We start from the raw sequence: 57,486 nt of genomic DNA on the forward strand, positions 1-57,486 counted from the left end.
ACGCCGATGCTGCAAAAACTGCCATTCAGTACTCACGGCAACTGTGCCTTGAACTCCTTTTCGTATTGCCCGGCGAGTTGTACTTTCTGTTTCTCGTTGAGCAATTTGCCGGCCATCTGGAAGAACTTCTGTTCTTCTTCTTTCAAATGATGATGAACCTTATCCGACAGCTTCTTCGCGGTTGCCAACCACGCCGGACTGGACATCTCGGTCTCGTCGAGTTCTTCCATCATCTCGTCCATTTCATGGTGTTCAGCGATGGCATGGCGGCTCAGATCGACACCCTCGTCAAGCTCCATCAACGGCATGTAGAAATGGCGTTCTTCGGCGGTTTCGTGGGCCTGGAGTTCGGCTTTGAGTTGTTTGTACGCCTCGACCCGCTCCGGGGTGTCGCCGCTGGTTTCGATCAGGGTTTTGGCGTAGCTACGCTGGCGCTCATGGCTTTCGCGAAGGGCTTCGAAAATATTCATGGGGGATCCTCATCAACCGCGTGCTGGAATGACGCTGTAAAAGCTAGACCCCGGCGCGTGAGCGGCAGTTCCACCGGGTTGAGAGGGGCTTGGAAGATCACCGCCGGGCAGGATAGGCTGCGGGCTCACATCACAAGGAAGTCGGGCATGAACTTGCGCATCGAGTTGTCACAACATTCCACAGAAGAAGAACGCCAAGCGATTCTCGCGCCCCTGCATGCCTATAACGTGGCCAAGGCCGGGATCGCGGTATCCGAACCGCTCACCCTGCTGGTGCGTGACGATCACGATCAGATTCTGGGTGGACTCTATGGCCGGCTGGTCTGCCAGTGGTTGTTCATCGATTTGCTGTCAGTGCCTGAAGCAGGCCGGGGCCAGGGTATTGGCTCGAAACTGATGCGCATGGCCGAAGAGCTGGCGCGGGAGAAAGGTTGCATCGGCGCATGGCTCGACACGTTCGACTTTCAGGCACCGGAGTTCTACAAGAAACTCGGGTACAGCCAGTTTGGTGAGATTGTCGATTATCCGCCGGGGCACAAGCGGCATTTTTTCCAGAAGCGCCTGAACGGTTGAATGTGACGCCGCCTTCGCGAGCAAGCTCGCTCCCACACTGGATGAGTGATCGACAAAGAATCGATGTGGGAGCGAGCTTGCGAAGGCGGCTTGAACCTCACCGCGACCATTGGCCCTACAGACAGGTTGCCAACGCCGCCAACCGGCGCTTGGCGACAAAATCATCCTTCTGCGCGTAGTAATTCAGCGTCGTCCCCGATGCTTCGGTGAGCACATCGACAAAAGACTCTGCCGAACGGGTATACACCGTCGTACCGCCCGATTTACGCGGCTCCAGATACGCCGCCGCATCCACGCCAAACACCGCTTCGTCCTGCCAGCCGAACTGCACACAACGCGCCACGTCTTTTTCGGCTTTGTCCGACGTCAATACCTTGTACGGGGTTTTCGTGCGAGCATCGTCCATCACCGAGCCTGCGCAACCGGCCAGCAGTGTCGCGGCCAGCGCTACCATCAGAATTCGCATTGCATTCGCTCATTCAGAAAAAAGCGGACTGTATCATCGCAGCAGCAGGAATCGTTCTGCTTTACTGCATTTATAGCGCGACAGGCGCAGGCCGCTGCGGCAACCTAAGGTCATCAGCCTCACAAGGAAAACACATGGCGCCTACCGACCAGCGACATGAACACGCCCTGAAAGTATTTCTCGACGCGCGTCCCGAACTGCGCGAAAACCTCGACCACCTCAACCCGTTACTGGCTCAGGCCAAAGGCGAAACTCAGGCGCAGTATCGTGAAGAGCGACTGCATGAAGCATTTGAGGCCGAGGCGGAAGAACAAGGTCTGTTTGCCTGGGAGCTGACACTGCTACTGACGGCCGCAACGCCTGAGGAATACCAAGCGCAGCGCCTTGAGGTGCATCGTGAAGTCGCAGAAATGGCTCATATGGGTTGGCCGGAATATTGCGATCTGTATGGCATAGAACCATAACCGCCGCCCAAGGACACTTCTACCGATGCTGCCATCCGCCTCGACTCACCGCGCAAGCCCCGGGCATCTGCACACTCAGAAGTGGCGCGGGCGGATTGGTCTGGCGCTGGTGGCCGGCCTCTCGGTACTGGCCGGCATGACCGATGCCATCGGCTTTATGGCCAGCGGCGACTTCGTCTCGTTCATGAGCGGCAACACCACCCGACTTGCCGTGGCGATCAGCGATGGTGATATCGGGCTGACCCTGCGTTTGTTGGTCCTCGTCGCCACTTTTATAGCCGGGAACGCCTTGGGCGTTATCGTTGCCCGTTTCGGTGGCCGCCGGGCGTTGCCGTTGCTGCTGTGTATCGCCACCCTGCTGTGTGCGGCGGCCGCCTGGCCCTTCGACACCCAACTGCCGGCGCTGATGGCGGCGATCATTGCGATGGGCATGCTCAACGCGTCGGTCGAAGAGGTGAACGGCTTGCCGGTCGGACTGACTTACGTGACTGGCGCATTGTCGCGGTTCGGCCGTGGTTTGGGGCGCTGGATGCTCGGCGAACGACGCAGCGGCTGGCGGGTGCAACTGGTGCCGTGGAGCGGGATGTTTATCGGTGCGATTCTGGGGGCGGTGCTGGAACACCACTTGGGACTCCAGGCGATGTTTGTCAGCGGTTTGCTGGCTGCAATCATCGGGCTGTTCTCCCTGAAAATCCCGCGCCGCTGGCAGCTGGGCTACATGCCCCGCTAACGGATTCCTCAACCAACGCTCATGTAGGAGCTGTCGAGTGAAACGAGGCTGCGATCTGTTGATCTTGCTTTTAAAGATCAAGATCAACAGATCGCAGCGTGCCGCAGCTCCTACAGAGATCGTGTTTCGCTGCAAGCGCTGCGATCCTTTGCGGTCTGCAATGCTTTATCATGGCCGCAGTTTTGCTGATCGAGTCCGTCATGAAGTTCGCCATTGCGCTGTTTTCCGCCGCCCATGCGCCCTCCTCGCGCCGCGCCCTGCTGTTTGCACAAGCCGCGCTGGCCGGTGGGCATGAAATTGTCCGGCTGTTTTTCTATCAGGACGGCGTTTACAACGCTTCGGACGCGGTGGTCACCCCGCAGGACGAACTGGACCTGCCCAAACAATGGCGCACCTTCATCACCGAGCAAAAGCTCGACGGCGTGGTGTGCATCGCCGCCGCCCTGCGCCGTGGCGTGCTGAACGCTGAAGAAGCCAAGCGCTATCAGCGTGACGCCGTCTCCGTCAGCGCGCCGTGGGAATTGTCCGGCCTCGGTCAGTTGCATGACGCGGTACAAGACGCTGACCGCTTGATCTGCTTCGGAGGTGCGTGAGATGGCTAAATCCCTGTTGATCATCAGCCGTCAATCGCCATGGTCTGGCCCCGCGGCCCGCGAAGCGCTGGACATCGTGCTGGCCGGTGGCGCCTTCGATCTGCCCATTGGCTTGCTGTTTCTCGATGATGGCGTCTTACAACTCGCCGCCGGGCAGAGCGCCAAGGCCCTGCAACAGAAAGACTTGAGCGCTAACCTGCAAGCGCTACCGATGTTTGGTGTAGAAGAACTGTTTTACTGCGCCGACAGCGCCAGCACTCGTGGCCTCGGCACTCTGTCGCTGGACGAAGCGCAGCCGCTGGCCGCCGAGCAAATCACCGCCCTTATTGACCGTTACGACCAGGTGATCACCCTCTGATGTCGACTTTGCACGTGTTGTCTCATTCCCCCTTCGGCGATGATCGTCTGACCAGTTGCCTGCGCCTGATCGGCAGCGCTGATGCCCTGCTGCTGTCCGGCGACGCGGTCTATGCTCTGCAACCGGGCACCGCGCCGTTCACCGCACTGCAAAACCGCCAGATCAAATTGTTGGTTCTGGCCGAAGATGCACAGGCTCGCGCCATCGAAGTCCCGAACTGGGCTGAAGCCATTGATTACCCGGCCTTCGTCGAGTTGTCGATCCATCACGACAAGGTCAACAGCTGGCTATGAATTCCATGACCGTCGGCGCCCGCGCCATCGAACTGGACAAGGACGGCTTTCTCGTCGACCTCAGCGACTGGTCTGCCGACGTTGCCAGTGCCCTCGCCGCCGCCGAAGAGATCGAGTTGACCGCCGAACACTGGGAAGTCCTCGAACTGCTGCGTAGCTTCTACGAAGAATTCCAGCTGTCCCCGGCCACCCGACCGCTGATCAAGTACACCGCGTTGAAACTCGGCCCGGACAAAGGTAACAGCCTGCACCTGAACCGACTGTTCAAAGGCACCCCTGCCAAACTCGCCGCGAAACTGGCGGGCCTGCCCAAACCGACGAATTGCTTATGACCGACTTTCCAGCGCTTACCCTCGAAACGCCTGCCGAACACCCGTTCGCCCAATTCGTGCGCATTCTTGGCAAAGGCAAACGTGGCGCTCGCGACCTGACCCGCGAAGAGGCCCGCGAAGCCATGGGCATGGTGCTTGACGACAAGGTTGAAGACACCCAGCTCGGCGCTTTTCTAATGTTGCTGCGACACAAGGAAGAAAGCGCCGAGGAAATGGCCGGCTTCACCGAAGCCCTGCGCGAGCGCCTGCAGGCGCCGGCGCTGAACGTCGATCTGGACTGGCCGACTTACGCTGGCAAGAAGCGTCATCTGCCGTGGTATCTGCTGGCGGCCAAGTGTCTGGCACAGAACGGCGTGCGCATTTTCATGCACGGCGGCGGCGCACACACCGCCGGGCGTCTGTACAGCGAGCAATTGCTTGGTGAATTGAACATTCCGTTGTGCCGCACCTGGCAACAGGTCGGCGCAGCGCTGGACAACGGTGGCCTGGCCTTCATGCCGCTGGTGGACTGGGCGCCGCAACTGCAAAAGATGATCGATTTGCGCAACACCCTGGGCCTGCGCTCGCCGATTCATTCGCTGGCGCGGATTCTCAATCCACTGGGCGCGCGTTGCGGCCTGCAAAGCATTTTCCACCCTGGTTATCAGGCGGTACACCGCTATGCCAGCGGATTGCTTGGCGACACGGCGATTGTGGTCAAAGGCGATGGCGGCGAAATCGAGATCAACCCGGATGCCGACAGTCACTTGTACGGCACCACCGCCGGCGAGAGCTGGGACGAGGAATGGCCGCAATTGTCGGCGCAGCGCCACGTCAAACCGGCGACCCTGGACGTCGAACATCTGAAAGCCGTATGGCGTGGCGAGGTGGTCGACAGTTACCCGCAAATGGCCTTGATTGCGACCATGGCACTGGCCTTGCGCGGTCTCGGTCAAAGCCGTGAGCAAGCCTTCGCAACCGCCGAGCACTACTGGGCCGCGCGGAACAAATCGATTTAACCGATCATTCACGCCCGATCTTTGCGCTTTTTGTTCGAACTCATCGGAATAGACTCGACTCCAACGATTATTGGTTTACGGAGTCTTGATCATGGGTTTACTCGTCGATGGCCACTGGCAGGACAAGTGGTACGAAAGCAGCAAGGACGGCGCCTTCCAGCGCGAACAGGCCAAGCGCCGCAACTGGGTCACCGCTAACGGTGAACCCGGTCCCAGCGGCGAAGGCGGTTTTGCCGCAGAAGCCGGGCGCTATCACCTCTATGTTTCGCTCGCCTGTCCGTGGGCGCATCGCACGCTGATCCTGCGCAAACTCAAAGGCCTGGAAAGTCTCATCGATGTCTCGGTGGTCAGTTGGTTGATGCTGGAAAATGGCTGGACCTTCGACACGGCGCTCGGCTCGACCGGCGACAAGCTCGATGGCTTTGAATTCATGCATCAGCGCTATACCGCCGACACTGCCGATTACACCGGCCGCGTCACCGTGCCGGTGCTGTGGGACAAGAAGCTCAAGCGCATCGTCAGTAATGAATCGGCAGAGATCATCCGCATGTTCAACAGCGCGTTCGATGGTTTGACCGGCAGTGATCTGGACTTCTACCCGGCGCCATTACGCGGCGAGATCGATGCGCTGAACGAGCGGATTTATCCGGCGGTGAACAACGGCGTGTATCGCGCAGGTTTTGCGACGTCGCAACAGGCTTATGAAGAAGCGTTCGATGAGGTGTTTGCCGAGCTGGATCATCTGGAGCGGGTGCTGGGTGCCAATCGCTACTTGTCGGGTGAGTACTTGACGGAAGCGGACATCCGTTTGTTCACCACGATGATTCGTTTTGACGCGGTCTACCACGGCCACTTCAAGTGCAACCTGCGGCGGATTGCCGATTACCCGAATCTGTCAAACTGGCTGCGTGAGGTTTATCAGTGGCCGGGGATCGCCGAGACGGTGGATTTCCAGCACATCAAGAACCACTACTACGGCAGTCACAAGACCATTAACCCGACGGGAGTTGTGCCGAAGGGGCCGGAGCAAGATTTCAACGTCGTCCATGATCGGGCGCGGTTGAGCGGCAAAGGGGTTTGGCGAAAAGGTTGAGAGTTATAGGGTTTTGGAAGGCCTCTTCGCGAGCAAGCTCGCTCCCACACTGGATATGTGTCGTTCACAAATCCCCTGTGGGAGCGAGCTTGCTCGCGAATGGGTCAACTCGGTCTTTCAGACCTGCGCCTGAGCCCCTTCGAACCACGCCAGTTTCTCGCGCAGTTGCACCACTTCACCGACGATGACCAGTGTCGGCGCATGCACTTCATGCTCCGCCACCAGTCGCGGCAGGTCAGCCAGCGTGCCGGTGAAGACGCGCTGATTGACCGTGGTGCCCTGCTGAATCAACGCCGCCGGGGTATCGGCTGAACGACCATGTTTGATCAGTTGTTCGCAGATGACCGGCAACCCGACCAGGCCCATGTAGAACACCAGCGTCTGCGCCGGCGCGACAAGGTCGGCCCAAGGCAGATCGGTGGAGCCGTCCTTCAGATGGCCGGTAACAAAGCGCACCGACTGCGCATGATCACGATGCGTCAGCGGAATCCCGGCATATGCCGCGCAACCACTGGCCGCAGTGATACCCGGCACCACCTGAAACGGAATGCCGTGAGCGGCCAGCTCTTCGATCTCTTCGCCGCCACGGCCGAAGATAAACGGATCACCGCCCTTCAACCGCACCACACGCTTGCCGGCCTTGGCCAGGTCGACCAGTTGCTGGTTGATCTGATCCTGTGGCACAGCGTGATCAGACCGACGCTTGCCGACGTAGACGCGCTCGGCATCACGACGGCACAGCTCAAGAATCGCTGGCGCCACCAAGCGGTCGTACAGCACCACATCGGCTTGCTGCATCAGACGCAACGCCTTGAAGGTCAGCAGGTCCGGATCGCCCGGGCCCGCGCCGACCAGATACACCTCACCGGTCGTGACCATGGCTTCACCATCGATCTTGGCTTGCAGCAGACGCTCGGCTTCGGCGCCCTGCCCGGCCAGTTGCCGGTCGGCAATCGGCCCCTGAAACACGTCTTCCCAGAAACCACGACGCTGCTGCACATCCGGAAACAAGCTTTTCACCTGATTGCGGAAACGCGCGGCGAGCCCGGCCAATTGGCCGTAGGTCGATGGAATCCAGGTTTCGATCTTGGCGCGGATCAAACGCGCTAGCACCGGCGCATCGCCGCCGCTGGACACGGCAATGATCAGCGGCGAACGGTCGACGATCGCCGGGAAGATCACGCTGCACAAGGCAGGCGCGTCGACCACGTTGACCGGCACGCAGCGCTTGTGCGCATCGGTGGAGACTTGGGCGTTCAGCGTCTCATCGTCGGTGGCGGCAATAATCAGCCCGCAACCGTCGAGATCCGCCTCGACGTAACCGCGCAACAGGCATTCACCACCAGAGGCGACGACCAGTTCACGCAGTTGCGTTTCGATTTCAGGTGCGACCACCCGCAGCAGCGCACCGGCATCGGCCAGCAGGCGGGATTTGCGCAAGGCAATTTCCCCCCACCGACGACCAACACACGACTGCCGCGCAGGTTGTGAAACAGCGGCAGATATTTCATTTAGCCGATGACCTCAAGGCCACCCATGTACGGCTTGAGTACGTCCGGCACACGGATCGAGCCGTCGGCCTGCTGGTAGTTTTCCAGCACGGCAACCAGCGTACGACCAACCGCCAGACCGGAACCGTTCAGGGTGTGCACCAGCTCAGGCTTGCCGGTTTCCGGATTGCGGAAACGCGCTTGCATACGACGGGCCTGGAAGTCGCCGCAGTTCGAGCACGACGAGATTTCGCGGTACTTGTCCTGGCTCGGGATCCACACTTCCAGATCGTAGGTCTTGACCGCGCTGAAGCCCATGTCGCCGGTGCACAGCGCCAGGGTGCGGTAAGGCAGGCCGAGCAGTTGCAGGACTTTTTCGGCGTTGGCGGTCAGGCCTTCCAGCGCTTCCATCGAAGTCGATGGCTCAACGATCTGGACCATTTCGACTTTGTCGAACTGGTGCTGACGGATCATGCCGCGGGTGTCACGGCCCGATGCACCGGCTTCACTGCGGAAGCACGGAGTGTGCGCGACGAACTTGATCGGCAGCAGTTTCGAATCGACGATTTCGCCCGCAACGATGTTGGTCAGCGACACTTCAGCGGTCGGGATCAGGTACAGATCGGCTTCGCCTTCGCGAGCGATCTTGAACAGGTCTTCTTCGAACTTCGGCAGTTGACCGGTGCCTTGCAGCGCCGGCGCCTGAACCAGATAAGGCGTGTAAGCCTCTTCGTAGCCGTGCTCGTTGACGTGCAGGTTGATCATGAACTGCGCCAGGGCGCGGTGCAGACGCGCGATCGGGCCACGCAGCAGGGCGAAACGTGCGCCGGACAGCTTGGCGGCGGTTTCGAAGTCCAGCCAGCCGAACTTCTCGCCCAGGGCAACGTGGTCTTTCACTTCGAAGTCGAACGCGGTCGGCGTGCCCCAGCGGCGCACTTCAACGTTGTAGTCTTCGTCTTTGCCGACCGGCACGGATTCGTGCGGCAGGTTGGGGATACCGAGCAGGATCGAGTCCAGTTCGGTCTGGATCGCGTCCAGCTCGACTTTACCGGCACTCAGTTCGCCCGCCATGCGCTCGACGTCCGCCATCAACGGCGCGATGTCTTCGCCGCGCTGCTTGGCCTGACCGATGGATTTGGAACGCGCGTTACGCTCAGCCTGCAGTGCTTCGGTGCGGGTCTGGACGGTCTTGCGCTGTTCTTCCAGCGCTTCGATGCGCGCGGTATCCAGGGCAAAGCCACGGGAAGCCAGGCGGTCCGCTACGTCCTGAAGGTTGCTACGTAACAGTTTGGAATCGAGCATGTCGGTTTCTCGTTATCAAAGTTTGGTCAAAGACAGGCCGGCCCACGTCGCGAGCAGCCCGCCGAATACGCTGAGTGCCGCATAGCCCAGAGCCAGCGGCACTTGCCCGCTTTCCAGCAGGCGCACCGTATCCAGTGAAAAGGATGAAAATGTCGTCAGCCCCCCAAGGAAGCCGACCATCAACCCGGCGCGTACCTCGATCGGCACTTCCGGGCGTATCAAAAACAGGCCGTACAACACGCCAATCAGCAGACAGCCCACGATATTAACGGCCAGCGTCGCGGTATAGAAGTGCCGCGGCCAATTGGCGTTGACCCAATTACCGGTGGCGAAGCGCAACAAGGTGCCGGCAACCCCGCCGACGGAGACCGCAATGATCAATGGAAGCACTATTTTCTCCGCTGCCGAGGGCTTAAACGATCGAGTTGGGCGAGGTGGTTGAGCTTCTCGCCGATCTTCAATTCCAGACCGCGCGGCACCGGTTGGTAGAACGGGATGGGATCAAGCTCTTCCGGGAAATAGTCTTCGCCGGCGGCATAAGCGTCCGGCTCGTCGTGGGCGTAGCGGTATTCGTCACCGTAGCCCAATTGTTTCATCAGTTTGGTCGGTGCGTTGCGCAGGTGCAGTGGCACTTCCAGCGAGCCGTTTTCAGCGGCGGCGCGCAAAGCGGTTTTGAAGCCCATGTACACCGCGTTGCTTTTTGGCGCACAGGCCAGATAGGTGATGGCTTGGGCCACGGCCAACTCGCCTTCCGGACTGCCGAGACGCTCCTGCACTTCCCACGCCGCCAGGCACAGGCTGAGGGCGCGCGGGTCGGCATTGCCGATGTCTTCGCTGGCCATGCGCACTACGCGCCGGGCCAGGTACAGCGGATCGCAACCGCCGTCGATCATTCGCGCAAACCAGTACAGTGCACCGTCGGGGTTGGAGCCGCGCACGGACTTGTGCAGCGCCGATATCTGGTCGTAGAACGCTTCGCCGCCCTTGTCGAAACGCCGGCGGGTGTCGCCGAGCAGGCTCTGCAGCAGCTCGGTGCCGATTTCGCTGTTGTCTTCAGCCAGGTCCGAGGCGTTTTCCAGCAGGTTGAGCAGACGCCGGCCATCGCCATCGGCGGCGGACAGCAGCATCTGGAAGCCTTCATCGTTCAGCGTCAGGTTGCGCTTGCCCAGACCGCGCTCTTCGGTAAGCGCGCGGTGCACCAGTTTGCGCAGCGCCGCTTCGTCGAGGCTTTTCAGCACGTAGACGCGAGCACGCGACAACAAGGCGTTGTTGAGTTCGAACGAAGGGTTTTCGGTGGTGGCGCCGATGAAGATCAGCGTGCCGTCTTCAACGTAAGGCAGAAACGCATCCTGCTGGGATTTGTTGAAGCGGTGCACTTCATCGACGAACAAAATGGTGCGCTTGCCGTACTGGCCGGCCTGCTGCTTGGCGATTTCAACGGCCTGACGGATCTCTTTGACCCCGGCGAGCACCGCCGAGACCGTTTCGAAGTGCGCATCGGAGACTTCCGCGAGCAACCGCGCCAAAGTGGTTTTACCCACTCCGGGCGGCCCCCAGAAGATCATCGAATGCAGGGCACCCTGCTCCAGCGCCTCACGCAGAGGCTTGCCGCGAGCGAGCACGTGCTCCTGACCGACATACTCATCCAGATTGGTCGCACGCAAACGCGCGGCCAGTGGCTGGGCAATCGGTGCACTGCGAAACAGATCCATCACGTAGCGTTGAAACCTCTATTTGATCAGGTCGATCTTTGCCCTTGTGGGAGCGAGCCTGCTCGCGAAAGCGGTGTATCAGCCACTATTAATGCTGGATGAAATATCGCTTTCGCGAGCAGGCTCGCTCCCACAGGGTTTACGTGTTTATTCCTGGATCACGTCGGCACCCTCGGGGATGTCGAACTTGAACTTCGATGCCGATACCGGCTCGTTGGCCTTGACCCCGGTAAACAGGATGTTGGTGCGCTGGCCGACGCTGTCGATCAGTTGCATATCGTTGAGCAGACCGTTGCGGAACGACAGGCGCAGGTTATCGAACAGAGTGTCTTTGGTTTTCGGCTTGAGGGTGAAGTCGATCACGCCGCCCGCCTCTTTCGCGCTGATATCAAAGCTCTGGCTGATCTTCGACACATCACCGGACAGCAGCAGCGCCGGGGTTTGGGTCAGACGCTCGTCGAGCTTCTTGATGGTCGCCTGTTCCAGATCCGGGTCCCACAGGGTGACTTTCTTGCCATCGGAAACCATGGTCTGTTCGTTTGGCGCATTGGTGTGCCAGTAGAACAGGCCCGGACGCTGCAGGGTCATGTTGCCGGTGGTTTCCTGCAACTGCGTGCCGCTGCCGTCGAGGGTCAGCTGCGAGAAGTTCGCGCTCAGGGTCTTGGATGTTTCCAGCAATTGGGTCAGACGCGCCACGTCCTTGTCATCGGCGTGGGCCGTGAGAGTGGTCAGCGCCAGTACTGGCAGCAGCATGCGGATAAGACGCATGGGAGTCCTCTTGAATACTCGTTGGGAGAGCGGCGGCACATCATTGTCCCGCCTCTTGCGTTTGCAATCAGTCGCGTACCGGGCCCGGGGCCAGGACTTCACGGGAACCGTTGGTGTTCATCGAGGTGACGACCCCGGCCATTTCCATGGCTTCGATCATCCGAGCGGCGCGGTTGTAGCCGATCTTCAGCTTGCGCTGTACAGCGGAAATCGAGGCACGACGGCTTTCGAGAACGAACTGTACGGCTTCGTCATACAGCGCGTCGGCTTCCGGATCATCGCCGTCGCCGCCACCGCTGCTGCCTTCAAAACCGCTGCCAGCTTCTTCGACACCGTTGAGGATGTCATCGTTGTATTCCGGTGCGCCGCGCAGTTTCCACGCTTCGACCACACGGTGTACCTCATCGTCGGATACGAATGCACCGTGAACCCGAATCGGCAGGCTGGTGCCCGGCGGCATGTAGAGCATGTCACCGTGACCGAGCAGTTGTTCGGCGCCACCCTGATCGATGATGGTGCGGGAGTCGATCTTGCTCGACACCTGGAACGCCATACGCGTCGGAATGTTGGCCTTGATCAGACCGGTGATCACGTCCACCGACGGCCGCTGGGTCGCGAGGATCAAGTGAATACCGGCAGCACGGGCCTTCTGGGCGATACGGGCGATCAGTTCTTCAACCTTCTTGCCGACGATCATCATCATGTCGGCGAATTCGTCGACCACCACGACAATGGTCGGCAGTTTCTGCAGCAGCGGCGCTTCGTCGTGAATGCTTTCGCGCTTGTACAGCGGATCGCTCAACGGCTCGCCGGCATCCTGCGCTTCCTTGACCTTGGCGTTGAAGCCGGACAGGTTGCGCACGCCCATTTTCGCCATCAGCTTGTAACGGCGCTCCATCTCGGCAACGCTCCAGCGCAAGGCGTTGGCGGCGTCCTTCATGTCGGTCACGACCGGGCACAGCAGATGCGGAATGCCTTCGTAGATCGACAGTTCCAACATTTTCGGGTCGATCATGATCAGCTTGGCGTCTTCCGGGCCGGACTTGAACAGGATCGACAGGATCATCGCGTTCACACCCACCGACTTACCGGAACCGGTCGTACCGGCCACCAGCAGGTGCGGCATCTTCGCCAGGTCAGTAATGACCGGCTTACCGCCGATGTCGTGACCCAGCGCCAGGGTGACCGGCGATTTGAAATTGTCGTATTCAGGCGTCGACAGCACTTCGGAGAAGCGCACGATCTGCCGGTCTTCGTTGGGAATCTCGATACCGACGGTGGTCTTGCCCGGAATCACCTCGACCACCCGCACACTGGTCACGGCCAGGGAACGTGCAAGGTCTTTGGCGAGGTTGGCGATGCGGCTGACTTTGACACCGGCGGCAGGCTGAATTTCGTAACGGGTAATCACCGGACCCGGGTGAATCGAATCCACCGTGACCTCGACACCGAACTCCTTGAGCTTGATTTCCAGCAAGTGGCCGACGGCCGCCAGGGATTCCGGTGAGTAATTGAGTTGTTTCTTTTCCGCCGGATCAAGAATCGAGATCGGCGGCAAGGTGCCTTCCACGGCGCTGTCGACGAACAACGGCACCTGCTTCTCTTTCTGCACGCGCTTGCTTGGCTCGGGCGCCTTGGCCGGGGCCGGGGCGATAACCGGCGGCACTTGTTTCTCGCGGTCGGACATGTGCTTGCTCAGGGCTTGCTCACGTTCGATCAGGCGTTCTTTGACTTTGGCTTGTTCGCGCTTGTCGGTGACCGTCGGCGCGACCACGTCATGCACGCGATCGTCGACTTCACGCAATTGCGCAACCAGTTGCTTGCGCTCGGTACGGGCCGACCACCAGCGATTGAGCGCGCCTTGAAACAGTTCGAACAGATCAAGGGTGATCTTGCCGGTGATATCCATCACCTTGAACCACGACAGATCGGTAAATACTGTCAGGCCAAACAGGAACAGCGCGATGAACAACAGGGTGCTGCCCTGAATATTCAGCGCATTCTTCGCCAGATTGCCGAGGCTTTCGCCCAGCGCGCCACCAGCCCCCGCGGGCAGGCCCGAGGCCGCGTGAAAGTGCAGATGCGCCAGCGCAGCGCCAGACAGCACCAGAAACACCAGACCGATCAGACGCCAGGAAAACAGCCAGCCACTCCACTGCCATGGCTCATGGCGCTGGCGAAAAATCTGGTACGCCTTGATCGCCAGCAGCAACGGGAAGATATAGGCGAAGTAACCCAGCACCATGAACAGGATGTCGGCGCTGTAGGAACCCGCCGGGCCGCCGAAATTCTGTACGTCATCGATCTTGCTGTTGTGGCTCCAGCCTGGATCGTCCTTGCCGTAGGTCAGCAAAGCCATCATCAGGAACAGGCACAAGGCGCCGATGGCGATCAATGCACCTTCCTTGAGCCGGTAGTGCAACTGTTGGCGCCAGAGCGGGACGACTGTTTTTGGTGCTTCGGTGGATTTCTTCAAAACGCTTCTTTTCCTGCGCCCGAGGCGCGTCCATCTATTGAATGACGATAAAAAACTGCCCAATCCAGGCAGGTAAAAAAGTGAACGAGCGCAACTGAGACTACTTTTAACACTGTGCTGCCGCTTTTATAAATACAGCGCACGGCGAACATTCTGTAACAGCCCGGCATTGTACGGGTTTGTGCGTGCGATGCCATGCTTCAAGCCCCAGGATCGAGCATAGTCAAGCACACACAAGCCGAGACTCAATTTGAGCATGCATTACCTTTTGTGACAAAGGCTTATGAGGTCTATTTGATGAACGTAGCGAAGCATTCACGCCTGATCATCCTCGGCTCCGGCCCGGCCGGTTACAGCGCTGCCGTGTATGCCGCCCGCGCCAACCTCAAACCCGTGGTCATCACCGGCCTGCAGGCCGGTGGCCAGCTCACCACCACCGTCGAGGTCGACAACTGGCCCGGTGACGTCGAAGGACTCACCGGGCCGGTGCTGATGGAGCGCATGCAGAAACACGCCGAACGCTTTGCCACAGAGATCGTTTACGACCACATCCACACCGCCAAGTTGCAGCAGCGCCCGTTCGAGCTTATCGGCGACAGCGGCACTTACACCTGCGACGCACTGATCATTGCCACCGGCGCCTCGGCGCAGTATCTGGGCTTGCCCTCGGAAGAAGCCTTCGCCGGCAAAGGCGTTTCCGCCTGTGCGACCTGTGACGGCTTCTTCTATCGCAATCAGGTGGTCGCCGTGGTCGGCGGCGGCAATACGGCGGTTGAGGAGGCACTTTACCTGTCGAACATCGCCAGGGAGGTGCACCTGATCCATCGTCGCGACAAACTGCGTTCGGAGAAAATCCTTCAGGACAAACTGTTCGAGAAAGCTGCGAACGGCAACGTGCGCCTGCACTGGAACCAGAATCTCGACGAAGTGCTCGGCGATGCCAGCGGCGTCACCGGCGCGCGACTGCGGGACAGTCATACCGGCGAAACCCGCGAACTGGCGTTGGCCGGCGTATTCATTGCCATTGGTCACAAGCCCAACACCGACCTGTTCCAAGGCCAGTTGCCGATGCGCGACGGCTACTTGCGGGTCAAGGGCGGCAGCGACGGCGACGCCACCGCCACCGAGATTCCCGGGGTGTTTGCCGCCGGCGACGTGGCTGACCACGTTTACCGCCAGGCGGTAACGTCAGCCGGTGCCGGGTGTATGGCCGCACTGGATGCCGAGAAGTATCTGGACGACATTCCTGTCATTTAACGGCACACTTTATCGCGGGCCAGACGCCCCACCGCCCTCCCCTTCTGTAAGCCTGGATGCCATGCTGACTTGGTTACAACGTAATTCCCTGACTTTTCCGCCACTGGAAAAGGCCATGCGCGACCCCAACGGATTGCTGGCTGCGGGTGGCGATTTGTCGGCCGACCGGCTGATTCAAGCTTATCGCCATGGCTGCTTTCCATGGTTTTCCGAGGGTCAGCCGATTCTCTGGTGGTCGCCGGATCCGCGCACCGTCTTATTTCCCGACGAACTGCATGTCTCGCGCAGTCTCGGCAAACTGCTGCGTCAGGAACGCTATCAAGTCACCTTCGATCAGGATTTCGATGCCGTGATCCGCGCCTGTGCCGCACCACGGGATTACGCCGATGGCACCTGGATCACCGAGGCGATGCAGGACGCCTATGTCGAACTGCATCGTCGCGGCTTCGCGCATTCGGTGGAGGTCTGGGATCAGGGCGAACTGGTCGGTGGCCTGTACGGCCTGGCGATGGGCCAATTGTTTTTTGGTGAATCGATGTTCAGCCGCGCCGACAATGCCTCGAAATTCGGCTTTGCGACCCTGGTGCGGCATCTGAAAGACTCGGGATTCGTGCTGATCGATTGCCAGATGCCGACCGATCATCTGCACAGCCTCGGCGCGCGAGCCATTCCCCGCCAGAAATTCGCCGACTATCTGACCCGCCATCTGGACCAACCCAATCGTGCCACCTGGGTTTGCTGAGCGACTTTTGCGCGCGTGGCTTACACTTAATTCACCAGCTTATCCCGAGGGTTGATCATGACCGAGTTGGCGCGATTGAAGTTCTATGCCACTCAGCCTCACTCTTGCAGTTATCTGCCCGAGGAGCAGGCCACGACCCTGTTTCTCGATCCGAGTCAGCCCATGGATGTGCATGTCTACGCAGACCTGTCGGAAATGGGCTTTCGTCGCAGTGGCGATCATCTGTACCGGCCGCATTGCCAGAACTGCAATGCGTGCGTGCCTGCGCGCATTCCCGTGGCGCAGTTCATGCCCAATCGTCAGCAGAAGCGGATTCTCAAGCGCAATACGGATTTGCAGGTGCGCCCGGCCAAACCGCAATTCAGCGAAGAATATTTCGACCTGTATCAGCGTTACATCGAACAGCGTCATGCAGACGGCGACATGTACCCGCCGAGCCGTGATCAGTTCGCGACGTTTCTGGTCCGCGACTTGCCGTTCTCGCGCTTTTACGAGTTCCGACTCGACGGACGGTTGCTCGCCGTGGCGGTCACCGATTTGCTGCCCAACGGTTTGTCAGCCGTGTACACCTTCTACGAACCCGCCGAAGAACGCCGCAGCCTTGGCCGATTTGCCATCCTCTGGCAAATCGCCGAGAGCCAGCGCCTCGGGCTTGAGGCGGTCTACCTCGGTTACTGGATCAAGAACTGCAAAAAGATGAACTACAAGACGCAATATCGCCCCATAGAATTGCTGATTAATCAGCGCTGGGTGATCCTCAACTAAACCCAAGCCGTAAACCCCTTGGCGTAAACCCCATTTTTCGGGCACAATGCACGCCGCTTTTGCCTGGCGCAGTTGCACCGGGCCATTCATTGGATACCGAGGGCTTTACTGCATGTCGAAAGAAGACAGCTTCGAAATGGAAGGCACTGTCGTCGACACCCTGCCCAACACCATGTTTCGTGTGGAGTTGGAAAATGGGCACGTCGTAACCGCGCATATTTCCGGCAAGATGCGCAAGAACTACATTCGTATTCTTACCGGTGACAAAGTGCGCGTCGAGCTGACGCCCTATGACTTGAGCAAAGGGCGCATCACTTACCGCGCTCGTTAATCAAGTCAATACAGAACGCCCGGTTTATACCGGGCGTTTTTGTTTGTCTGCGTTTTGGGGTTTTGGGGGCATATCCGTTTTCTCGGGTGCTGCCGCTGGTGGTTTCGCTCTTACAGCGAGTCACCTTTTCCAAACGCCGAAAAGGTAACCCAAAAGGCTTTGCCCCGGCGTACGGCACTTCGCTGAGGCTCAGTGTTCCCTCGCTACGGTGTCCATCCGGGGGCATCGCCTACGGTTTGCTTCGCTGCACCTCCTCTCGATGTATGCGGCTACGCCGCACGGCGCTGCGCGCCTAACCCCCGGATGAACACCTACGCTCGGCCTGCCGATGGGGCAAAAAATCAAAAGCCAAAGCAAGATCAAAAGCCAGATCAAAAGCCCCTCACCCTAGCCCTCCCGAAACGTCGGACCGCCCGTAGGGAGAGGGGACTGATTGAGGTGTTTGGGAGAGCTACGCCGACTTGAAATACCGAGTCGAACTCAGATTCTGGAACAGATCAAAAGCCCCTCACCCTAACCCTCTCCCAGAGGGAGAGGGGACTGACCGAGTTGTTTGGGAGAGTTACGCCGACGTGAAAGTCCGAGTTGAACGCAAATTTTGAGAGGCCCACCATCGGCTCCCTCTCCCTCGGGAGAGGGCTGGGGTGAGGGGTGAATCCAACACCAATCCAAAGCCGAACACGCTGTTGCTCCTCACCACTCAACAGGATGAGCGTTAGCTCGGCTGCAGCTTTTGTTCTGTAAGGCGACGTCGGAAGGCTGAGTGGAGGGATTGATCCGGGCGTGGGAGCGCAGCGACCGTTTGGCGAAGCCAAACACAGCGAGAGGAGGTGCAGCGAAGCAAACCGTAGGCGCTGCGCCCGGATCGATCCCGGAGCGAAGGAACCCCGAGCCCCAGCGAGCGGGCCGCACGTAGGAGCAAGCGTTTTTTGCTTACTTTTTTAGGCGCTTGTAAAAAAGTGAGTCGCCGTAAGGGCGAAACCGTAATAAGCCATCACCGCAGCAACGGATATTCACCCAAAAACCCCAAACGACAAATAACAAAAAGGCGCCCGAAGGCGCCCTCTTGATCCAAGGCCGTCAGGCCATTTCTGCAGTGGTCTCGAAGTCAAACGTCAACTCACCATCCTTGATGTCGATGTGCACCACACCGCCATGCTCGGCCAGCTCGCCAAACAGAATCTCCTCCGCCAACGGACGCTTGATCTTGTCCTGGATCAGACGAGCCATCGGACGCGCACCCATCGCCGAGTCATAACCACCCGCCGCCAGCCAACTACGCGCAGCATCAGTGACCTCAAGCAACACACGCTTGTCTTCCAACTGCGCCTGAAGCTCGGTAAGGAACTTGTCCACCACACTTTTGATGACCTCATGACTGAGGCGACCAAACTGGATAATGGTGTCCAGACGGTTACGGAACTCCGGCGTAAAGCTCTTCTTGATCACTTCCATCGCATCAGACGAGTGGTCCTGATGGGTGAAACCGATCGAAGCACGCGCCGCTGTTTCGGCACCAGCGTTGGTGGTCATGATCACAATCACGTTGCGGAAGTCCGCCTTGCGCCCGTTGTTGTCGGTCAGCGTACCGTGATCCATCACCTGCAACAGCAGGTTGAAGACTTCCGGATGCGCCTTCTCGATTTCATCAAGGAGCAATACGCAATGCGGTTGCTTGGTGATCGCCTCGGTCAACAGACCGCCCTGATCGAAACCAACATACCCAGGAGGCGCACCGATCAGACGCGATACGGTGTGACGCTCCATGTACTCGGACATGTCGAAGCGAACCAGCTCGATCCCCAAGGCCTTGGCCAATTGCCGCGCAGCCTCGGTTTTACCAACACCGGTCGGGCCTGCGAACAGGAACGAACCGACTGGCTTGTCGGGTGATTTAAGCCCGGCACGCGACAGCTTGATCGCGGTCGACAGCGAATCGATCGCCGCGTCCTGACCAAACACCGTCAGCTTCAGGTCACGCTCCAGGTTACGCAGCAGCTCCTTGTCGGAACTGGTGACGTGCTTCGGTGGAATCCGTGCGATTTTCGCCACGATGTCTTCGACCTGTGGCACTTCGATGCGCTTCACGCGTTTTTCGACCGGTTGCAGACGCTGATAGGCGCCCGCCTCGTCGATCACGTCGATGGCCTTGTCCGGCATGTGCCGGTCATTGATGTAGCGCGATGCCAGTTCAGCAGCGGCGCGCAACGACTCATCGCTGTATTCGATGTTGTGGTGCTGCTCGAAACGCCCTTTCAGGCCGCGCAGGATACCGATGGTGTCTTCCACCGACGGCTCGACGACATCGACCTTCTGGAAGCGACGCGCCAGGGCACGGTCCTTCTCGAAGATGCCACGAAATTCCTGGAACGTGGTCGAGCCGATGCAGCGAATGTCGCCAGACGACAGCAGCGGCTTGAGCAGGTTCGAAGCATCCATCACGCCACCGGAAGCAGCGCCGGCACCGATGATGGTGTGGATTTCGTCGATGAACAGGATTGCCTGCGGACGTTTTTTCAGTTCGTTGAGCAGCGCCTTGAAGCGCTTCTCGAAATCACCACGATACTTGGTGCCCGCGAGCAGAGCGCCAAGGTCGAGCGAGTAAACAACGCTGTTGGCCAGCAGGTCCGGCACCTGATTATCAACAATGCGCTTGGCCAGGCCTTCGGCAATCGCAGTTTTACCCACGCCCGCCTCGCCTACCAGCAGCGGATTGTTTTTGCGCCGACGCGCGAGAATCTGCGCGACACGCTCGACTTCCGACTCACGGCCGACCAGCGGATCGATACGACCCTGGCGCGCGAGTTCGTTGAGGTTGCTGGCATAAGCATCCAGAGGATTGCCTGAAGAAGAAGACTCACCGCCCTCGTCGTCCTGCATATCTTGTTCACCTTCAGAGTGATCGCCATGCCCCGGCACTTTGGAAATGCCATGAGCGATGTAATTGACGACATCGATGCGCGCAACGCTCTGCTGCTTCAGCAGGAACACTGCCTGACTCTCTTGCTCACTGAAGATTGCGACCAGCACATTGGCGCCAGTCACTTCGCGTTTGCCCGAGCTCTGTACGTGGAAAACAGCACGTTGCAGTACACGCTGGAAGCCCAGGGTTGGCTGGGTTTCACGATCTTCGTCATGAACGGGGATCAATGGCGTGGTGGAGTCGATGAACTCCTGCAGGTCATGCTTGAGTTTGTCGAGGTTTGCGCCGCAGGCACGCAAAACGGTGGCGGCAGCCTCATTGTCCAATAGGGCCAGCAAAAGGTGTTCGACGGTCATGAATTCATGACGTTTCGAACGAGCCTCCTTGAAGGCTAGATTGAGGGTGACTTCGAGCTCGCGGTTTAACATAGCTTCACCTCATACCCAAGTGGTCGGCGATTAACCGTCCTTCTCGATTTCACAGAGTAGCGGATGCTGGCTTTCCCTGGCGTACTGGTTGACCTGCATGGCCTTTGTCTCGGCGATGTCGCGGGTAAACACTCCACATACTGCCCGCCCTTCTGTGTGGACGGCCAGCATGACCTTGGTCGCCAGCTCGCGATTCAGGTTAAAAAACACCTCGAGCACTTCGACGACGAAATCCATCGGTGTGTAGTCATCATTAAACAAAACCACCTTGTACATCGGCGGCGCCTGTAACGCAGGCTTTGCTTCCTGAACAGCAACGCCTGCCGAATCGTCGTCGTGCTCCTCTGGAAGATCCTTTTGGAGAAGCGGGCGATCCTGATTGAATGTTAGTCGAATCTGGCTGATTGCATGCATGGAAAGAAAGGTTCGTCAGTTGTGCAAATACAGTGGTGGGGGCGGCTGTCCACGTTTTCAACTCCGACTGCCCGGTCACCTTGACTATCGGGAAAACGGTGTTACAACCAATAGAACCCACAGTGGGTAAAAAAGATCCGCGGAGTCAATTCTTTTAACGAATAAGATTGCGGATGAATTGGATGATACTCCAGCGATGGAGTCTGTTGCAGAGGGATTTGAGCATGGCTGTCGGCAAGGTGAAATGGTTCAACAATGCCAAGGGATTCGGCTTTATCAATACCGACGCCCGCGAAGGCCGCGATGAAGACGGAAAAGAGATTGATTTCTTTGCGCACTACTCCGCCATTCAGATGGACGGGTATAGAACCCTCAAGGCTGGACAACTGGTGAGTTTTGAGATTGTTCAAGGCCCCAAGGGGCTGCATGCCGTAAAAATCACCTCGGTCGAAGCCACAAAAAATTTGCCCCATACCGTCGCGCAAATGCAAACGGCATCCAGCTGACGCCTCACAATCTTCGGCCATAAAAAACCGCCTGACTCAATTCATCGAGTCAGGCGGTTTTTGTGTGCCCGCGTTTTTACATATGCGAAATCAACGCATCGCCAAAGCCCGAAGACGAAACCAGTTTGGCCCCGTCCATCAGACGCTCGAAGTCATAGGTCACAGTCTTGGCCGAAATAGCGCCGTTGGTGCCCTTGATGATCAGATCCGCCGCTTCGGTCCAGCCCATGTGGCGCAGCATCATCTCTGCAGAGAGAATCAGCGAACCCGGATTGACCTGATCCTTGCCGGCGTACTTCGGCGCAGTACCGTGGGTGGCCTCGAACATCGCCACGGTGTCGGACAGGTTGGCGCCCGGCGCGATGCCGATACCGCCCACTTCCGCCGCCAGGGCGTCGGAGAGGTAGTCGCCGTTCAGGTTCAGGGTCGCGATCACATCGTATTCGGCCGGGCGCAGCAGGATCTGCTGGAGCATGGCGTCGGCGATGGCATCTTTGACCACAACGTTCTTGCCGGTTTTCGGGTTTTTGAACTGCATCCACGGACCGCCGTCGAGCAGGGTCGCGCCGAATTCTTCAGCGGCCACTTCGTAGGCCCACTCTTTGAAGGCACCTTCGGTGAACTTCATGATGTTGCCTTTGTGCACGATGGTCAGCGAATCGCGGTCGTTATCGACTACATATTGCAGGGCCTTGCGCGCCAGACGCTTGGTGCCTTCCAGCGAAACCGGCTTGACGCCGATGCCGCAGTTTTCGTCGAAACGGATCTTGGTGACGCCCATTTCTTCTTTAAGGAATTTGATGACCTTGGTGGCTTCCGGCGAACCGGCCTTCCACTCAATGCCCGCATAGATGTCTTCGGAGTTCTCGCGGAAAATGGTCATGTCGACGTCACCAGGCTTTTTCACCGGGCTTGGTACGCCTTCGAACCAGCGCACCGGGCGCAGGCAGACGTACAGGTCGAGTTGCTGACGCAGGGCCACGTTCAGCGAGCGGATGCCGCCACCGACCGGGGTGGTCAGCGGGCCTTTGATGGAAACCACGTAATCCTTGACTGCATCGAGAGTTTCCTGAGGCAGCCAGGTGTCCTGATCATAAACCTGAGTGGCTTTTTCCCCGGCGTAGACTTCCATCCAGGAAATCTTGCGTTTACCGCCGTATGCCTTTTGAACTGCAGCATCGACAACCTTGATCATCACCGGGCTGATGTCGACACCAATGCCGTCACCTTCGATGAAGGGGATGATCGGGTTATCAGGAACATTGAGAGAATGGTCTGCATTGACGGTGATTTTGTCGCCGACGGCTGGAACCTGAATCTTCTTGTAACCCATGCTGAACTCCATTGTTTGGATTGAACATCTGGCTTGGTCCGAGCGTAACCCAGTTAAATCAACACGCAAACCCTCTGTTCGTGGCGCGCCTACATCTCGTTTCGTACAAGCCTGAAAGCAAAGGGAAAAGCGCCAAACTCAAGCATTCGCGACGACTCTACGTCCGACCCCGCCCTGCGACCTTTAGACCAATGGACGAGAATCGTTGCATATGAACCATCGGCAGATTGCCAGCTACCTATGTATAATGCCGCCCGCTGACCACAGGGTCACGACGGCTGGCCTCTCTAGCACGAGACTTTCCGCCTGATTGGTCGGGTTGTTACCGCAGTCCGACTGCTTGACGCTCTACTGATGCACCCAACATCACCGCGAAGAATCTCGACATTCGGTTCATGGATGACTTTGAACGAACGCGCTTACCCGGCGCCCCTCGAGTTTCTGCGCACGCTTTAGCAAAGAAGAGAGAGTTAATCCGAATATGCCCACCCGCTCGAAGATCATCTATACCTTCACCGACGAAGCTCCAGCCCTCGCCACCTATTCCCTGCTGCCGATCATCGAGGCTTACACCGCCTCGGCCGATATCGCCGTGGAAACCCGCGATATCTCTCTTGCAGCACGTATTCTGGCCAGCTTCCCCGAGCAACTGGGCGACAAAGCCGTAGCCGACCACCTCGCCGAACTGGGCGACCTGGCCGTTACGCCTGAAGCCAACATCATCAAGCTGCCGAACATCAGCGCTTCGGTGCCACAGCTGCAAGCCGCGATCAAAGAGCTGCAAGCTCAGGGTTACAACCTGCCGGACTACCCGGAAACCGTGACCAGCGACGCCGACAAAGACGCCAAGGCGCGTTACGACAAGGTCAAGGGCAGCGCCGTAAACCCGGTTCTGCGTGAAGGCAACTCCGACCGTCGTGCACCGCTGTCGGTGAAGAACTACGCGCGCAAGCACCCACACAAAATGGGCGCCTGGGCCAAAGACTCCAAATCCCACGTCGCTCACATGAGCACCGGCGATTTCTACGGCAGCGAAAAAGCTGCCCTGATCGACGCCGCTGACGCCGTGAAGATCGAGCTGATCGCCAAGGACGGTACCGCTACCGTTCTGAAAGAAAAAACCACCGTTCAGGCTGGCGAGATCCTCGACTGCGCCGTGATGAGCAAAAACGCCCTGCGCGCGTTCATCGCTGCTGAAATCGAAAGCGCCAAGGCCCAAGGCGTGCTGCTGTCGGTTCACCTGAAAGCGACCATGATGAAGGTCTCCGACCCGATCATGTTCGGCCAGATCGTTGCCGAATTCTATAAAGACGCCCTGACCAAGCACGCTGACGTGCTGGCCGAGATCGGCTTCAACCTGAACAACGGCATCGGCGATCTGTACGCGCGCATCAAAGCCCTGCCGGCTGAGCAGCAAGCGCAGATCGAAGCCGACATGGCAGCCGTCTACGCTGCTCGTCCATCGCTGGCGATGGTCAACTCCGACAAAGGCATCACCAACCTGCACGTGCCGAGCGACGTGATCGTCGACGCCTCGATGCCGGCAATGATCCGTGACTCCGGCAAAATGTGGGGCACCGACGGTCAGCTGCACGACACCAAGGCTGTGATCCCGGATCGTTGCTACGCGACCATCTACCAGGCCGTGATCGAAGATTGCAAAGCCAATGGCGCTTTCGATCCGACCACCATGGGCAACGTGCCAAACGTTGGCCTGATGGCGAAGAAAGCCGAAGAGTACGGCTCGCACGACAAGACCTTCCAGATCAAGGCTGACGGCGTGGTTCGCGTCACCGACAGCAAGGGCAACCTGCTGATGGAACAGGCTGTTGAAGCCGGCGACATCTTCCGCATGTGCCAGACCAAAGACGCGCCGATCCAGGACTGGGTCAAACTGGCCGTCAACCGTGCTCGCGCGAGCAGCACGCCAGCGATCTTCTGGCTGGACCCGATGCGCGCTCACGATGGCGTAGTGATCGAGAAGGTTCAGGCTTACCTGAAAGATCACGACACCACCGGTCTGGACATCCAGATCATGGCGCCGGTCGACGCCATGAAGTACACCCTGCAGCGCACCCGCGAAGGCAAGGACACCATTTCGGTGACCGGCAACGTACTGCGCGACTACCTGACCGACCTGTTCCCGATCATGGAACTGGGCACCAGCGCCAAGATGCTGTCGATCGTACCGCTGATGAACGGCGGCGGCCTGTTCGAAACCGGCGCAGGTGGTTCGGCTCCGAAGCACGTGCAGCAACTGGTTGAAGAGAACTTCCTGCGCTGGGATTCGCTGGGCGAGTTCCTTGCTCTGGCAGCGTCCCTTGAGCATTTGGGTGTGAACTACAACAACCCGAAAGCCCTGGTGCTGTCGAAAACCCTGGATCAGGCCACCGGCCAGTTCCTCGACAACAACAAGTCGCCATCGCGCAAAGTCGGCAACATCGACAACCGCGGCAGCCACTTCTATCTGGCGATGTACTGGGCTCAGGCCCTGGCTGCCCAGACTGAAGACGCTGCACTGCAAGCGCAGTTCGCGACTCTGGCCAAGACTCTGACCGAGAACGAAGCAACCATCGTTGCCGAGCTCAACGCCGTTCAGGGCAAGCCAGTCGACATCGGCGGTTACTACCACGCCAATGCCGAGCTGATCAGCAAGGCCATGCGCCCAAGCGCAACCCTCAACGCGGCGATTGCTGCGCTGGTTTAAGGTTGTAAAGGGAACATCACAAACCCCGGCCTCGTGCCGGGGTTTGTGTTTCCAGAGTTCACACTTCCCCTGTGGGAGCGAGCTTGCTCGCGAAGGCGGCGGGTCAGTCAATGAAAATGTTGAATGATAAACCGCATTCGCGAGCAAGCTCGCTCACACAGGGGATTGGGTTTCAACCAATAGATTGAGGAAGGTTTTATGGAATGGCTCCCCCACATCACCGTCGCCACCATCGTCGAGGACAACGGCCGCTTCCTGATGGTCGAGGAACACAAGGCTGGGCGTAACGTGCTCAACCAGCCCGCCGGCCATCTCGACCCGGACGAAACCCTGATCGACGCCGCCGTGCGCGAAACCCTCGAAGAAACCGGCTGGGACGTCGAACCTACCGGCGTGATCGGCATTTACCTGTACACCGCACCGAGCAACGGCGTGACTTACCAGCGCGTGTGCTTCAGCGCCAAAGCCGTGCAACACCACCCCGACTACCAGCTCGATGACGGCATCGTCGGCGCCAAGTGGCTGACCCGTGACGAATTAATCGCCCAGCGCGACAACTGGCGCAGCGAGCTGATCATCCGTTGCATCGACGATTATCTGGCCGGCCATCACTTCAGCCTCGAACTGATCCGCCCTTCTCTTTAGCCTTGAGGCCGCGAGCCTGCTAGAATCGCGTCCTTTTTCAAGACACTCATTGAATCCCTATGCGTGATCCAGCCCCTTCTGACACATCCAAGAAGCGCGTCATTGTCGGCATGTCCGGCGGCGTGGACTCTTCCGTTTCCGCTCTCCTGCTGATCGAGCAGGGTTACGAGGTGGAAGGCCTGTTCATGAAGAACTGGGAAGAAGACGACGGAACGGAATACTGCACCGCCATGGACGACCTGGCGGATGCTCAGGCTGTCTGCGACAAGATCGGCATCAAGCTGCACACCGCCAACTTCGCTGCTGAATACTGGGACAACGTGTTCGAGCACTTCCTGGCCGAATACAAGGCCGGCCGTACGCCGAACCCGGACATCCTGTGTAACCGCGAGATCAAGTTCAAGGCGTTCCTCGACTACGCCATGATGCTCGGCGCCGACCTGATTGCCACCGGCCACTACGTGCGCCGCCGCGACATTGATGGTCGTACCGAACTGCTCAAAGGCCTCGATCCGAACAAGGATCAGAGCTATTTCCTGCACGCCGTTGGCGGCGAACAGATCGCCAAGACCCTGTTCCCGGTCGGCGAACTGGAAAAGCCGGAAGTCCGTGCGATTGCCGAGAAATACGAGCTGGCCACCGCCAAGAAGAAGGACTCCACCGGGATCTGCTTCATCGGCGAGCGGCGCTTCAGCGACTTCCTCAAGCAATACCTGCCGGCGCAACCGGGCGAAATCAAAACCACCGAAGGCGAAGTCATCGGTCGCCACCACGGTTTGATGTACCACACCATCGGTCAGCGCCAAGGTCTGGGCATCGGCGGTTTGAAAGATGCCGGTGACGAGCCGTGGTACGTGCTGCGCAAGGACCTGGACAGCAACGAGCTGATCGTCGGCCAGGGCAACAACCATCCGTGGCTGTTTTCCAGCGCCCTGCTCGCTTCGGAAATCTATTGGGTCAACCCGATCGACCTGAGCCAGCCGCTGCGCCTGACCGCGAAAGTGCGTTATCGCCAGAGCGATCAAGCCTGCACCCTGGAAAAAACCGCCAGCGGCTACCGCGCCGTGTTCGACGAGCCGCAACGTGCGGTGACGCCGGGCCAATCGGTGGTGTTCTACGACGGTGAAATCTGCCTCGGTGGCGGCGTGATCGAAGTGGCCGAGCCGTGGAGCGGCCAGGCATGAGCCCGACTCAGGAGCAACTGACGGCGCTCGGCGGCGTGTTTCTCGCCGCCGTGCTGGTCGACCGGATCGCCAAGACCGGCCAGACCAACGAAGCCGGCCTGAGCTGCATGCTCGGCAGCCTGCTCGTGCGCGACCCGAAGGACACGCTGGACGTGTACGGCGGCGACGACATCAATTTGCGCGAAGGTTACCGTGCACTGATTGGCGCCCTTGAACGCGACCCGAGCACGCTGCAACGCGAGCCGCTGCGTTATGCCCTGTCGATGCTCGGCCTGGAACGTCAACTGGCCAAGCGCAACGACATGCTCGACATCATCGGCAAGCGCTTGCCGCAGATCCAGTCGCAGGTCGAGCATTTCGGCCCGGCCCACGAAAACGTGGTCGCGGCTTGCGGCGCGCTGTATCAGGACACCCTGAGCACCTTGCGCCAACGCATTCAGGTGCATGGCGACATGCGCAATCTGCAGCAGCCAAGCAACGCCTCGAAGATTCGCGCCCTGCTCCTCGCCGGCATTCGTTCAGCGCGCCTGTGGCGGCAGCTCGGCGGCCATCGCTGGCAGTTGGTGATCAGCCGGCGCAAGCTGCTCAAAGAGCTGTATCCGTTGATGCGCAGCGAGTAAATCGCCGCGCAATAAAAGCTTTGTAGTCTGTAACGCGTAATACGCCGGTCAGTTGGCAACGGACCGGCGGATTTTTTCATGTATGATACGCGCCCCATTTCGTTGCCCGACTGTCCGAGAACACCCCATGCAGCTTTCTTCGCTCACTGCGGTTTCCCCTGTTGACGGCCGCTACGCCGGCAAAACCCAGGCCCTGCGCCCGATTTTCAGCGAGTACGGCCTGATCCGTGCCCGTGTTCTGGTTGAAGTGCGCTGGCTCCAGCGCCTGGCCGCCCACGCTGGTGTCCCTGAAGTGCCAGCCTTCTCCGCCGAGGCCAACGCCGTTCTCAATGAACTGGCTGAAAACTTCTCGCTGGAGCACGCCGAGCGCGTCAAAGAGATCGAGCGCACCACCAACCACGACGTCAAAGCGATCGAATACCTGCTCAAGGAGCAGGCGGCCAAGCTGCCGGAGCTGGCCAAGGTCAGCGAGTTCATCCACTTTGCCTGCACCAGTGAAGACATCAACAACCTGTCCCACGCCCTGATGCTGCGCGAAGGCCGTGACGACGTGATGCTGCCGCTGATGCGCCAGACCGCCAACGCCATCCGCGAACTGGCCATCCGTTTCGCTGACGTGCCAATGCTGTCGCGCACCCACGGTCAACCGGCCTCCCCGACTACTTTGGGTAAAGAGCTGGCGAACGTGGTTTACCGTCTCGAGCGTCAGATCGCTCAAGTCGCTGCCGTGCCGCTGCTGGGCAAGATCAACGGCGCTGTCGGTAACTACAACGCACACCTGTCGGCCTACCCGCAGATCGACTGGGAAGCCAACGCCCGCGCCTTCATCGAAGACGAACTGGGCCTGGGCTTCAACCCGTACACCACGCAGATCGAACCGCACGACTACATCGCCGAGCTGTTCGACGCGATCGCGCGCTTCAACACCATCCTGATCGACTTCGACCGTGACATCTGGGGCTACATCTCCCTGGGTTATTTCAAGCAGCGCACCATCGCTGGCGAAATCGGTTCGTCGACCATGCCGCACAAGGTCAACCCGATCGACTTCGAAAACTCCGAAGGCAACCTGGGCATCGCCAACGCACTGTTCCAGCACCTGGCGAGCAAACTGCCGATTTCCCGCTGGCAGCGCGACCTGACCGACTCCACCGTACTGCGCAACCTCGGTGTCGGCTTCGCCCACAGCGTGATCGCGTACGAAGCCAGCCTCAAAGGCATCAGCAAACTGGAGCTCAACGAGCAGAAGATTGCCGCTGACCTCGACGCTTGCTGGGAAGTGTTGGCCGAGCCGATCCAGACCGTGATGCGCCGCTACAACATCGAAAACCCGTACGAGAAGCTGAAAGAACTGACCCGCGGCAAGGGCATCAGCCCTGAAGCGTTGCAGACTTTCATCGATGGCCTGGACATGCCTGCCGAAGCGAAAGCCGAGCTCAAGCAACTGACTCCGGCCAACTACATCGGCAACGCTGTAGCGCAAGCCAAACGCATCTGATCGACCGCTTGATCCGCTTGAGACGCCCGGCCGCGCCGGGCGTTTTTATTCCCGTCTGAAAAGTGCTTTTTTTCAATAGGTTACATATGAATTCCGATATTCCTCTTCAACTTCTGGGCGGCCTCACAGCACGCGAATTCCTGCGCGACTACTGGCAGAAAAAGCCACTGCTGATCCGTCAGGCGATTCCTGACTTCGAAAGCCCGATCGACGCCGACGAACTGGCCGGCCTGGCCCTGGAAGAAGAAGTCGAATCGCGCCTGGTGATCGAGCACGGCGAGCGTCCATGGGAACTGCGTCGCGGCCCGTTCGCTGAAGACGAATTCAGCAAATTGCCGGAAAAAGAGTGGACCCTGCTGGTTCAAGCCGTCGACCAATTCGTCCCGGAAGTCAGCGAATTGCTGGAAAACTTCCGTTTCCTGCCGAGCTGGCGCGTCGACGACGTGATGATCAGCTTCGCCGCCCCGGGTGGCAGCGTCGGCCCGCACTTCGACAACTACGACGTGTTCCTGCTGCAAGGCCACGGCAAGCGCAACTGGAAAATCGGCCAGATGTGCGATTCCGAGAGCCCGCTGCTGCAACACGCGGACCTGCGCATCCTCGCTGAATTCCACGAGACCGAAGAATGGGTCCTGGAACCGGGCGACATGCTCTACCTGCCGCCGCGCTTGGCGCACTGCGGTGTCGCGGTCGATAACTGCATGACCTACTCGGTCGGCTTCCGCGCACCAAGCGCTTCCGAAGTGCTGACTCACTTCACCGACTTCCTCAGCCAGTTCCTGACTGATGAAGAGCGCTACACCGACGCCGACGCACAGCCTGCAGCCGATCCACACCAGATTCAGCACGATGCACTGGATCGCCTGAAAGCCCTGCTTGCCGAACACATGAGCGACGAGCGCCTGCTGCTGACCTGGTTCGGCCAGTACATGACCGAGCCGCGCTACCCGGAACTGGTGGCCGGCCCGGAAGAAATCGAAGAAGAAGATTTCCTCGCTGCCCTGCAGGATGGCGCCATTCTGATCCGCAATCCGAGCGCACGCCTGGCCTGGTCGGAAGTCGATGACGACCTGCTGCTGTTCGCCAGCGGCCAGAGCCGTTACCTGCCGGGCAAGCTGCGCGAGTTGCTGAAGCTGATCTGCGCCGCCGACGCCCTGCACACCGACAACCTCGGCGAGTGGCTGAACGACGAAGACGCTTGCAGCCTGCTGTGCCAGCTGGTCAAGCAAGGGAGCCTGGGGTTCGCCGATGAATAAGATTCGCGTACGTGTCGCAGACTGGCAGAAGGACATCGCCGAGATCCGGCGCATTCGTGAAACGGTGTTCATCGCCGAGCAATCGGTGCCACCTGAGCTGGAATGGGACGCGGACGACGCGACCGCCGTGCATTTTCTGGCGTTTGAAGGCGACTTTCCGATCGGTACTGCGCGCCTGCTGCCTGACGGGCACATTGGCCGCGTTTCGGTACTGAAAGACTGGCGCGGGATGAAGGTCGGTGATGCGCTGATGCAAGCAGTCATCGCTGAAGCTGAAGCGCGTGGCTTGAAGCAGCAAATGCTCAGCGCTCAGGTGCAGGCCACGGCGTTCTATGAGCGCCTCGGCTTCAGCCTGATCAGCGAGGAATTCCTCGAAGCCGGGATTCCGCATGTCGACATGGTTCGGCATTCGGGTTGAGCTCTGCCCTGATCGTTCCCACGCTCTGCGTGGGAATGCCTCTCGGGACGCTCCGCGTCCCTTGCGGCATGTGACGCAGAGCGTCACTGGCTGCATTCCCACGCAGAGCGTGGGAACGATCACGCCCCGACATCAACCGATGCCGGGGCGTTTTGCTGTCTACGATTCAACTTGCCCCACCCAAGGCCGACAAACTGGCAATATCAAGACTTTCGAAAGCGGAGATAACGGACATGTCCCTACGCACCCTGCTCACCACCCTGCTGCTCGGTTGCAGTTTTTCGGTGATGGCAGCCACAGAAATCGTGCCCCTCAATTACCGCACCAGTACTGACATGCTGCCGATGGCGCAAGACTTCCTCGGCAAGGACGGTCAGGTCAGCGCCTATGGCAACCAACTGATCATCAAGGCTGAGCCGGACAAGATCCAGGAGCTCAAGGCGCTGATCACCCAACTGGACACGGCGCCCAAGCGTCTGCTGATCACCGTCGACACCAATGAAAACAATGGCCGTGGCGACGAAGGTTATTCGGTCAACGGCGCCCAGCCGAACCAGACCCGCATCATCAGCCGCAGCACCGCCAGTCGCGACGGCGGCGTGCAGCAGGTGCAGGCCACCGACGGCATGCCGGCGCTGATTCAAGTCGGTCAAAGTGTGCCGATCACCAGCAGCCAGACCAATTCCTATGGCGATTACAGCAGCCAGACCCAATACCGCAACGTCACCCAGGGTTTCTATGTCACCGCCAGCGTCACCGGCGACATCGTTCACCTGACAATCAGTACCAACCGTGACCGCATGAGCCAGGAACGTCCCGATGTAGTGAACGTGCAAAGCACCGACACAACGGTCAGCGGGCGCCTTGGTGAGTGGATCACCCTCGCTGGCGTGAATCGCCAGACTCAGGCCGACAAACAGGGCCTGACCCGCAGCTACTCGACTCAAGGCCGGGATGACATGACCTTGCGGGTCAAAGTCGACGCCCTGGACTAAAGCACCGAAAACTGACTGATTAGTCGTATTAGACGAAAGATGTAGTGCTTGAAAAAAAGCACTACAAAACGTTTGACGGGGTAAAAAAGCGAAGGCATGATGGCCTCGCTCCCGCTAATCAGAGGCCCTGGCAAGGGCCTTCGAAGCGATGTTCGCACCTACCCCGCGAACCGCTTCGTGTCTGTACCGCCCACAAGGTGTGTTTGACGAGGTTGCCGACTGGAACGAAGTTGTCCCGAGGGACGGAAGCGTAATTAGGTAACCAGGCTTCACACTGTAGACCGTATAAAGGCCCACGACGCCCGAATGCGCCCGCAGTCCGCCACTACCTGCTCACTTCCCCTCGAGCCTATCGTTCATCCCGTCGCCTACCCCGCCGAATCCGACTTGACCACCTAAGCTTCTGGTCAGCGAGCGCAGGAATTTTCCACCGCAGAACAACTTTTCATAAAGACGCGACGAGGTTTATCTCCATGGCACTGACACGCGAACAGCAAATTGCAGCCCTCGAAAAAGACTGGGCTGAAAACCCGCGCTGGAAAGGCGTGACACGCACTTACTCCGCTGCTGACGTCGTCCGTCTGCGTGGCTCGGTTCAACCTGAGCACACCTTTGCAAAAATGGGCGCCGAGAAGCTGTGGAACCTGGTCACCCAGGGTGCCAAGCCTTCCTTCCGTCCTGAGAAAGATTTCGTCAACTGCATGGGCGCCCTGACCGGTGGCCAGGCTGTTCAGCAGGTTAAAGCCGGCATCCAGGCGATCTACCTGTCGGGCTGGCAGGTTGCTGCGGACAACAACTCCGCAGAATCCATGTACCCGGACCAGTCGCTGTACCCGGTGGACTCGGTGCCAACCGTGGTCAAGCGCATCAACAACTCGTTCCGTCGTGCTGACCAGATCCAATGGAAAGCCGGCAAGAACCCGGGCGACGATGGCTACATCGACTACTTCGCGCCGATCGTGGCTGACGCCGAAGCCGGTTTCGGTGGCGTGCTGAACGCCTACGAGCTGATGAAGAGCATGATCGAAGCAGGCGCCGCCGGCGTTCACTTCGAAGACCAACTGGCTTCCGTGAAAAAATGCGGTCACATGGGCGGTAAAGTACTGGTTCCAACTCAAGAAGCCGTACAGAAGCTGACCGCTGCTCGTCTGGCTGCTGACGTTGCCGGTACCCCGACCATCATTCTGGCCCGTACCGACGCTAACGCTGCTGACCTGCTGACTTCCGATTGCGACCCGTACGACCAGCCGTTCGTGACTGGCGAGCGCACTCAGGAAGGTTTCTACAAGGTCCGTGCCGGTCTGGATCAAGCCATCGCTCGCGGCCTGGCCTACGCGCCGTACGCCGACCTGATCTGGTGCGAAACCGCCAAGCCGGATCTGGAAGAAGCCCGTCGCTTTGCCGAAGCGATCAAAAAGGAATACCCGGACCAACTGCTGTCGTACAACTGCTCGCCTTCCTTCAACTGGAAGAAAAACCTCGACGACGCGACCATCGCCAAGTTCCAGCGCGAACTGTCCGCCATGGGTTACAAGCACCAGTTCATCACCCTGGCCGGCATTCACAACATGTGGCACAGCATGTTCAACCTGGCGCACGACTACGCCCGCAACGACATGACTGCCTACGTGAAGCTGCAGGAGCAGGAATTCGCTGACGCCGCCAAGGGTTACACCTTCGTGGCTCACCAGCAGGAAGTGGGCACCGGCTACTTCGACGACATGACCACTGTGATTCAAGGTGGCTCGTCGTCGGTAACCGCACTGACCGGTTCGACTGAAGAAGAACAGTTCCACTGATTCGGCTTCGCTGAGCAAACGGCCTTTGCGGATCGTATAGAAAGCTAACCGCAGAGCCGCAAAACTGACGCCCCGACTGGTTCGGGGCGTTTTTTTTGCCCGAGACAATCTCCCATACGCCACAACCCCCCTGTGGGAGCGAGCTTGCTCGCGAAGGCGTCATGTCAGTCACTATCCATGTCGAATGATGAACCGCATTCGCGAGCAAGCTCGCTCCCACAGGAAAAGCGTCAGCCGCGAATCAAAACATTGATCCAGAGCGGTACAACCGTCAGAAAAATCCGCTAAAACGGGCGCCGTCGCTAATTGCAGTAACGTGCAAGTAAGACAACTTCCCAACTGACATCCCGTTAAACAGTTACAAAACACCCGCAAACGATATCAATTATCATTTAGCCACAACTATGCTCGTTACATTCCCTACAAAACATTATTTGCATAAACCCGCCTAATGCCCGCAACGCATGGGCTGCAGGGCATTGGAGATGCGCTATGTCCTTATTCCAATAAATAATTTCGCTATAGGAATTTTACTTGCAGGGTGTTTAGCCATAAAATCAGCGCGATTGATTGCTGCGACATATCGTCACTGCCTATTTCTTTATCAAGCTCAGAGACCTTTGCTCTCTGTTAAGGATTACCAGCATGCCCGAAGCGACAGGACTCATGGCCCACAACTGGGGCTTTGCCATTTTCCTTCTGGGTGTCGTCGGCCTGTGTGCCTTCATGCTTGGCGTCTCCAGCCTCCTCGGGTCAAAAGCCTGGGGCCGCAGCAAAAACGAACCGTTCGAGTCGGGCATGCTACCTACCGGTGGCGCCCGCTTGCGGCTCTCAGCCAAATTCTATCTGGTCGCGATGCTCTTCGTGATCTTCGATATCGAAGCCCTCTTTCTCTTTGCATGGTCTGTGTCCGTCCGCGAAAGCGGCTGGACCGGATTCGTCGAAGCTCTCGTTTTCATAGCAATTCTGTTGGCAGGTCTTGTCTACCTGTTCCGAGTGGGCGCCCTTGACTGGGCTCCGGAAGCTCGTCGCAAGCGGCAGGCGAAGCTGAAACAATGAGGCTTTGGCAATGCAATACAATCTCACCAGGATCGACCCCGATGCTCCTAACGAGCAATATCCGATTGGCGAACGGGAAACCGTTTCCGATCCGTTAGAAGATCAAGTTCACAAAAACATTTTCATGGGCAAGCTGGAAGACGTGCTGAGTGGCGCGGTCAACTGGGGGCGTAAAAACTCCCTGTGGCCGTACAACTTCGGCCTGTCGTGCTGCTACGTGGAAATGACCACCGCCTTCACGGCGCCCCACGACATCGCGCGCTTCGGCGCCGAAGTGATCCGGGCATCGCCGCGTCAGGCCGACTTCATGGTTATCGCCGGTACCTGCTTCATCAAGATGGCGCCGATCATCCAGCGTCTTTACGAGCAAATGCTCGAGCCGAAATGGGTTATCTCCATGGGTTCGTGCGCTAACTCCGGTGGCATGTACGACATCTACTCTGTGGTTCAAGGGGTGGACAAGTTCCTGCCCGTGGACGTCTACGTACCTGGCTGCCCGCCCCGTCCGGAAGCATTTCTGCAAGGCTTGATGCTGCTGCAGGAATCGATTGGACAGGAGCGTCGTCCGCTTTCCTGGGTCGTTGGTGATCAAGGCGTGTATCGCGCCGACATGCCTTCGCAGAAGGAACAGCGCCGCGAACAGCGAATCGCAGTCACCAACCTGCGCAGCCCTGACGAAGTCTGATCCAGATCTGTTCTGAAATAGAAACGAGAAGCTGGCTTCATTCTTTACGTTGACCGAAAGCGAAAAAATAACCATGACTACAGGCAGCGCTCTGTACATCCCGCCTTATAAGGCAGACGACCAGGATGTGGTCGTTGAATTGAACAACCGTTTTGGCCCGGAGGCGTTCACCGCCCAGCCGACCCGCACCGGCATGCCGGTGCTGTGGGTGGCGCGTGCCAGACTCGTCGAAGTCCTGACTTTCCTGCGTAACCTGCCCAAGCCGTACGTCATGCTCTATGACCTGCACGGCGTGGACGAGCGTCTGCGCACCAAGCGTCAAGGGCTGCCATCGGACGCCGAGTTCACCGTGTTCTATCACCTCATGTCGCTCGAGCGTAATAGTGACGTGATGATCAAGGTTGCCTTGTCCGAGAGCGACCTCAGCTTGCCGACCGTCACCAGCATCTGGCCGAACGCCAACTGGTACGAGCGTGAAGTCTGGGACATGTTCGGTATCGACTTCAAAGGTCACCCGCACCTGTCGCGCATCATGATGCCGCCGACCTGGGAAGGTCACCCGCTGCGCAAGGACTTCCCGGCGCGCGCCACCGAATTCGATCCATACAGCCTCAACCTCGCCAAGCAACAGCTTGAGGAAGAAGCCGCGCGTTTCCGTCCGGAAGACTGGGGCATGAAGCGTTCCGGTCCGAACGAGGACTACATGTTCCTCAACCTCGGCCCGAACCACCCTTCTGCGCACGGTGCGTTCCGCATCATTCTGCAACTGGACGGTGAAGAGATCGTCGATTGCGTGCCGGACATTGGCTACCACCACCGTGGTGCCGAGAAGATGGCCGAGCGCCAGTCCTGGCACAGCTTCATCCCGTACACCGACCGTATCGACTACCTCGGCGGCGTGATGAACAACCTGCCGTACGTGCTCTCGGTCGAGAAGCTGGCCGGCATCAAGGTGCCTGAGAAGGTCGACGTCATCCGCATCATGATGGCCGAGTTCTTCCGGATCACCAGCCACCTGCTGTTCCTCGGGACTTACATCCAGGACGTCGGCGCCATGACTCCGGTGTTCTTCACCTTCACCGACCGCCAGAAGGCGTACACGGTGATTGAAGCCATTACCGGTTTCCGTCTGCACCCGGCCTGGTACCGCATCGGTGGCGTCGCGCACGACCTGCCACGCGGCTGGGAAAAACTGGTGAAAGACTTCGTTGAATGGCTGCCAAAACGCCTCGACGAATACACCAAGGCTGCCCTGCAGAACAGCATCCTCAAGGGTCGTACCATCGGCGTCGCCCAGTACAACACCAAAGAAGCCCTGGAATGGGGTGTCACCGGTGCTGGCCTGCGTTCGACCGGTTGCGATTTCGACCTGCGTAAAGCGCGTCCGTACTCCGGCTACGAGAACTTCGAGTTCGAAGTACCGCTGGCTGCCAACGGCGATGCCTACGACCGCTGCATGGTTCGCGTCGAAGAGATGCGCCAGAGCATCAAGATCATCGACCAGTGCATGCGCAACATGCCGGAAGGCCCGTACAAGGCGGATCACCCGCTGACCACGCCGCCACCGAAAGAGCGCACGCTGCAGCACATCGAAACCCTGATCACGCACTTCCTGCAAGTTTCGTGGGGCCCGGTGATGCCGGCCAACGAATCCTTCCAGATGATCGAAGCGACCAAGGGCATCAACAGTTATTACCTGACGAGCGACGGCGGCACTATGAGCTACCGTACCCGGATCCGCACTCCAAGCTTCCCGCATCTGCAACAGATCCCTTCGGTGATCAAAGGCAGCATGGTCGCGGACATGATTGCGTACCTGGGTAGTATCGATTTCGTTATGGCCGACGTGGACCGCTAAGCATGAACAGCACGCTTATCCAGACAGACCGTTTCACCCTCAGTGAAACCGAGCGCTCGGCCATCGAGCACGAGCTGCATCACTACGAAGACCCGCGCGCGGCGTCGATCGAAGCCCTGAAGATCGTTCAGAAAGAACGCGGCTGGGTGCCGGATGGCGCCTTGTACGCGATCGGCGAGATCCTCGGCATCCCGGCCAGCGACGTTGAAGGTGTGGCGACGTTCTACAGCCAGATTTTCCGTCAGCCGGTTGGCCGTCACATCATTCGCGTCTGCGACAGCATGGTCTGCTACATCGGTGGCCACGAGTCGGTGGTCAGCGAAATCCAGAACAATCTGGGCATCGGCCTGGGTCAGACCACCACCGACGGTCGTTTCACCCTGCTGCCTGTCTGCTGCCTCGGCAACTGCGACAAGGCACCGGCGCTGATGATCGACGACGACACCTTTGGTGATGTGCAGCCTGCTGGCGTCGCCAAACTGCTCGAGGGCTATGTATGACCCTGACATCTTTCGGTCCTGCCAACCGCATTCAGCGTTCGGCCGAGACTCACCCGCTGACCTGGCGTCTGCGTGACGACGGCGAAGCCGTGTGGCTCGACGAATACCAGGCCAAGAACGGTTACGCCGCTGCGCGCAAAGCCTTCGCCGACATGGATCAGGACGCCATTGTCCAGACCGTGAAAGACGCCGGCCTCAAAGGTCGCGGCGGTGCAGGCTTCCCCACGGGCGTGAAGTGGGGCCTGATGCCCAAAGACGAATCCATCAACATCCGCTACCTGCTGTGCAACGCGGATGAAATGGAGCCGAACACCTGGAAAGACCGCATGCTGATGGAGCAACTGCCCCATCTGCTGATCGAAGGCATGCTGATCAGTGCCCGCGCACTGAAAACCTACCGTGGCTACATCTTCCTGCGCGGCGAATACACCACCGCCGCCAAGCACCTCAACCGTGCCGTGGAAGAAGCCAAGGCTGCTGGCCTGCTGGGTAAAAACATTCTCGGCAGCGGCTTCGATTTCGAGCTGTTCGTCCACACCGGCGCCGGGCGTTACATCTGCGGTGAAGAAACCGCGCTGATCAACTCCCTCGAAGGCCGCCGCGCCAACCCGCGCTCCAAGCCGCCCTTCCCTGCCGCTGTCGGCGTGTGGGGCAAGCCGACCTGCGTGAACAACGTCGAAACCCTGTGCAACGTGCCGGCGATCATTGCCGACGGCGTGGACTGGTACAAATCGTTGGCGCGTGAAGGCAGCGAAGACATGGGCACCAAGCTCATGGGCTTCTCCGGCAAAGTGAAAAACCCGGGGCTGTGGGAGCTGCCTTTCGGCGTCACCGGTCGCGAGTTGTTCGAAGACTACGCCGGCGGCATGCGCGACGGCTTCAAGCTCAAGGCCTGGCAGCCAGGTGGCGCCGGTACCGGTTTCCTCCTGCCAGAACATCTCGACGCACAGATGTACGCCGGCGGCATCGCCAAAGTGGGCACCCGTATGGGTACCGGCCTGGCCATGGCGGTGGACGACAGCGTCAACATGGTCTCCTTGCTGCGCAACATGGAGCAGTTCTTCGCTCGCGAGTCGTGCGGTTTCTGCACCCCGTGCCGCGATGGTCTGCCATGGAGCGTCAAGCTCTTGATGGCCATCGAACAAGGTCGCGGTCAGCCAGGCGACATCGAGACCCTGCTGGGTCTGGTCAACTTCCTCGGCCCGGGCAAGACCTTCTGTGCTCACGCACCGGGTGCCGTGGAACCGTTGGGCAGTGCCATCAAATACTTCCGTCCAGAGTTCGAAGCCGGTATCGCGCCAGTCAGCGCCGCCGTCCCGCCTCTGGCAAGGCCGATCGTAATCGGCGCGTAAACGTTTAAAAAGGCGAAGGGTCCGTGCCCTTCGCCTTTCGTCCGATGACGCCTTTCGGGGCTGACTGGATTCGGACGAATAACAAGATTCCATTAGCCACGCCCGCTGACACCGGGCCAACGAAGACCTTTGAACCATGGCCACTATCCACGTAGACGGCAAAGCGCTCGAAGTCGACGGGGCAGACAACCTGTTACAGGCATGTCTGTCGCTGGGCCTCGACATCCCTTATTTCTGCTGGCACCCCGCGCTTGGTAGCGTCGGGGCTTGCCGCCAGTGCGCGGTCAAGCAGTACACCGACGAGAACGACACCCGTGGTCGCATCGTCATGTCCTGCATGACCCCGGCCACCGACAACACCTGGATCTCCATCGACGATGAAGAATCCAAGGCGTTCCGCGCCAGTGTTGTTGAATGGCTGATGACCAACCACCCGCACGACTGCCCTGTGTGCGAAGAAGGCGGTCACTGCCACCTGCAAGACATGACGGTGATGACCGGCCACAACGAGCGCCGTTATCGCTTCACCAAACGCACCCACCAGAACCAGCAACTGGGCCCGTTCATTTCCCACGAAATGAACCGCTGCATCGCTTGCTACCGCTGCGTGCGTTTCTACAAGGATTACGCTGGCGGCACCGACCTCGGTGTATTCGGCGCCCATGACAACGTGTACTTCGGTCGCGTTGAAGACGGCACCCTCGAAAGCGAGTTCTCCGGCAACCTCACCGAGGTCTGCCCGACCGGTGTGTTCACCGACAAGACTCACTCCGAGCGCTACAACCGCAAGTGGGACATGCAATTCGCACCGAGCATCTGCCATGGCTGCTCGAGCGGTTGCAACATCTCCCCGGGCGAGCGTTACGGCGAACTGCGTCGCATCGAAAACCGTTTCAACGGTTCGGTGAACCAGTACTTCCTGTGCGACCGTGGCCGTTTCGGTTATGGCTACGTCAACCGCACCGACCGTCCACGTCAGCCACTGCTGGCCGACGGCACCAAGCTCGGTCTGGATGCTGCACTGGATAAAGCCGCTGACCTGCTGCGCGGGCGCAACATCGTCGGTATCGGTTCGCCGCGTGCCAGCCTTGAAAGCAACTATGCGTTGCGCGAACTGGTCGGCGCCGAGCACTTCTACTCGGGTATCGAAGCGTCCGAACTAGAGCGCATCCGTCTGGTCCTGCAAGTGCTGAAAGACAGCCCGCTGCCTGTGCCGAACATGCGTGACATCGAAGACCACGATGCAATTTTCGTCCTCGGTGAAGACCTGACCCAGACCGCCGCCCGTGTGGCGCTGTCGCTGCGTCAATCGGTCAAAGGCAAAGCTGAAGACATGGCCGAAGCCATGCGCGTTCAGCCTTGGCTCGACGCGGCGGTGAAGAACATCGGTCAGCACGCGCTGAACCCGCTGTTCATCGCCAGCCTGGCGGAAACCAAGCTCGACGACATTGCTGAAGAATGTGTACACGCCGCTCCAGACGATCTGGCGCGCATCGGTTTCGCCGTGGCTCACGCTCTGGACGCCAGCGCCCCTGCCGTTGAAGGTCTGGACGCTGAAGCACTGGAACTGGCCAAGCGCATCGCCGACGCCCTGCTCGCTGCAAAACGTCCGCTGATCATCGCCGGTACTTCGCTGGGCTCCAAAGCCTTGATCGAAGCCGCCGCGAACATCGCCAAGGCGCTGAAGCTGCGCGAGAAGAACGGTTCGATCAGCCTGATCGTCCCGGAAGCCAACAGCCTTGGTCTGGCCATGCTCGGTGGCGAATCGGTCGACGCGGCGCTGCAAGCTGTCATCGATGGCAAGGCTGACGCGATCGTTGTGCTGGAAAACGATCTATACACCCGCACCGCCAAAGACAAAGTCGATGCTGCACTGAACGCTGCGCAAGTGGTGATCGTTGCTGACCATCAGAAAACGGCTACCAGCGACCGCGCGCATCTGGTTCTGCCAGCCGCAAGCTTCGCTGAAGGCGACGGTACTTTGGTCAGCCAGGAAGGTCGCGCCCAGCGCTTCTTCCAGGTTTTCGACCCGCAATACATGGACGCGAGCATCCTGGTTCACGAAGGCTGGCGCTGGCTGCACGCCCTGCGCGCGACCCTGCTGAACCAGCCGATCGACTGGACGCAACTCGACCACGTCACCGCTGCCGTTGCTTCAAGCACCGAGCAACTGGCGCGTATCGTCGACGCTGCACCGTCCGCCGCGTTCCGCATCAAGGGTCTGAAACTGGCGCGTGAGCCGCTGCGTTACTCCGGTCGCACCGCGATGCGCGCCGACATCAGCGTTCACGAACCGCGCACCCCGCAAGACAAGGACACCGCGTTTGCCTTCTCCATGGAAGGTTACTCGGGCTCTGCCGAACCGCGTCAGCAGGTGCCGTTTGCCTGGTCGCCGGGCTGGAACTCGCCACAAGCGTGGAACAAGTTCCAGGACGAAGTCGGTGGTCACATTCGCGCTGGCGACCCGGGCACCCGCCTGATCGAAAGCACTGGCGATTCGCTGAACTGGTTCGCCGCTGCGCCACGTGCGTTCAACCCGGCGCCGGGCACCTGGCAAGCCGTGCCGTTCTTCCACCTGTTCGGCAGCGAAGAAAACTCTTCGAAAGCCGCACCGGTTCAAGAGCGCATTCCGGCTCCATACGTTGCTCTGGCCAAGTCCGAAGCGGATCGTCTGGGCGTCAACGACGGTGCGCTGCTGAGCCTGAACGTGGCCGGTCAGACCCTGCGTCTGCCGCTGCGCATCAATGAAGAACTGGGCGCCGGTCTGGTGGCATTGCCTGCGGGCATCGCCGGCATTCCACCGGCATTCGCCGGCGTATCCGTCGACGGTCTGCAGGAGGCAGCGCAATGACCTGGTTCACCCCTGAAGTGATCGATGTGATCCTCTCGGTCGTCAAAGCCATCGTGATTCTGCTGGCCGTGGTGGTCGCGGGCGCGTTGCTCAGCTTTGTCGAACGTCGCCTGTTGGGCTGGTGGCAGGACCGTTACGGTCCGAACCGCGTTGGTCCGTTCGGTATGTTCCAGATCGCCGCCGACATGCTGAAGATGTTCTTCAAGGAAGACTGGACCCCGCCGTTTGCCGACAAGGTGATCTTCACCCTGGCACCGGTGGTGGCGATGTCCGCCCTGCTGATCGCCTTCGCGATCATCCCGATCACCCCGACCTGGGGCGTCGCGGATCTGAACATCGGCCTGCTGTTCTTCTTCGCCATGGCCGGTCTGTCGGTCTACGCGGTGCTGTTCGCCGGCTGGTCGAGTAACAACAAGTTCGCCCTGCTCGGCAGCTTGCGTGCGTCGGCGCAGACCGTGTCCTACGAAGTGTTCATGGGCCTGGCCCTGATGGGCATCGTGGTCCAGGTCGGCTCGTTCAACATGCGCGACATCGTCGAGTACCAGGCGCAGAACCTGTGGTTCATCATTCCGCAGTTCTTCGGCTTCTGTACTTTCTTCATCGCTGGCGTCGCCGTGACTCACCGTCACCCGTTCGACCAGCCGGAAGCGGAACAGGAACTGGCCGACGGTTACCACATTGAATACGCTGGTATGAAATGGGGCATGTTCTTCGTCGGTGAATACATCGGCATCATCCTGATCTCGGCGCTGCTGGTCACCCTGTTCTTCGGTGGCTGGCACGGTCCGTTCGGCATCTTGCCGCAACTGGCGTTCGTCTGGTTCGCACTGAAGACCGCGTTCTTCATCATGCTGTTCATCCTGCTGCGCGCTTCCATTCCGCGTCCGCGTTATGACCAGGTGATGGATTTCAGCTGGAAATTCTGCCTGCCACTGACCCTGATCAATTTGCTGGTGACCGCTGCAGTCGTGTTGTGGAACACGCCTGCGGTCGCGGTTCAGTGAGGATTTGACCCATGTTCAAATATATTGGCGACATCGTTAAGGGTACTGGTACCCAGTTGCGCAGCCTGGTCATGGTCTTCGGCCATGGCTTTCGCAAACGCGACACCCTGCAATACCCGGAAGAAGCGGTCTACCTGCCACCACGCTACCGTGGTCGCATCGTCCTGACCCGCGACCCCGATGGCGAAGAGCGTTGCGTTGCCTGCAACCTCTGCGCTGTGGCTTGCCCGGTGGGTTGCATCTCGCTGCAGAAAGCGGAAACCGAAGACGGTCGCTGGTACCCGGACTTCTTCCGTATCAACTTCTCGCGCTGCATTTTCTGCGGTCTCTGCGAGGAAGCCTGTCCGACCACCGCGATCCAGCTGACGCCGGATTTCGAGATGGCCGAGTTCAAACGTCAGGACCTGGTGTACGAGAAAGAAGATCTGTTGATCTCCGGCCCCGGCAAAAACCCTGATTACAACTTCTATCGTGTTGCAGGTATGGCAATCGCTGGCAAGCCGAAAGGCTCCGCGCAGAACGAAGCCGAACCGATCAACGTGAAGAGCTTGCTGCCTTAAGGAAGAACGATGGAATTCGCTTTCTATTTCGCATCGGGTATCGCTGTTGTGTCCACGCTTCGCGTAGTCACCAACACCAACCCTGTGCACGCCCTGCTCTACCTGATCATCTCGTTGATCGCCGTGGCCATGACCTTCTTCGCACTCGGCGCACCGTTCGCCGGCGTGCTAGAAGTGATCGCCTACGCCGGCGCCATCATGGTGCTGTTCGTGTTCGTGGTGATGATGCTGAACCTCGGCCCGGCCTCGGTTCAGCAAGAACGCGTCTGGCTCAAGCCCGGCATCTGGGCCGGTCCGGTGATTCTCGCCGCCTTGCTGCTGGCCGAACTGCTGTATGTGCTGTTCGCTCACCAGAGCGGCCAGGCCATCGGCCACACCACCGTAGACGCGAAAGCCGTGGGCATCAGCCTGTTCGGCCCGTACCTGCTGGTGGTCGAACTCGCCTCGATGCTGCTGCTTGCCGCAGCCGTCACGGCGTTCCATTTGGGCCGTAACGAGGCGAAGGAGTAAGACATGCCTGCTATCCCTCTCGAACATGGTCTGGCAGTTGCCGGCATCCTGTTCTGCCTTGGTCTGGTCGGCCTGATGGTCCGCCGCAACATTTTGTTCGTGTTGATGAGTCTGGAAGTGATGATGAACGCCTCTGCACTGGCGTTCATTGTTGCAGGCGCCCGTTGGGGCCAGCCGGATGGACAGATCATGTTCATCCTGGTGATCAGCCTTGCAGCCGCCGAGGCTAGCATTGGTCTGGCGATCCTGCTGCAACTGTATCGCCGCTTCCACACGCTCGATATCGACGCTGCCAGTGAGATGCGCGGATGAATCTTATCTTTCTGACTTTCGTATTCCCTCTGATCGGTTTCCTGCTCCTGTCGTTCTCCCGTGGACGCTGGTCGGAAAACCTCTCGGCGCTGATCGGCGTGGGTTCCATTGGCTTGTCGGCGATTGTCGCCGCCTACGTCATCTGGCAATTCAACGTCGCACCACCCGAAGGCGGTCACTACACCCTGGTGCTGTGGAAGTGGATGGCGGTCGAAGGCTTCAAGCCTGACTTCGCCCTCTACGTTGACGGCCTGTCGATCACCATGCTCGGCGTGGTTGTCGGTGTAGGTTTCCTGATCCACCTGTTCGCATCCTGGTACATGCGCGGTGAAGCGGGTTACTCGCGCTTCTTCTCGTACACCAACCTGTTTATCGCCAGCATGCTGTTCCTGGTGCTCGGCGATAACCTGTTGTTCCTGTACTTCGGTTGGGAAGGCGTAGGCCTGTGCTCGTACCTGTTGATCGGTTTCTACTACAGCAACCGCAACAACGGTAACGCCGCGCTCAAGGCGTTCATCGTGACCCGGATCGGCGACGTGTTCATGGCCATCGGCCTGTTCATCCTGTTCCAGCAAGTGGGCACGCTGAACATCCAGGAACTGCTGGTGCTGGCACCGCAGAAATTCCAGGTCGGCGACTTCTGGATCACCTTGGCGACCCTGATGCTGCTGGGTGGCGCGGTCGGTAAATCGGCACAACTGCCGTTGCAAACCTGGCTCGCGGACGCGATGGCTGGCCCTACTCCGGTTTCGGCACTGATCCACGCCGCGACCATGGTGACCGCCGGTGTCTACCTGATCGCCCGTACCCACGGTCTGTTCACCCTGGCGCCGGAAATCCTCCACCTGGTCGGCATCGTTGGTGGCGTGACCCTGGTTCTGGCCGGTTTCGCCGCACTGGTACAGACCGACATCAAACGTATCCTCGCCTACTCGACCATGAGCCAGATCGGCTACATGTTCCTGGCGCTGGGCGTTGGTGCATGGGATGGCGCGATTTTCCACCTGATGACCCACGCCTTCTTCAAGGCCCTGCTGTTCCTTGCTTCCGGTGCGGTGATCGTTGCCTGCCACCACGAGCAGAACATCTTCAAGATGGGCGGTCTGTGGAAAAAACTGCCACTGGCCTATGCCAGCTTCATCGTCGGTGGTGCTGCGCTGGCCGCTCTGCCACTGGTTACCGCAGGCTTCTACTCCAAGGACGAAATTCTTTGGGAAGCGTTCGCCAGCGGCAACCACGGCCTGCTTTACGCAGGTCTGGTCGGCGCGTTCATGACCTCGCTGTACACCTTCCGCCTGATCTTCATCACGTTCCACGGTGAAGCCAAGACCGAAGCCCACGCCGGTCACGGCATCTCGCACTGGCTGCCACTGTCGGTGCTGATCGTACTGTCGACTTTCGTCGGCGCGATGATCGTGCCACCGCTGCACGGCGTACTGCCGGAAAGCGTTGGCCATGCCGGTGGCGAAGCCAAGCACAGTCTGGAAATCGCTTCGGGCGCCATTGCCCTGGCCGGTATCCTGCTGGCAGCGCTGCTGTTCCTCGGCAAGCGTCGCTTCGTCACGGCCATCGCCAATAGCGGCATCGGCCGTTTCCTTTCGGCCTGGTGGTTCGCTGCCTGGGGCTTCGACTGGATCTACGACAAACTGTTCGTCAAGCCTTACCTGGCGATCAGCCACGTACTGCGCAAAGACCCGCTCGACCAGACCATCGGTCTGATCCCGCGTATGGCCAAGGGTGGTCACACTGCCCTGAGCCGCACTGAGACCGGTCAACTGCGTTGGTACGCTGCTTCGATGGCTGCTGGTGCCGTGCTGGTCATTGGCGCCATCGTGCTGGTAGCGGTCTGATATGAACCTTGCGAATTTGCGAAAGGAAACGAGCCCGTCATGATTCTGCCTTGGCTAATCCTGATCCCCTTCATCGGCGGCCTGCTGTGCTGGATGGGTGAGCGCTTCGGCGCTACCCTGCCCCGCTGGATTGCGCTGTTGACCATGACCCTGGAACTCGCCCTCGGCCTCTGGCTGTGGGCCCACGGTGACTATTCATTTGCGCCGGCGCCTGGCGCCGATCCGACCTGGGCGCTTGAGTTCAAGCATGTCTGGATCCAGCGCTTCGGCATCAACGTGCACCTGGCCCTCGACGGCCTGTCGCTGTTGATGATCCTGCTGACCGGTCTGCTGGGTATCCTCTCGGTACTCTGCTCGTGGAAAGAGATTCAACGTCACGTTGGCTTCTTCCACCTGAACCTGATGTGGATCCTGGGCGGCGTTGTCGGCGTGTTCCTCGCCCTCGACCTGTTCATGTTCTTCTTCTTCTGGGAAATGATGCTGGTGCCGATGTACTTCCTCATCGCGCTCTGGGGTCACAGTTCTTCGGACGGCAAGAAAACCCGGATCTACGCAGCGACCAAGTTCTTCATCTTCACTCAGGCGTCCGGCCTGATCATGCTGGTGGCGATCCTCGGTCTGGTACTGGTCAACTTCAACAACACTGGCGTGATTACTTTCAACTACGCCGACCTGTTGAAAACCAAGATGTCGATGACCACCGAGTACATCCTGATGCTCGGCTTCTTCATCGCCTTCGCGGTCAAGCTGCCAGTTGTTCCGTTCCACTCGTGGTTGCCTGATGCCCACGCCCAGGCGCCGACTGCCGGTTCCGTCGACCTCGCCGGTATCTTGCTGAAAACCGCTGCCTACGGTCTGCTGCGTTTCGCCCTGCCGCTGTTCCCGAACGCTTCGGCCGAGTTTGCGCCGATCGCCATGACCCTCGGTCTGGTCGGGATCTTCTACGGTGCGTTCCTCGCTTTCGCCCAAACCGACATCAAGCGTCTGATCGCCTTCTCTTCCGTTTCCCACATGGGTTTCGTGTTGATCGGCATCTACTCCGGCAGCCAATTGGCCCTGCAAGGTGCAGTGATCCAGATGCTCGCGCACGGTGTGTCGGCGGCGGCACTGTTTATCCTCAGCGGTCAGTTGTACGAGCGTCTGCACACTCGTGACATGCGTGAGATGGGCGGTCTGTGGTCGCGTATCGCTTACCTGCCGGCGATCAGCCTGTTCTTTGCGGCCGCCTCCTTGGGCCTGCCGGGTACCGGTAACTTTGTCGGTGAATTCCTGATCCTGATCGGCACTTTCGCCAGCGCTCCATGGATCACCGCGATTGCCACTTCCGGTCTGGTGTTCGGTTCGGTCTACTCGCTGATCATGATCCACCGTGCCTACTTCGGTCCGTCGAAATCGGATTCGATCCTGCACGGTATGGACGCTCGCGAACTGATCATGGTGCTGGGCCTTGCGGTGCTGCTGGTTTACCTCGGCGTCTACCCGCAACCGTTCCTCGACACCTCTGCCGCCACGATGCATGGCGTGCAGCAGTGGCTCGGCACCGCCTTCACTCAACTCGCTTCGGCCCGGTAAGAGCGCTATGGAATTCACGATTCAACACTTTATTGCGCTTGCGCCACTGTTGATCACCAGCCTCACCATTATCGTGGTGATGCTGGCAATCGCCTGGCGCCGCAACCACTCGCAGACCTTTCTGATCTCGGTCGCCGGTCTGAACCTGGCCTTGCTGTCGATCCTGCCAGCCCTGAAAGTCGCGCCTCTGGCCGTGACTCCACTGCTGCAGATCGACTCGTTTGCCTGTCTGTACATGGCGCTGATCCTGGTCGCCACCCTCGCCTGCGTCACCCTCGCCCACGCCTACCTGGGTGATGGCGGTACGGGTTACCCGGGCAACCGTGAAGAACTGTACCTGCTGATCCTGATGGCCGCTGCCGGTGGTCTGGTTCTGGTCAGCGCGCAGCACCTGGCCGGCTTGTTCATCGGTCTGGAACTGCTCTCGGTACCGGTTTACGGTCTGGTGGCTTACGCCTTCTTCAACAAGCGTTCGCTGGAAGCCGGCATCAAATACATGGTGCTGTCGGCTGCCGGTTCCGCGTTCCTCTTGTTCGGTATGGCGCTGCTGTACGCAGACTCGGGTTCGCTGAGCTTCGTTGGCATCGGTCAGGCTCTGGCTGCGACTGGCCTGCCTAGCTCGCTGGCACAACTGGGCCTGGGCATGATGCTGATCGGCCTGGCGTTCAAACTGTCGCTGGTGCCGTTCCACCTGTGGACGCCGGACGTCTACGAAGGTGCTCCGGCACCGGTGGCGGCGTTCCTCGCCACTGCGTCGAAGGTTGCGGTGTTTGCGGTGATGGTGCGTCTGTTCCAGATCTCCCCTGCTGCCAGCAGCGGCGTCCTGAGCGACGTGCTGACCGTCATCGCCATCGCCTCGATCCTGTTCGGTAACCTGTTGGCCCTGACCCAGAGCAACCTCAAGCGTCTGCTCGGTTACTCGTCCATCGCGCACTTCGGCTACCTGCTGATCGCACTGGTGGCAAGCAAGGGTCTGGCGGTGGAAGCCATCGGCGTGTACCTGGTGACTTATGTGATCACCAGCCTCGGCGCCTTCGGCGTGATCACCCTGATGTCCTCGCCGTACAACGGCCGTGACGCGGACGCCTTGTACGAATACCGCGGCCTGTTCTGGCGCCGTCCGTACCTGACTGCCGTCCTGACCGTGATGATGCTGTCGCTGGCGGGTATCCCGCTGACTGCTGGCTTCATCGGCAAGTTCTACATCATCGCTACCGGTGTTGAATCGCACCAATGGTGGCTGGTCGGCTCCTTGGTACTGGGCAGCGCCATCGGCGTCTTCTACTACCTGCGCGTGATGGTCACCCTGTACCTGATAGAGCCAAACCTGCGTCGCCACGACGCCCAACTGCACTGGGAACAGAAGGCAGGCGGCGTGATGCTGCTGGCTATCGCCCTGGTCGCGTTCTTCCTGGGTGTGTACCCGCAGCCATTGCTGACTCTGGTTCAGCAGGCGGGTCTGGCGGGCTGATAGTTCGGCTGGCTAGAAATGAAAACGGCACCTTCGGGTGCCGTTTTTGTTTTTGTGGGATCTTTTACCAATGCTATGCCCTTCCTACTGAAATCCCCGAAATCTCGCGCCCTACTGTTGGGTTCCTCCTACAGCCAGAATTTGGCTTTTTGCTTATCTTGTTCGACGTAAAAGACATCGATCCAAATCGAGTCCGTCTTCAGGAACGAGAAAATAAAACTCCAGCGGAAATCAGAAATGAACAACACAAATGGCCAATCAAAACCTGAGGACGCGACCAGACCGACACCTCCCCATAAACCTTCTGTTCCGGTTGTACGTCGCGTCGTGAACGAGAAAGTCATTAACCGTAAAGAAATAGCGCTGGATCGCAAGTAACGTAGAAGCACAAAAGTCTACTAGCTACGCAAAACGGCACCTTCGAGTGCCAGTTTCGTTTTGTAGAGTTACCGTCAAAAGATCACAGCCTTTAGAAGATGCCGAAGACTGAGGTCTTTTGATCTCAACGCCCTCCCCTTTTTAGGAATTTGCCTGCAAACCCCTGAGCAATGGCTGACATTCCGTAGAAGACATTTTTCGTTAAATTCGGGGATCACATATCAAGTGGAGATCCACGAACCATGAAGCGGGATATTTATTCAGAATTGATGAATGGCCTTGATGCGTTAGCCGAAGAACGCCAAGGCAAAATCACCTTGAAGAAGACCCGGGTAACACGGATCGGCGCCATGAAAGGCAAACTCATACTTCCCGCCGAAATTGATGCATCTGTATCACATGGCTTGCTGGATACCTTCGAAAGATAAAAGCCACATCCGCTCACATGTGATCTATCAGAATCATCCGGATTACTGTGGGAGCGAGCCTGCTCCGGGCGGCGTTCCGACGAAGGCGTCGGCACATCAACCCTCTTCAGAGCCTGGCACTCCGCTTTCGTCGGAACGCCGCCCAGAGCAAGCTCGCTCCCACAGGTTTGTGTGGCGTTCACTCAATCCATATAACCACATGACGAAATTGTAATTCCCCCATCACCTCGACGTTATCCGCAGTTTGCAACGATGTCACCCGGCGACCATGCCGGCGGGCCCTGCCCCGTCGAACAATAAAACCCACGCCGAAGCACGTTCCCGTTCTGCCAAACCCAAGGAGTGTTTGATGGTTAACCCTACAAAAATATCGATGGCCGCTTTAGCGGTGGTGGTCGGCGCCGGGCCGTCCACGGTGTTTGCTGAAGACAAGCCTGAAGGTTTTGTCGAAGGCAGCAGCCTGACGGTGCTCAACCGTAACTTCTACTTCAATCGTGATCATCGCAACGGCCAGTCCAGCCCCACCGGCAACGGTTATTCCGAGGCCTGGTCGCATGCGGTGATCAGCAAGTTCGAATCCGGTTTTACCCAAGGCACCGTCGGGATCGGTGTCGATGCATTTGCGATGATTGGTCTGAAACTCGATACCGGTGACGGACGCAACGGTGGGCGCAGTTCGTTTGATGTATTGCCGGTCAACAGTGACGGCGAGGCGCGGGACGAATACACCAAGGTCGGCGGCGCCGCGAAAATCCGGGCGTTCGATACGGTGGTCAGGGTGGGGGATGTGTTCCCGGCCAACCCGATGGTCGCGGCCGGTGACTCGCGCTTGCTGCCGGAGAGCTTTCGCGGGGTGACGGCGACCAACACCAGCATTGAAGGTTTGTCGGTGCAGGGTGGCCGATTGCATGCGATGAGCCAGCCGGCGTCCAGCGACATGCGCGAGAACTTCGCCACGTTCTACGCTGGCCCGGTCAATTCGCCGTGGATTGCTTACGGTGGCGGCGATTACGCATTGAACAAGAACCTCAGTTTCAGTCTGTATTCCAGCCGTCTCAAGGATGCGTGGAATCAGTACTACGCCGGCACTGCCTGGACTTATCCGCTCTCGGATGACCTGTCGCTGTTCGGTGGCCTGAACTATTACAAGGCCGTCGATGAAGGCAAGCAACTGCTCGGCGAGTTCGACAACAACATCTGGAGCGGCCGCGTCGGCGTCAAACTTGGTGCCCACTCTGTCGCCCTCTCCCACCAGCGCAACAACGGTAATGACGACTTCGATTACCTGCGCCAGTCCGACTCGATCTTCCTCGACAACTCGATCCAGTACAGCGACTTCAACTCGCCGAAAGAACGTTCGTGGATGGTGCGTTATGACCTCGACATGAGCACCTACGGCGTACCGGGTCTGTCGTTCATGACCCGTTACGCACGCGGCACCGACGCTGATTATTCAAACGCTAACGCCGTGTATATGCGCCGCGATGCCGAGGGCAATCCGCTGACCGATCAGCAACGTTGGGAGCGCGATATCGAAGTCAAATACGTGGTGCAAAGCGGTTCGATGAAAGATCTGTCACTGCGCTTGCGCCAGGCCACAACCCGCGCCACGGCGTTCGAGTCGGATCTGGATGAAGTGCGGGTGATTGTCGAGTATCCGCTGGCGATTCTTTGATTGCGCGGCTGATACAAATTCACCTTTAGAAGCTCCTTGCTCCTTTGGTAAGAGGTGAATCTTTTGGCGTCCTTCGGGGCGCTTTTTTTGCTTTGCGTTTTGCCGTGGTTATGTTTTCCAGGTTTAGGCCCGGCCCTCACCCTAGCCCTCTCCCAGAGGTAGAGGGGACTGACCGAGTTGGCTGTTGCAGATACATCGACCTGAAAAACCGGGGCGTACTCTGGTTTTGAATGGCTTGAAAGCCTGCTCCCTTCCCCCTCGAGTAGAGGGGACTGACCGAGTTGGTTGTCGAAGATACATCGACCCGAAAAACCGGGGCGTACTCTGATTTTGAATGGCTTGAAGATCTGCTCCCCTCGCCCCCCTGGGGGAAAGGGAACGGACCGAGCTGGTTGCTGAAGATACACCGACCTGAAAAACCGGGGCGTACTCTGATTTTGAATGGCTTGAAGATCTGCTCCCTTCCCCCTCGCCCCCTCGGGGGAGAGGGCTGGGGTGAGGGGGCAGGATTTTGAGGTCAACGCAAAAACAACGGATAAAACCCGGCCATTGATAGCTACGCCGCAGGATCTACGTTATCCAGCGCTCTGTTCACCGCCAGTTCGCCAAGCATGACGACCTGCGCGATGCCGAGCAGGGTCTTGCGATGGGTGCCGCCTAATAGCGCGGCGAAGTCGCCGAGCATCACCGTGGCAGAGGCCAGGGATTCGCTGGCGTTGGCCAGTAATGATTCGGTATCGGCTTTGGGATTGACCAGGAACATCTGGTTGGGGATGTACGGCGCGGACATGATGGCGGCTGAGGGTTTGAGGTAGAAATCGAGGGCGCGGTCGGCGGCTTCGTGGAGTTTTCGGGTGTCGACGGAGGCGTAAGGCGATGTTGAGTTGGCGTCGGGGATTGCGTCTGTTTCGGGGGGATTCGGGGTTGGCTTTTTCATGATATTTCTCCTTCATAACGTTGAAGCTGATCCATTCGGTTCCACGCGAAGGGGTGGCAGCTGTACGCAGGTTGGAACCCGGGGAACGGAGAAACCCGGCAGACTCGAAAGTCTCCCGCGCACAGCCGCCATAACAGACTGCACACCATGAAGGTGGGCAAGCATACGTCATGAAAGACGCTTTGGCGCTGACACGTTCTCCGGGGTTCCAATCCCGATCGCTGATTTGGCAGCGACCCACACAGGCTAGAGAGCGGACGTCCGACGGACAACCTGAAAACATTGTGGGAAGGTTCCGCACTTCTCACACAACACTTAAACATTACGAATTGAAATACAGAACGTGTAGGAGCTGCCGAACGCGGCCCGAGCCTTCGGCAGCTCCTACACGGGGCCGCGTTTCGCCGTAAATGATTCAGCTCCCGCCGTTTCGACACACGCCCATCACGTTGTACTTGATGGTGTTGAGCTGCCCCTTGGAGTCCTCATAAGTCATGGCCGTCGGCACCACTTTGCACGCAGGCTGCGGCTTCACCACACTCACCACTTTGACCACGTCCAGCTTCATTCCGTATTCATAATCCTTCACCACCGGCGGCGCTTTGCCCTGGTTGGCGGCGTACTGTTCCATGGCTTTGCTGTTGGCGCTGAGTGCGCGTTCGAAAGTGCGATCACCGCCACCTTCGGCCAGCACATTTACCGACGTCGCCATGACAGCCGCGAATGCGATCAACTTGAGTACTTTCATATCCATTTCCTTCCCGTCCGAGCTTGAAAAAAAAGCCCGGCATCGATGCGCGATGAAGGGCTTGTTCAGATGCAGCAGGCTTACAGGTCGCGGGTTTTGTCGTCTTTCTTGTCGTTGACGACCACCGGGTTGGCGGCGGCTTTTTCCTTGGCGACGAACAACTCCATGGAGCGGTCGTTGTTAGTCATCATGCGGTCGAATGTACGGTCACCGCCGCCTTCGGCCAAGGCCACGGAAGAGATCGCCAACGCCACAACAAGAGCACCCATCTGTACGATTTTCATCTTTGATTCCTCGTTTAAGTAACTGACGGGATCAAGGTAACAATCCGAACCTATCGTGACGGTGGCGGGGAAATTACATATCCGTTATCTGCCGGATCAGTGCACGTAACCCCTGTGGGAGCGAGCTTGCTCGCGAAGAGGCCGGATCAGTCGACTGATTTGTTGAATGACACACCGCCTTCGCGAGCAAGCTCGCTCCCACAAGGGAATTACCTATTTAGTTGGAACAGCGTCCTCATCCCGGCGATGGGCAAGTTGGTATAGCGCCGGCAAGATCAGCAGCGTGAGGATCGTCGAGGAGAGTATTCCGCCGATCACTACGGTGGCGAGCGGCCGCTGCACTTCGGCGCCGGTGCCAGTCGCAAGCGCCATCGGAATAAACCCCAGCGACGCCACCAACGCCGTCATCAACACCGGCCGCAAACGCGTCAACGCACCCTCATGAGTCGCGTCCGACAGCGAGCGCCCCTCTTCCCGCAAATTACGAATAAACGCAATCATCACCAACCCGTTCAACACCGCAACCCCGGACAACGCGATAAACCCGACACCCGCCGAAATCGACAGCGGAATATCCCGCAACCACAGCGCCATCACCCCACCGGTCAACGCAAACGGAATCCCGGTAAACACCAGCAAGCCGTCCTTGAGATTGTTGAACATCATGAACAACAAGCCGAACACCAGCAGCAACGCCACAGGCACCACAATCTGCAAGCGCTTGGCCGCCGATTGCAGTTGCTCGAACTGCCCGCCCCAACTGGTCCAGTAACCCGCCGGAACCTGCACGTCACGTTCGATCACCTCACCGGCCTCGCTGACGAACGAGCCGATATCGCGCCCGCGCACGTTGGCGCTGACGATCACCAGGCGCTTGCCGTTCTCGCGGCTGACCTGATTCGGCCCGAGCACCAGGTCGAGGCTGGCGACTTCCTTCAGTGCGATAAAACCGATTTGATTCGCCGCTGCGTTCAAAGGCGCCGGCACTGGAATCAGCAACGCCGACAGCCCGTCGATGTCCTTGCGCATGGCATCGGACAAACGCACAACCATGTCGAAGCGCCGATCACCTTCATACAAGGTCCCGGCCTGCCGCCCGCCTACCGCGACGGCGATGGTGTCCTGCACATCACCAACGTTCAGCCCATAACGCGCAGCCTTGTCGCGATCAATGTTGATGGTCAGCACCGGCAGCCCGGTGGTTTGCTCGACCTTCACCTCAGAGGCACCGTTGACCTTCTGCATCGCTGCCGCGATTTTCGCAGCGGTGGCGTTGAGCACGTCCATGTCATCACCGAACACCTTCACCGCGACATCACTGCGCACCCCGGAGATCAGTTCGTTGAAGCGCAGTTGAATCGGCTGCGACAGCTCGTAGTTGCTGCCCGGCAACGTCGCGGCGGCAGCCTGCAACTCGGCCATCAGGGATTCGCGGGACTTGTCCGGGTCCGGCCATTGCTCTTTCGGTTTGAGCATCACATAGCTGTCCGAGATATTCGGCGGCATCGGATCCGAGGCGATTTCGGCGGTGCCGGTGCGGGCAAAAACGCGCTCGACTTCCGGCACCTTCGCCAGAATCAACGTCTCCAACCGCTGCTGCATATCCACCGATTGCGTCAGGCTGGTGCCCGGCACGCGCAGCGCTTGCAGGGCAAAATCCCCTTCGCTCAGGCTCGGTACAAACTCGCTGCCCATACGACTGGTGAGCACACCGCTGAGCACGATCACGCCCAACGCCGCGCCCACTGCGATTGCGCGATGGGACATGACCCAAGCCAGCGCCGGCGCATAAACACGACGTGCGCCACGCATCACCGCGCCCTCTTCTTCCTTGACCTTGCCAGTAACGAACAGCGCAATCGCCGCCGGCACAAAGGTCACGGAAAGCAGCATCGCGCCAAGCAAAGCGATGACCACGGTGAACGCCATCGGGTGAAACATTTTCCCTTCGACGCCGCTCAACGCGAAGATCGGCAGGTACACGACCATGATGATCAACTGGCCGAAAATCAGCGGTCGCCGCGCCTCTTTCGCTGCGGCAAAGACTTCCTTGAAACGCTCGGCACGGGTCAGCAAACGTCCGTGATGCTGCTGCGCATGGGCCAGTCGGCGCAGGGTGTTTTCGACGATCACCACCGCGCCGTCGACGATAATGCCGAAGTCCAGCGCGCCGAGGCTCATCAGGTTGGCGCTGACCTTGTTGCTGAACATGCCGGTGAAGGTGAACAGCATCGACAGCGGAATCACCATCGCGGTAATCAGTGCCGCGCGGATGTTGCCGAGGAACAGAAACAGAATCGCGATGACCAGAATCGCGCCTTCGATGAGGTTCTTTTTCACCGTGGCAATGGCTTTGTCGACCAGGTGCGTGCGGTCGTACACCGGCACCGCGATCACGCCTTGCGGTAGAGATTTGTTGATCTGTTCGAGCTTGCTGGCGACCGCTTGCGAGACCGTGCGGCTGTTCTCGCCGATCAGCATGAACACCGTGCCGAGCACCACTTCACGCCCGTTTTCGGTGGCCGCGCCGCTGCGCAATTCGCGGCCGATTTCCACTGTCGCGACGTTCTTCACCCGGATCGGCGTGCCGTCGACATTGGCCATGACGATGTTGGCGATGTCCTCGGTGCTCGCCACTTGCCCCGGCGCGCGGATCAGCAATTGCTCGCCGCTGCGCTCGATGTAACCGGCGCCGACGTTGGCGTTGTTGCGCTCAAGCGCAGTGACCAGATCGGTGAGCGTCAGTTTGTACGCGGCCAGGCGTTTCGGGTCCGGCGCGATCTGATATTCCTTGGCGAAACCGCCGATGGTGTTGATCTCGGCGACGCCCGGCACGTTGCGCAATTGCGGCTTGATGATCCAGTCCTGAATCACCCGCAGGTCGGTCGGCGTGTAGGCTGTGCCGTCGTCCTTGAGTGCGTCCTCCTTGGCTTCCACTGTCCATAAAAAGATCTCGCCGAGGCCGGTGGAAATCGGCCCCATGACCGCCTCTGCGCCTTCAGGCAATTGCTCCTTGGCGATCTGCAAACGCTCGTTGACCAATTGGCGGGCGAAGAACAGGTCGGTGCCGTCCTTGAAGATCACCGTGACTTGCGACAGGCCCGAGCGCGACAGCGAACGGGTCTGTTCGAGTGCCGGCAGACCGGCCATGGCCGTTTCAATCGGGAAGGTGATGCGCTGCTCGGTTTCCAGCGGCGAAAACCCGGCGGCACCGGTGTTGATTTGCACCTGGACGTTGGTGATGTCGGGCACGGCGTCGATCGGCAGCTTTTGATAACTGGCAATGCCGAGGCCGGCCATAAGCAGAACGGCGAGCAGGACGATGATGCGCTGCTCGATGGCAAACTGGATCAGGCGTTCGAACATGAGGACCTTCCAGAATTAATGACTGTGCTCGGCTGAGGCTTTGCCCAGTTCCGATTTGAGGACGAAGCTGCCGGCGCTGGCGACTTGCACGCCTGGCTCCAGGCCTTGGGTGACCTCGACGTGGCCGGCGGCGCGGCTGCCCAGCTC

General features: G+C 59.1%; 52 protein-coding genes and 2 pseudogenes (1 of these 54 cut by a window edge). 38 read left to right on the forward strand and 16 right to left on the reverse strand.

The features are described from left to right. Nucleotides 1-32: 32 nt before the first annotated feature. Entirely contained in the window at nt 33-470 is a 438-nt protein-coding gene (locus AB4O01_RS08890; RefSeq protein ID WP_460091406.1) for a hemerythrin domain-containing protein, read from the reverse strand. Nucleotides 471-617: 147 nt separating this feature from the next. Between AB4O01_RS08890 and AB4O01_RS08895 the strand changes: the two genes are divergently transcribed. Then, a complete protein-coding gene (locus AB4O01_RS08895) occupies nt 618-1,043 on the forward strand; it encodes a GNAT family N-acetyltransferase (protein ID WP_093434345.1) in 426 nt (141 codons plus the stop codon). 115 nt (nt 1,044-1,158) lie between these two features. Here AB4O01_RS08895 and AB4O01_RS08900 read toward each other — a convergent pair whose 3' ends face one another. Further along, the gene (locus AB4O01_RS08900) at nt 1,159-1,509 is read right to left on the reverse strand and encodes a hypothetical protein (protein WP_093434342.1); all 351 of its coding nucleotides are present in this window, start codon (nt 1,507-1,509) and stop codon (nt 1,159-1,161) included. 134 nt (nt 1,510-1,643) lie between these two features. Here AB4O01_RS08900 and AB4O01_RS08905 point away from each other — a divergent pair, with 134 nt between their 5' ends. The 8 genes from AB4O01_RS08905 to AB4O01_RS08940 all read left to right on the forward strand — a co-directional run bounded on the left by AB4O01_RS08905 (nt 1,644) and on the right by AB4O01_RS08940 (nt 6,370). Next, a complete protein-coding gene (locus AB4O01_RS08905) occupies nt 1,644-1,973 on the forward strand; it encodes a DUF6388 family protein (protein WP_460091408.1) in 330 nt (109 codons plus the stop codon). A 25-nt stretch (nt 1,974-1,998) separates the two neighbouring features. Continuing rightward, nucleotides 1,999-2,703 (forward strand): YoaK family protein, encoded by a 705-nt coding sequence (locus AB4O01_RS08910; RefSeq protein ID WP_460091410.1) that lies wholly within the window; start codon nt 1,999-2,001, stop codon nt 2,701-2,703. A 200-nt stretch (nt 2,704-2,903) separates the two neighbouring features. Beyond that, the gene (gene tusD / locus AB4O01_RS08915; RefSeq protein WP_116256750.1) at nt 2,904-3,296 is read left to right on the forward strand and encodes a sulfurtransferase complex subunit TusD; all 393 of its coding nucleotides are present in this window, start codon (nt 2,904-2,906) and stop codon (nt 3,294-3,296) included. A gap of 1 nt (nt 3,297) precedes the next feature. Continuing rightward, complete coding sequence (gene tusC, locus AB4O01_RS08920; RefSeq protein ID WP_116256749.1) at nt 3,298-3,654, forward strand: sulfurtransferase complex subunit TusC; 357 nt, start codon at nt 3,298-3,300, stop codon at nt 3,652-3,654. Further along, on the forward strand, nt 3,654-3,947 hold the full coding sequence (gene tusB, locus AB4O01_RS08925) for a sulfurtransferase complex subunit TusB (RefSeq protein WP_460091411.1): 294 nt from the start codon (nt 3,654-3,656) through the stop codon (nt 3,945-3,947). The genes tusC and tusB overlap by 1 nt, the downstream gene beginning before the upstream one ends. Next, entirely contained in the window at nt 3,944-4,279 is a 336-nt protein-coding gene (locus AB4O01_RS08930) for a TusE/DsrC/DsvC family sulfur relay protein (protein ID WP_095118237.1), read from the forward strand. Before tusB ends, AB4O01_RS08930 begins: the two co-directional genes overlap by 4 nt. Then, complete coding sequence (locus AB4O01_RS08935; RefSeq protein WP_460091413.1) at nt 4,276-5,277, forward strand: glycosyl transferase family protein; 1,002 nt, start codon at nt 4,276-4,278, stop codon at nt 5,275-5,277. The genes AB4O01_RS08930 and AB4O01_RS08935 overlap by 4 nt, the downstream gene beginning before the upstream one ends. 91 nt (nt 5,278-5,368) lie before the next feature. Then, on the forward strand, nt 5,369-6,370 hold the full coding sequence (locus AB4O01_RS08940; protein ID WP_460091414.1) for a glutathione S-transferase family protein: 1,002 nt from the start codon (nt 5,369-5,371) through the stop codon (nt 6,368-6,370). 117 nt (nt 6,371-6,487) lie between these two features. Here AB4O01_RS08940 and cysG read toward each other — a convergent pair. From cysG to AB4O01_RS08970, 6 genes and pseudogenes are all read right to left on the reverse strand, one after another. Then, nucleotides 6,488-7,881, reverse strand: a pseudogene (gene cysG / locus AB4O01_RS08945) (siroheme synthase CysG). Then, nucleotides 7,882-9,162: a serine--tRNA ligase gene (gene serS, locus AB4O01_RS08950; protein ID WP_460091416.1), complete on the reverse strand. Its 1,281-nt coding sequence runs from the start codon at nt 9,160-9,162 to the stop codon at nt 7,882-7,884. 15 nt (nt 9,163-9,177) lie between these two features. After that, on the reverse strand, nt 9,178-9,552 hold the full coding sequence (crcB, locus tag AB4O01_RS08955; RefSeq protein ID WP_038369695.1) for a fluoride efflux transporter CrcB: 375 nt from the start codon (nt 9,550-9,552) through the stop codon (nt 9,178-9,180). Further along, nucleotides 9,552-10,874, reverse strand: a complete 1,323-nt coding sequence (locus AB4O01_RS08960) for a replication-associated recombination protein A (protein ID WP_034155144.1) — start codon at nt 10,872-10,874, stop codon at nt 9,552-9,554. The genes crcB and AB4O01_RS08960 overlap by 1 nt, the downstream gene beginning before the upstream one ends. Nucleotides 10,875-11,021: 147 nt before the next feature. Continuing rightward, complete coding sequence (gene lolA / locus AB4O01_RS08965; RefSeq protein ID WP_186622500.1) at nt 11,022-11,642, reverse strand: outer membrane lipoprotein chaperone LolA; 621 nt, start codon at nt 11,640-11,642, stop codon at nt 11,022-11,024. A gap of 67 nt (nt 11,643-11,709) precedes the next feature. Then, nucleotides 11,710-14,118 (reverse strand): DNA translocase FtsK, encoded by a 2,409-nt coding sequence (locus tag AB4O01_RS08970; protein WP_034155142.1) that lies wholly within the window; start codon nt 14,116-14,118, stop codon nt 11,710-11,712. A 297-nt stretch (nt 14,119-14,415) separates the two neighbouring features. On the opposite strand from AB4O01_RS08970, the gene trxB reads away from it, so the two are divergent. From trxB to infA, 4 genes are all read left to right on the forward strand, one after another. Continuing rightward, nucleotides 14,416-15,375: a thioredoxin-disulfide reductase gene (gene trxB / locus AB4O01_RS08975; protein ID WP_093434300.1), complete on the forward strand. Its 960-nt coding sequence runs from the start codon at nt 14,416-14,418 to the stop codon at nt 15,373-15,375. Nucleotides 15,376-15,436: 61 nt separating this feature from the next. Then, nucleotides 15,437-16,117: a leucyl/phenylalanyl-tRNA--protein transferase gene (gene aat / locus AB4O01_RS08980; protein ID WP_460091419.1), complete on the forward strand. Its 681-nt coding sequence runs from the start codon at nt 15,437-15,439 to the stop codon at nt 16,115-16,117. Between the two features lie 57 nt (nt 16,118-16,174). After that, nucleotides 16,175-16,882 carry an arginyltransferase gene (locus AB4O01_RS08985; RefSeq protein WP_093434294.1) on the forward strand — a complete coding sequence of 236 codons (708 nt, stop codon included), beginning with the start codon at nt 16,175-16,177 and terminating at the stop codon, nt 16,880-16,882. A gap of 112 nt (nt 16,883-16,994) precedes the next feature. Next, nucleotides 16,995-17,213, forward strand: a complete 219-nt coding sequence (gene infA / locus AB4O01_RS08990) for a translation initiation factor IF-1 (RefSeq protein WP_002553999.1) — start codon at nt 16,995-16,997, stop codon at nt 17,211-17,213. Nucleotides 17,214-18,293: 1,080 nt separating this feature from the next. Here infA and clpA read toward each other — a convergent pair. Together clpA and clpS are read right to left on the reverse strand one after the other, a co-directional pair. Further along, entirely contained in the window at nt 18,294-20,564 is a 2,271-nt protein-coding gene (gene clpA, locus AB4O01_RS08995) for an ATP-dependent Clp protease ATP-binding subunit ClpA (protein ID WP_016987404.1), read from the reverse strand. 30 nt (nt 20,565-20,594) lie between these two features. Then, entirely contained in the window at nt 20,595-20,978 is a 384-nt protein-coding gene (gene clpS / locus AB4O01_RS09000; protein WP_016987405.1) for an ATP-dependent Clp protease adapter ClpS, read from the reverse strand. A gap of 224 nt (nt 20,979-21,202) precedes the next feature. Here clpS and AB4O01_RS09005 point away from each other — a divergent pair, with 224 nt between their 5' ends. Beyond that, nucleotides 21,203-21,484: a cold shock domain-containing protein gene (locus AB4O01_RS09005; RefSeq protein ID WP_460091422.1), complete on the forward strand. Its 282-nt coding sequence runs from the start codon at nt 21,203-21,205 to the stop codon at nt 21,482-21,484. A gap of 76 nt (nt 21,485-21,560) precedes the next feature. Here the strand turns inward: AB4O01_RS09005 and icd are convergent, their stop codons facing one another. Further along, nucleotides 21,561-22,817, reverse strand: a complete 1,257-nt coding sequence (gene icd / locus AB4O01_RS09010; protein ID WP_007920207.1) for an NADP-dependent isocitrate dehydrogenase — start codon at nt 22,815-22,817, stop codon at nt 21,561-21,563. 481 nt (nt 22,818-23,298) lie between these two features. On the opposite strand from icd, the gene AB4O01_RS09015 reads away from it, so the two are divergent. From AB4O01_RS09015 to AB4O01_RS09130, 24 genes and pseudogenes are all read left to right on the forward strand, one after another. Beyond that, nucleotides 23,299-25,524, forward strand: coding sequence for an NADP-dependent isocitrate dehydrogenase (locus AB4O01_RS09015; RefSeq protein ID WP_460091423.1), 2,226 nt, complete (start codon nt 23,299-23,301; stop codon nt 25,522-25,524). Between the two features lie 198 nt (nt 25,525-25,722). After that, nucleotides 25,723-26,169: an NUDIX hydrolase gene (locus AB4O01_RS09020; protein ID WP_095048072.1), complete on the forward strand. Its 447-nt coding sequence runs from the start codon at nt 25,723-25,725 to the stop codon at nt 26,167-26,169. A 59-nt stretch (nt 26,170-26,228) separates the two neighbouring features. Continuing rightward, nucleotides 26,229-27,353, forward strand: coding sequence for a tRNA 2-thiouridine(34) synthase MnmA (gene mnmA / locus AB4O01_RS09025; protein WP_007920201.1), 1,125 nt, complete (start codon nt 26,229-26,231; stop codon nt 27,351-27,353). Then, the gene (gene hflD, locus AB4O01_RS09030) at nt 27,350-27,973 is read left to right on the forward strand and encodes a high frequency lysogenization protein HflD (protein ID WP_095048074.1); all 624 of its coding nucleotides are present in this window, start codon (nt 27,350-27,352) and stop codon (nt 27,971-27,973) included. The genes mnmA and hflD overlap by 4 nt, the downstream gene beginning before the upstream one ends. 127 nt (nt 27,974-28,100) lie before the next feature. Beyond that, the gene (gene purB / locus AB4O01_RS09035) at nt 28,101-29,471 is read left to right on the forward strand and encodes an adenylosuccinate lyase (protein WP_257355509.1); all 1,371 of its coding nucleotides are present in this window, start codon (nt 28,101-28,103) and stop codon (nt 29,469-29,471) included. A gap of 86 nt (nt 29,472-29,557) precedes the next feature. Beyond that, on the forward strand, nt 29,558-30,727 hold the full coding sequence (locus tag AB4O01_RS09040; protein ID WP_320337598.1) for a ribosomal protein uL16 3-hydroxylase: 1,170 nt from the start codon (nt 29,558-29,560) through the stop codon (nt 30,725-30,727). Beyond that, nucleotides 30,720-31,145: a GNAT family N-acetyltransferase gene (locus AB4O01_RS09045; RefSeq protein ID WP_099756644.1), complete on the forward strand. Its 426-nt coding sequence runs from the start codon at nt 30,720-30,722 to the stop codon at nt 31,143-31,145. Before AB4O01_RS09040 ends, AB4O01_RS09045 begins: the two co-directional genes overlap by 8 nt. Before the next feature lie 233 nt (nt 31,146-31,378). Beyond that, nucleotides 31,379-32,140, forward strand: coding sequence for a secretin N-terminal domain-containing protein (locus tag AB4O01_RS09050; protein ID WP_460091427.1), 762 nt, complete (start codon nt 31,379-31,381; stop codon nt 32,138-32,140). Nucleotides 32,141-32,613: 473 nt separating this feature from the next. Further along, nucleotides 32,614-33,939, forward strand: a complete 1,326-nt coding sequence (aceA, locus tag AB4O01_RS09055; RefSeq protein ID WP_016775277.1) for an isocitrate lyase — start codon at nt 32,614-32,616, stop codon at nt 33,937-33,939. Between the two features lie 645 nt (nt 33,940-34,584). Then, entirely contained in the window at nt 34,585-34,998 is a 414-nt protein-coding gene (locus AB4O01_RS09060; RefSeq protein ID WP_003223812.1) for an NADH-quinone oxidoreductase subunit A, read from the forward strand. A gap of 10 nt (nt 34,999-35,008) precedes the next feature. After that, the gene (locus tag AB4O01_RS09065; RefSeq protein ID WP_003223809.1) at nt 35,009-35,683 is read left to right on the forward strand and encodes a NuoB/complex I 20 kDa subunit family protein; all 675 of its coding nucleotides are present in this window, start codon (nt 35,009-35,011) and stop codon (nt 35,681-35,683) included. Between the two features lie 73 nt (nt 35,684-35,756). Further along, nucleotides 35,757-37,541 (forward strand): NADH-quinone oxidoreductase subunit C/D, encoded by a 1,785-nt coding sequence (gene nuoC, locus AB4O01_RS09070; RefSeq protein WP_093434270.1) that lies wholly within the window; start codon nt 35,757-35,759, stop codon nt 37,539-37,541. Nucleotides 37,542-37,543: 2 nt separating this feature from the next. Continuing rightward, a complete protein-coding gene (gene nuoE / locus AB4O01_RS09075; RefSeq protein WP_007920186.1) occupies nt 37,544-38,041 on the forward strand; it encodes an NADH-quinone oxidoreductase subunit NuoE in 498 nt (165 codons plus the stop codon). Beyond that, nucleotides 38,038-39,393: an NADH-quinone oxidoreductase subunit NuoF gene (gene nuoF / locus AB4O01_RS09080; RefSeq protein WP_007920184.1), complete on the forward strand. Its 1,356-nt coding sequence runs from the start codon at nt 38,038-38,040 to the stop codon at nt 39,391-39,393. Before nuoE ends, nuoF begins: the two co-directional genes overlap by 4 nt. A 136-nt stretch (nt 39,394-39,529) precedes the next feature. Beyond that, the gene (nuoG, locus tag AB4O01_RS09085; protein WP_150693916.1) at nt 39,530-42,244 is read left to right on the forward strand and encodes an NADH-quinone oxidoreductase subunit NuoG; all 2,715 of its coding nucleotides are present in this window, start codon (nt 39,530-39,532) and stop codon (nt 42,242-42,244) included. Then, the gene (gene nuoH / locus AB4O01_RS09090; RefSeq protein ID WP_007920179.1) at nt 42,241-43,248 is read left to right on the forward strand and encodes an NADH-quinone oxidoreductase subunit NuoH; all 1,008 of its coding nucleotides are present in this window, start codon (nt 42,241-42,243) and stop codon (nt 43,246-43,248) included. The genes nuoG and nuoH overlap by 4 nt, the downstream gene beginning before the upstream one ends. Before the next feature lie 11 nt (nt 43,249-43,259). Continuing rightward, nucleotides 43,260-43,808, forward strand: coding sequence for an NADH-quinone oxidoreductase subunit NuoI (gene nuoI, locus AB4O01_RS09095; protein WP_007920177.1), 549 nt, complete (start codon nt 43,260-43,262; stop codon nt 43,806-43,808). 9 nt (nt 43,809-43,817) lie between these two features. Then, complete coding sequence (gene nuoJ / locus AB4O01_RS09100) at nt 43,818-44,318, forward strand: NADH-quinone oxidoreductase subunit J (RefSeq protein WP_007920176.1); 501 nt, start codon at nt 43,818-43,820, stop codon at nt 44,316-44,318. 3 nt (nt 44,319-44,321) lie between these two features. Next, a complete protein-coding gene (gene nuoK / locus AB4O01_RS09105) occupies nt 44,322-44,630 on the forward strand; it encodes an NADH-quinone oxidoreductase subunit NuoK (RefSeq protein WP_003223790.1) in 309 nt (102 codons plus the stop codon). Then, a complete protein-coding gene (nuoL, locus tag AB4O01_RS09110; protein WP_007920175.1) occupies nt 44,627-46,480 on the forward strand; it encodes an NADH-quinone oxidoreductase subunit L in 1,854 nt (617 codons plus the stop codon). The genes nuoK and nuoL overlap by 4 nt, the downstream gene beginning before the upstream one ends. 39 nt (nt 46,481-46,519) lie before the next feature. Then, nucleotides 46,520-48,052 (forward strand): NADH-quinone oxidoreductase subunit M, encoded by a 1,533-nt coding sequence (gene nuoM / locus AB4O01_RS09115; protein WP_077573624.1) that lies wholly within the window; start codon nt 46,520-46,522, stop codon nt 48,050-48,052. 7 nt (nt 48,053-48,059) lie between these two features. Beyond that, nucleotides 48,060-49,523 (forward strand): NADH-quinone oxidoreductase subunit NuoN, encoded by a 1,464-nt coding sequence (gene nuoN, locus AB4O01_RS09120; protein WP_064117786.1) that lies wholly within the window; start codon nt 48,060-48,062, stop codon nt 49,521-49,523. A 620-nt stretch (nt 49,524-50,143) separates the two neighbouring features. Further along, a pseudogene (locus tag AB4O01_RS09125) lies at nt 50,144-50,236 on the forward strand (transcriptional regulator); the annotation flags it as partial. A 442-nt stretch (nt 50,237-50,678) separates the two neighbouring features. Next, nucleotides 50,679-52,004: an OprD family porin gene (locus AB4O01_RS09130; RefSeq protein WP_460091431.1), complete on the forward strand. Its 1,326-nt coding sequence runs from the start codon at nt 50,679-50,681 to the stop codon at nt 52,002-52,004. A gap of 556 nt (nt 52,005-52,560) precedes the next feature. Here the strand turns inward: AB4O01_RS09130 and AB4O01_RS09135 are convergent. The 5 genes from AB4O01_RS09135 to AB4O01_RS09155 all read right to left on the reverse strand — a co-directional run. After that, nucleotides 52,561-52,941: a DUF6124 family protein gene (locus tag AB4O01_RS09135; RefSeq protein WP_460091432.1), complete on the reverse strand. Its 381-nt coding sequence runs from the start codon at nt 52,939-52,941 to the stop codon at nt 52,561-52,563. 415 nt (nt 52,942-53,356) lie between these two features. Beyond that, a complete protein-coding gene (locus AB4O01_RS09140) occupies nt 53,357-53,689 on the reverse strand; it encodes a DUF2790 domain-containing protein (protein WP_460091433.1) in 333 nt (110 codons plus the stop codon). An 80-nt stretch (nt 53,690-53,769) separates the two neighbouring features. After that, nucleotides 53,770-53,973, reverse strand: a complete 204-nt coding sequence (locus AB4O01_RS09145; RefSeq protein ID WP_460091434.1) for a co-regulatory protein PtrA N-terminal domain-containing protein — start codon at nt 53,971-53,973, stop codon at nt 53,770-53,772. Between the two features lie 213 nt (nt 53,974-54,186). Further along, nucleotides 54,187-57,339, reverse strand: coding sequence for a CusA/CzcA family heavy metal efflux RND transporter (locus AB4O01_RS09150; protein WP_460091435.1), 3,153 nt, complete (start codon nt 57,337-57,339; stop codon nt 54,187-54,189). A gap of 15 nt (nt 57,340-57,354) precedes the next feature. Further along, on the reverse strand, nt 57,355-57,486 hold the final stretch of the coding sequence (locus AB4O01_RS09155; RefSeq protein WP_460091437.1) for an efflux RND transporter periplasmic adaptor subunit. The gene runs 1,056 nt beyond the window's last position; only the last 132 of its 1,188 coding nucleotides appear in the window; its start codon lies beyond the right edge, outside the window; it ends in the stop codon at nt 57,355-57,357.

Source organism: Pseudomonas sp. S2_E02, from assembly GCF_054668355.1.

What these genes read in the sequence shown, in the direction of transcription:
- AB4O01_RS08890 (WP_460091406.1), bottom strand. Translation starts at nt 470, where the DNA reads ATGAATATTTTCGAAGCCCTTCGCGAAAGCCATGAGCGCCAGCGTAGC.
- AB4O01_RS08895 (WP_093434345.1), top strand. Translation starts at nt 618, where the DNA reads ATGAACTTGCGCATCGAGTTGTCACAACATTCCACAGAAGAAGAACGC.
- AB4O01_RS08900 (WP_093434342.1), bottom strand. Translation starts at nt 1,509, where the DNA reads ATGCGAATTCTGATGGTAGCGCTGGCCGCGACACTGCTGGCCGGTTGC.
- AB4O01_RS08905 (WP_460091408.1), top strand. Translation starts at nt 1,644, where the DNA reads ATGGCGCCTACCGACCAGCGACATGAACACGCCCTGAAAGTATTTCTC.
- AB4O01_RS08910 (WP_460091410.1), top strand. Translation starts at nt 1,999, where the DNA reads ATGCTGCCATCCGCCTCGACTCACCGCGCAAGCCCCGGGCATCTGCAC.
- tusD (WP_116256750.1), top strand. Translation starts at nt 2,904, where the DNA reads ATGAAGTTCGCCATTGCGCTGTTTTCCGCCGCCCATGCGCCCTCCTCG.
- tusC (WP_116256749.1), top strand. Translation starts at nt 3,298, where the DNA reads ATGGCTAAATCCCTGTTGATCATCAGCCGTCAATCGCCATGGTCTGGC.
- tusB (WP_460091411.1), top strand. Translation starts at nt 3,654, where the DNA reads ATGTCGACTTTGCACGTGTTGTCTCATTCCCCCTTCGGCGATGATCGT.
- AB4O01_RS08930 (WP_095118237.1), top strand. Translation starts at nt 3,944, where the DNA reads ATGAATTCCATGACCGTCGGCGCCCGCGCCATCGAACTGGACAAGGAC.
- AB4O01_RS08935 (WP_460091413.1), top strand. Translation starts at nt 4,276, where the DNA reads ATGACCGACTTTCCAGCGCTTACCCTCGAAACGCCTGCCGAACACCCG.
- AB4O01_RS08940 (WP_460091414.1), top strand. Translation starts at nt 5,369, where the DNA reads ATGGGTTTACTCGTCGATGGCCACTGGCAGGACAAGTGGTACGAAAGC.
- serS (WP_460091416.1), bottom strand. Translation starts at nt 9,162, where the DNA reads ATGCTCGATTCCAAACTGTTACGTAGCAACCTTCAGGACGTAGCGGAC.
- AB4O01_RS08960 (WP_034155144.1), bottom strand. Translation starts at nt 10,874, where the DNA reads ATGGATCTGTTTCGCAGTGCACCGATTGCCCAGCCACTGGCCGCGCGT.
- lolA (WP_186622500.1), bottom strand. Translation starts at nt 11,642, where the DNA reads ATGCGTCTTATCCGCATGCTGCTGCCAGTACTGGCGCTGACCACTCTC.
- trxB (WP_093434300.1), top strand. Translation starts at nt 14,416, where the DNA reads ATGAACGTAGCGAAGCATTCACGCCTGATCATCCTCGGCTCCGGCCCG.
- aat (WP_460091419.1), top strand. Translation starts at nt 15,437, where the DNA reads ATGCTGACTTGGTTACAACGTAATTCCCTGACTTTTCCGCCACTGGAA.
- AB4O01_RS08985 (WP_093434294.1), top strand. Translation starts at nt 16,175, where the DNA reads ATGACCGAGTTGGCGCGATTGAAGTTCTATGCCACTCAGCCTCACTCT.
- infA (WP_002553999.1), top strand. Translation starts at nt 16,995, where the DNA reads ATGTCGAAAGAAGACAGCTTCGAAATGGAAGGCACTGTCGTCGACACC.
- clpA (WP_016987404.1), bottom strand. Translation starts at nt 20,564, where the DNA reads ATGTTAAACCGCGAGCTCGAAGTCACCCTCAATCTAGCCTTCAAGGAG.
- clpS (WP_016987405.1), bottom strand. Translation starts at nt 20,978, where the DNA reads ATGCATGCAATCAGCCAGATTCGACTAACATTCAATCAGGATCGCCCG.
- AB4O01_RS09005 (WP_460091422.1), top strand. Translation starts at nt 21,203, where the DNA reads ATGGCTGTCGGCAAGGTGAAATGGTTCAACAATGCCAAGGGATTCGGC.
- icd (WP_007920207.1), bottom strand. Translation starts at nt 22,817, where the DNA reads ATGGGTTACAAGAAGATTCAGGTTCCAGCCGTCGGCGACAAAATCACC.
- AB4O01_RS09015 (WP_460091423.1), top strand. Translation starts at nt 23,299, where the DNA reads ATGCCCACCCGCTCGAAGATCATCTATACCTTCACCGACGAAGCTCCA.
- AB4O01_RS09020 (WP_095048072.1), top strand. Translation starts at nt 25,723, where the DNA reads ATGGAATGGCTCCCCCACATCACCGTCGCCACCATCGTCGAGGACAAC.
- mnmA (WP_007920201.1), top strand. Translation starts at nt 26,229, where the DNA reads ATGCGTGATCCAGCCCCTTCTGACACATCCAAGAAGCGCGTCATTGTC.
- hflD (WP_095048074.1), top strand. Translation starts at nt 27,350, where the DNA reads ATGAGCCCGACTCAGGAGCAACTGACGGCGCTCGGCGGCGTGTTTCTC.
- purB (WP_257355509.1), top strand. Translation starts at nt 28,101, where the DNA reads ATGCAGCTTTCTTCGCTCACTGCGGTTTCCCCTGTTGACGGCCGCTAC.
- AB4O01_RS09040 (WP_320337598.1), top strand. Translation starts at nt 29,558, where the DNA reads ATGAATTCCGATATTCCTCTTCAACTTCTGGGCGGCCTCACAGCACGC.
- AB4O01_RS09045 (WP_099756644.1), top strand. Translation starts at nt 30,720, where the DNA reads ATGAATAAGATTCGCGTACGTGTCGCAGACTGGCAGAAGGACATCGCC.
- AB4O01_RS09050 (WP_460091427.1), top strand. Translation starts at nt 31,379, where the DNA reads ATGTCCCTACGCACCCTGCTCACCACCCTGCTGCTCGGTTGCAGTTTT.
- aceA (WP_016775277.1), top strand. Translation starts at nt 32,614, where the DNA reads ATGGCACTGACACGCGAACAGCAAATTGCAGCCCTCGAAAAAGACTGG.
- AB4O01_RS09060 (WP_003223812.1), top strand. Translation starts at nt 34,585, where the DNA reads ATGCCCGAAGCGACAGGACTCATGGCCCACAACTGGGGCTTTGCCATT.
- AB4O01_RS09065 (WP_003223809.1), top strand. Translation starts at nt 35,009, where the DNA reads ATGCAATACAATCTCACCAGGATCGACCCCGATGCTCCTAACGAGCAA.
- nuoC (WP_093434270.1), top strand. Translation starts at nt 35,757, where the DNA reads ATGACTACAGGCAGCGCTCTGTACATCCCGCCTTATAAGGCAGACGAC.
- nuoE (WP_007920186.1), top strand. Translation starts at nt 37,544, where the DNA reads ATGAACAGCACGCTTATCCAGACAGACCGTTTCACCCTCAGTGAAACC.
- nuoF (WP_007920184.1), top strand. Translation starts at nt 38,038, where the DNA reads ATGACCCTGACATCTTTCGGTCCTGCCAACCGCATTCAGCGTTCGGCC.
- nuoG (WP_150693916.1), top strand. Translation starts at nt 39,530, where the DNA reads ATGGCCACTATCCACGTAGACGGCAAAGCGCTCGAAGTCGACGGGGCA.
- nuoH (WP_007920179.1), top strand. Translation starts at nt 42,241, where the DNA reads ATGACCTGGTTCACCCCTGAAGTGATCGATGTGATCCTCTCGGTCGTC.
- nuoI (WP_007920177.1), top strand. Translation starts at nt 43,260, where the DNA reads ATGTTCAAATATATTGGCGACATCGTTAAGGGTACTGGTACCCAGTTG.
- nuoJ (WP_007920176.1), top strand. Translation starts at nt 43,818, where the DNA reads ATGGAATTCGCTTTCTATTTCGCATCGGGTATCGCTGTTGTGTCCACG.
- nuoK (WP_003223790.1), top strand. Translation starts at nt 44,322, where the DNA reads ATGCCTGCTATCCCTCTCGAACATGGTCTGGCAGTTGCCGGCATCCTG.
- nuoL (WP_007920175.1), top strand. Translation starts at nt 44,627, where the DNA reads ATGAATCTTATCTTTCTGACTTTCGTATTCCCTCTGATCGGTTTCCTG.
- nuoM (WP_077573624.1), top strand. Translation starts at nt 46,520, where the DNA reads ATGATTCTGCCTTGGCTAATCCTGATCCCCTTCATCGGCGGCCTGCTG.
- nuoN (WP_064117786.1), top strand. Translation starts at nt 48,060, where the DNA reads ATGGAATTCACGATTCAACACTTTATTGCGCTTGCGCCACTGTTGATC.
- AB4O01_RS09130 (WP_460091431.1), top strand. Translation starts at nt 50,679, where the DNA reads ATGGTTAACCCTACAAAAATATCGATGGCCGCTTTAGCGGTGGTGGTC.
- AB4O01_RS09135 (WP_460091432.1), bottom strand. Translation starts at nt 52,941, where the DNA reads ATGAAAAAGCCAACCCCGAATCCCCCCGAAACAGACGCAATCCCCGAC.
- AB4O01_RS09140 (WP_460091433.1), bottom strand. Translation starts at nt 53,689, where the DNA reads ATGAAAGTACTCAAGTTGATCGCATTCGCGGCTGTCATGGCGACGTCG.
- AB4O01_RS09145 (WP_460091434.1), bottom strand. Translation starts at nt 53,973, where the DNA reads ATGAAAATCGTACAGATGGGTGCTCTTGTTGTGGCGTTGGCGATCTCT.
- AB4O01_RS09150 (WP_460091435.1), bottom strand. Translation starts at nt 57,339, where the DNA reads ATGTTCGAACGCCTGATCCAGTTTGCCATCGAGCAGCGCATCATCGTC.